The 46,293-nt window shown below is 57.8% G+C and carries 48 protein-coding genes (1 of these 48 running past the window's edge); 13 read left to right on the top strand and 35 right to left on the bottom strand.

Annotated features, from left to right (window positions below):
- Positions 1-255: 255 nt before the first annotated feature.
- The gene (locus ACI5FR_RS26105; RefSeq protein WP_405459915.1) at positions 256-1,638 is read right to left on the bottom strand and encodes a glycine--tRNA ligase; all 1,383 of its coding nucleotides are present in this window, start codon (positions 1,636-1,638) and stop codon (positions 256-258) included.
- Between the two features lie 421 nt (positions 1,639-2,059).
- Positions 2,060-4,384 (bottom strand): AraC family transcriptional regulator, encoded by a 2,325-nt coding sequence (locus tag ACI5FR_RS26100; protein ID WP_405459913.1) that lies wholly within the window; start codon positions 4,382-4,384, stop codon positions 2,060-2,062.
- Between the two features lie 199 nt (positions 4,385-4,583).
- On the opposite strand from ACI5FR_RS26100, the gene ACI5FR_RS26095 reads away from it, so the two are divergent.
- Genes ACI5FR_RS26095 through ACI5FR_RS26085 form a run of 3 tightly spaced genes read left to right on the top strand, consistent with a single transcriptional unit; the run spans position 4,584 to position 8,043 of the window.
- Positions 4,584-5,570 (top strand): ABC transporter permease, encoded by a 987-nt coding sequence (locus ACI5FR_RS26095; protein WP_405459911.1) that lies wholly within the window; start codon positions 4,584-4,586, stop codon positions 5,568-5,570.
- A 33-nt stretch (positions 5,571-5,603) separates the two neighbouring features.
- Positions 5,604-6,479, top strand: a complete 876-nt coding sequence (locus tag ACI5FR_RS26090) for a carbohydrate ABC transporter permease (protein WP_405459909.1) — start codon at positions 5,604-5,606, stop codon at positions 6,477-6,479.
- A gap of 34 nt (positions 6,480-6,513) precedes the next feature.
- Entirely contained in the window at positions 6,514-8,043 is a 1,530-nt protein-coding gene (locus tag ACI5FR_RS26085) for an extracellular solute-binding protein (protein WP_405459906.1), read from the top strand.
- Between the two features lie 279 nt (positions 8,044-8,322).
- Here the strand turns inward: ACI5FR_RS26085 and ACI5FR_RS26080 are convergent, their stop codons facing one another.
- The 7 genes from ACI5FR_RS26080 to ACI5FR_RS26050 all read right to left on the bottom strand — a co-directional run bounded on the left by ACI5FR_RS26080 (position 8,323) and on the right by ACI5FR_RS26050 (position 13,282).
- On the bottom strand, positions 8,323-8,943 hold the full coding sequence (locus ACI5FR_RS26080) for a metalloregulator ArsR/SmtB family transcription factor (protein WP_405459904.1): 621 nt from the start codon (positions 8,941-8,943) through the stop codon (positions 8,323-8,325).
- Between the two features lie 129 nt (positions 8,944-9,072).
- Positions 9,073-9,903 (bottom strand): EcsC family protein, encoded by an 831-nt coding sequence (locus tag ACI5FR_RS26075; protein WP_405459902.1) that lies wholly within the window; start codon positions 9,901-9,903, stop codon positions 9,073-9,075.
- Positions 9,904-9,970: 67 nt separating this feature from the next.
- Positions 9,971-10,300: a DUF1904 family protein gene (locus ACI5FR_RS26070; RefSeq protein ID WP_405459900.1), complete on the bottom strand. Its 330-nt coding sequence runs from the start codon at positions 10,298-10,300 to the stop codon at positions 9,971-9,973.
- A gap of 33 nt (positions 10,301-10,333) precedes the next feature.
- Positions 10,334-11,938, bottom strand: coding sequence for an N-acyl-D-amino-acid deacylase family protein (locus ACI5FR_RS26065; RefSeq protein ID WP_405459898.1), 1,605 nt, complete (start codon positions 11,936-11,938; stop codon positions 10,334-10,336).
- Positions 11,939-12,063: 125 nt separating this feature from the next.
- The gene (locus tag ACI5FR_RS26060; RefSeq protein ID WP_405459896.1) at positions 12,064-12,396 is read right to left on the bottom strand and encodes a YflT domain-containing protein; all 333 of its coding nucleotides are present in this window, start codon (positions 12,394-12,396) and stop codon (positions 12,064-12,066) included.
- Positions 12,397-12,417: 21 nt separating this feature from the next.
- Entirely contained in the window at positions 12,418-12,582 is a 165-nt protein-coding gene (locus ACI5FR_RS26055) for a DUF1328 domain-containing protein (RefSeq protein WP_405459894.1), read from the bottom strand.
- Between the two features lie 46 nt (positions 12,583-12,628).
- Entirely contained in the window at positions 12,629-13,282 is a 654-nt protein-coding gene (locus ACI5FR_RS26050; RefSeq protein WP_405459892.1) for a DUF1003 domain-containing protein, read from the bottom strand.
- Positions 13,283-13,360: 78 nt separating this feature from the next.
- Between ACI5FR_RS26050 and ACI5FR_RS26045 the strand changes: the two genes are divergently transcribed.
- The 3 genes from ACI5FR_RS26045 to ACI5FR_RS26035 all read left to right on the top strand — a co-directional run bounded on the left by ACI5FR_RS26045 (position 13,361) and on the right by ACI5FR_RS26035 (position 16,315).
- Positions 13,361-14,200: a sialidase family protein gene (locus ACI5FR_RS26045; protein WP_405459890.1), complete on the top strand. Its 840-nt coding sequence runs from the start codon at positions 13,361-13,363 to the stop codon at positions 14,198-14,200.
- Between the two features lie 128 nt (positions 14,201-14,328).
- Positions 14,329-15,015, top strand: coding sequence for a response regulator transcription factor (locus tag ACI5FR_RS26040; RefSeq protein WP_405459888.1), 687 nt, complete (start codon positions 14,329-14,331; stop codon positions 15,013-15,015).
- Between the two features lies 1 nt (position 15,016).
- A complete protein-coding gene (locus ACI5FR_RS26035; protein ID WP_405459887.1) occupies positions 15,017-16,315 on the top strand; it encodes a sensor histidine kinase in 1,299 nt (432 codons plus the stop codon).
- Positions 16,316-16,405: 90 nt separating this feature from the next.
- Here the strand turns inward: ACI5FR_RS26035 and ACI5FR_RS26030 are convergent, their stop codons facing one another.
- The 16 genes from ACI5FR_RS26030 to ACI5FR_RS25955 all read right to left on the bottom strand — a co-directional run bounded on the left by ACI5FR_RS26030 (position 16,406) and on the right by ACI5FR_RS25955 (position 29,188).
- A complete protein-coding gene (locus ACI5FR_RS26030) occupies positions 16,406-16,945 on the bottom strand; it encodes an NADPH-dependent FMN reductase (RefSeq protein WP_405459885.1) in 540 nt (179 codons plus the stop codon).
- 101 nt (positions 16,946-17,046) lie between these two features.
- Positions 17,047-17,628 carry a histidine phosphatase family protein gene (locus ACI5FR_RS26025; RefSeq protein WP_405459882.1) on the bottom strand — a complete coding sequence of 194 codons (582 nt, stop codon included), beginning with the start codon at positions 17,626-17,628 and terminating at the stop codon, positions 17,047-17,049.
- A gap of 20 nt (positions 17,629-17,648) precedes the next feature.
- Positions 17,649-18,257, bottom strand: a complete 609-nt coding sequence (locus ACI5FR_RS26020; RefSeq protein ID WP_405459879.1) for an HD domain-containing protein — start codon at positions 18,255-18,257, stop codon at positions 17,649-17,651.
- Between the two features lie 33 nt (positions 18,258-18,290).
- Positions 18,291-19,238 (bottom strand): hypothetical protein, encoded by a 948-nt coding sequence (locus ACI5FR_RS26015; protein ID WP_405459877.1) that lies wholly within the window; start codon positions 19,236-19,238, stop codon positions 18,291-18,293.
- Positions 19,239-19,555: 317 nt separating this feature from the next.
- Positions 19,556-20,422, bottom strand: coding sequence for a CheR family methyltransferase (locus tag ACI5FR_RS26010; protein ID WP_405459875.1), 867 nt, complete (start codon positions 20,420-20,422; stop codon positions 19,556-19,558).
- Between the two features lie 10 nt (positions 20,423-20,432).
- The gene (locus ACI5FR_RS26005) at positions 20,433-23,207 is read right to left on the bottom strand and encodes a CHASE3 domain-containing protein (protein ID WP_405459873.1); all 2,775 of its coding nucleotides are present in this window, start codon (positions 23,205-23,207) and stop codon (positions 20,433-20,435) included.
- A gap of 143 nt (positions 23,208-23,350) precedes the next feature.
- A complete protein-coding gene (locus ACI5FR_RS26000; RefSeq protein ID WP_405459871.1) occupies positions 23,351-23,677 on the bottom strand; it encodes a hypothetical protein in 327 nt (108 codons plus the stop codon).
- A 67-nt stretch (positions 23,678-23,744) separates the two neighbouring features.
- Complete coding sequence (locus ACI5FR_RS25995; RefSeq protein ID WP_405459868.1) at positions 23,745-24,512, bottom strand: sigma-70 family RNA polymerase sigma factor; 768 nt, start codon at positions 24,510-24,512, stop codon at positions 23,745-23,747.
- Positions 24,509-24,952: an anti-sigma B factor RsbW gene (rsbW, locus tag ACI5FR_RS25990; RefSeq protein ID WP_405459866.1), complete on the bottom strand. Its 444-nt coding sequence runs from the start codon at positions 24,950-24,952 to the stop codon at positions 24,509-24,511. Before rsbW (ACI5FR_RS25990) ends, ACI5FR_RS25995 begins: the two co-directional genes overlap by 4 nt.
- Positions 24,949-25,311: an STAS domain-containing protein gene (locus ACI5FR_RS25985; RefSeq protein ID WP_405459864.1), complete on the bottom strand. Its 363-nt coding sequence runs from the start codon at positions 25,309-25,311 to the stop codon at positions 24,949-24,951. The genes rsbW (ACI5FR_RS25990) and ACI5FR_RS25985 overlap by 4 nt, the downstream gene beginning before the upstream one ends.
- 63 nt (positions 25,312-25,374) lie before the next feature.
- Positions 25,375-25,827, bottom strand: a complete 453-nt coding sequence (locus ACI5FR_RS25980) for a DUF948 domain-containing protein (RefSeq protein ID WP_405459862.1) — start codon at positions 25,825-25,827, stop codon at positions 25,375-25,377.
- Positions 25,828-25,941: 114 nt separating this feature from the next.
- Positions 25,942-26,385, bottom strand: a complete 444-nt coding sequence (rsbW, locus tag ACI5FR_RS25975) for an anti-sigma B factor RsbW (RefSeq protein WP_405459860.1) — start codon at positions 26,383-26,385, stop codon at positions 25,942-25,944.
- A gap of 9 nt (positions 26,386-26,394) precedes the next feature.
- Positions 26,395-26,715, bottom strand: coding sequence for an STAS domain-containing protein (locus ACI5FR_RS25970; RefSeq protein WP_405459857.1), 321 nt, complete (start codon positions 26,713-26,715; stop codon positions 26,395-26,397).
- Positions 26,716-26,789: 74 nt separating this feature from the next.
- Positions 26,790-27,350 carry a hypothetical protein gene (locus tag ACI5FR_RS25965; RefSeq protein WP_405459855.1) on the bottom strand — a complete coding sequence of 187 codons (561 nt, stop codon included), beginning with the start codon at positions 27,348-27,350 and terminating at the stop codon, positions 26,790-26,792.
- Positions 27,347-27,703, bottom strand: a complete 357-nt coding sequence (locus ACI5FR_RS25960) for an early set domain-containing protein (protein ID WP_405459853.1) — start codon at positions 27,701-27,703, stop codon at positions 27,347-27,349. The genes ACI5FR_RS25965 and ACI5FR_RS25960 overlap by 4 nt, the downstream gene beginning before the upstream one ends.
- Positions 27,704-28,051: 348 nt before the next feature.
- Positions 28,052-29,188, bottom strand: coding sequence for a PP2C family protein-serine/threonine phosphatase (locus ACI5FR_RS25955; RefSeq protein WP_405459850.1), 1,137 nt, complete (start codon positions 29,186-29,188; stop codon positions 28,052-28,054).
- 142 nt (positions 29,189-29,330) lie between these two features.
- Here ACI5FR_RS25955 and ACI5FR_RS25950 point away from each other — a divergent pair, with 142 nt between their 5' ends.
- The 3 genes from ACI5FR_RS25950 (at position 29,331) to ACI5FR_RS25940 (ending at position 31,130) form a co-directional block, all read left to right on the top strand.
- Positions 29,331-29,711, top strand: a complete 381-nt coding sequence (locus ACI5FR_RS25950; protein WP_405459848.1) for a YtxH domain-containing protein — start codon at positions 29,331-29,333, stop codon at positions 29,709-29,711.
- Between the two features lie 36 nt (positions 29,712-29,747).
- Entirely contained in the window at positions 29,748-30,167 is a 420-nt protein-coding gene (locus tag ACI5FR_RS25945; protein WP_405459846.1) for a hypothetical protein, read from the top strand.
- A 156-nt stretch (positions 30,168-30,323) separates the two neighbouring features.
- Positions 30,324-31,130, top strand: a complete 807-nt coding sequence (locus ACI5FR_RS25940) for a histidinol-phosphatase (RefSeq protein WP_405459844.1) — start codon at positions 30,324-30,326, stop codon at positions 31,128-31,130.
- A 74-nt stretch (positions 31,131-31,204) separates the two neighbouring features.
- Here the strand turns inward: ACI5FR_RS25940 and ACI5FR_RS25935 are convergent, their stop codons facing one another.
- Positions 31,205-31,759 carry a GDYXXLXY domain-containing protein gene (locus ACI5FR_RS25935; protein ID WP_405459843.1) on the bottom strand — a complete coding sequence of 185 codons (555 nt, stop codon included), beginning with the start codon at positions 31,757-31,759 and terminating at the stop codon, positions 31,205-31,207.
- 3 nt (positions 31,760-31,762) lie between these two features.
- On the bottom strand, positions 31,763-32,986 hold the full coding sequence (locus ACI5FR_RS25930; RefSeq protein WP_405459841.1) for a DUF2157 domain-containing protein: 1,224 nt from the start codon (positions 32,984-32,986) through the stop codon (positions 31,763-31,765).
- Positions 32,987-33,164: 178 nt separating this feature from the next.
- Here ACI5FR_RS25930 and ACI5FR_RS25925 point away from each other — a divergent pair, with 178 nt between their 5' ends.
- Both ACI5FR_RS25925 and ACI5FR_RS25920 read left to right on the top strand, forming a co-directional pair.
- A complete protein-coding gene (locus ACI5FR_RS25925) occupies positions 33,165-33,845 on the top strand; it encodes a futalosine hydrolase (protein ID WP_405459839.1) in 681 nt (226 codons plus the stop codon).
- A gap of 42 nt (positions 33,846-33,887) precedes the next feature.
- Positions 33,888-34,733: a 1,4-dihydroxy-6-naphtoate synthase gene (locus tag ACI5FR_RS25920; RefSeq protein WP_405459920.1), complete on the top strand. Its 846-nt coding sequence runs from the start codon at positions 33,888-33,890 to the stop codon at positions 34,731-34,733.
- Positions 34,734-34,975: 242 nt separating this feature from the next.
- Here the strand turns inward: ACI5FR_RS25920 and ACI5FR_RS25915 are convergent, their stop codons facing one another.
- The 4 genes from ACI5FR_RS25915 to ACI5FR_RS25900 form a co-directional block, all read right to left on the bottom strand.
- Complete coding sequence (locus tag ACI5FR_RS25915; RefSeq protein ID WP_405459837.1) at positions 34,976-36,601, bottom strand: DUF2339 domain-containing protein; 1,626 nt, start codon at positions 36,599-36,601, stop codon at positions 34,976-34,978.
- 114 nt (positions 36,602-36,715) lie between these two features.
- Positions 36,716-37,450, bottom strand: a complete 735-nt coding sequence (locus tag ACI5FR_RS25910) for a response regulator transcription factor (RefSeq protein ID WP_405459834.1) — start codon at positions 37,448-37,450, stop codon at positions 36,716-36,718.
- A gap of 36 nt (positions 37,451-37,486) precedes the next feature.
- Entirely contained in the window at positions 37,487-38,908 is a 1,422-nt protein-coding gene (locus ACI5FR_RS25905; protein WP_405459833.1) for an ATP-binding protein, read from the bottom strand.
- Positions 38,909-38,997: 89 nt separating this feature from the next.
- Positions 38,998-39,213, bottom strand: a complete 216-nt coding sequence (locus tag ACI5FR_RS25900; RefSeq protein WP_405459830.1) for a hypothetical protein — start codon at positions 39,211-39,213, stop codon at positions 38,998-39,000.
- A gap of 221 nt (positions 39,214-39,434) precedes the next feature.
- On the opposite strand from ACI5FR_RS25900, the gene ACI5FR_RS25895 reads away from it, so the two are divergent.
- A complete protein-coding gene (locus tag ACI5FR_RS25895) occupies positions 39,435-40,520 on the top strand; it encodes a lactonase family protein (protein ID WP_405459829.1) in 1,086 nt (361 codons plus the stop codon).
- Positions 40,521-40,568: 48 nt separating this feature from the next.
- On the opposite strand, the gene ACI5FR_RS25890 is transcribed toward ACI5FR_RS25895, so the two are convergent.
- Genes ACI5FR_RS25890 through ACI5FR_RS25880 form a run of 3 tightly spaced genes read right to left on the bottom strand, consistent with a single transcriptional unit; the run spans position 40,569 to position 45,113 of the window.
- Positions 40,569-43,088, bottom strand: a complete 2,520-nt coding sequence (locus tag ACI5FR_RS25890) for a chemotaxis protein CheW (RefSeq protein ID WP_405459827.1) — start codon at positions 43,086-43,088, stop codon at positions 40,569-40,571.
- Complete coding sequence (locus ACI5FR_RS25885) at positions 43,085-43,525, bottom strand: chemotaxis protein CheW (RefSeq protein ID WP_405459825.1); 441 nt, start codon at positions 43,523-43,525, stop codon at positions 43,085-43,087. Before ACI5FR_RS25885 ends, ACI5FR_RS25890 begins: the two co-directional genes overlap by 4 nt.
- A 16-nt stretch (positions 43,526-43,541) precedes the next feature.
- The gene (locus tag ACI5FR_RS25880; protein ID WP_405459822.1) at positions 43,542-45,113 is read right to left on the bottom strand and encodes a methyl-accepting chemotaxis protein; all 1,572 of its coding nucleotides are present in this window, start codon (positions 45,111-45,113) and stop codon (positions 43,542-43,544) included.
- Between the two features lie 230 nt (positions 45,114-45,343).
- On the opposite strand from ACI5FR_RS25880, the gene ACI5FR_RS25875 reads away from it, so the two are divergent.
- Positions 45,344-46,084 carry a response regulator transcription factor gene (locus ACI5FR_RS25875; protein WP_405459819.1) on the top strand — a complete coding sequence of 247 codons (741 nt, stop codon included), beginning with the start codon at positions 45,344-45,346 and terminating at the stop codon, positions 46,082-46,084.
- Positions 46,085-46,160: 76 nt separating this feature from the next.
- Here the strand turns inward: ACI5FR_RS25875 and ACI5FR_RS25870 are convergent, their stop codons facing one another.
- Positions 46,161-46,293, bottom strand: the end of a protein-coding gene (locus ACI5FR_RS25870; RefSeq protein WP_405459817.1) for an RluA family pseudouridine synthase. It continues 929 nt past the right edge of the window; the window shows 133 of its 1,062 coding nt (coding positions 930-1,062); the start codon falls outside the window, past its right edge; its stop codon occupies positions 46,161-46,163.

Below are 46,293 nucleotides of genomic sequence, written 5' to 3'. Positions count from 1 at the left end.
GCTCCCTGCAAAAAAAAGGAATACTACGACAAACCGAGTAATTCACAACATGACTCCAAAATTAAGGGGCCGAGCCGTATTCACTAATTGAGATTGAGTTTTGGCACTTCGCTACAAAATAGAGGAAAATTTTTCATCTATTGCCCCGAATGGAGAGCTTGATTCTCATTTAAAAGAAAAATTTGCAGCTAATTCATACAAAAAAAAGGAGCCTGCAGTTCAGCATGAACGGCCAGGCTCCTCTCATTTACAACCTTAAAACGCAATCCGCGCCTCGATGAACGCCTTCAGCTCGCCGATCGGCATGCGCGTCTGCTCCATCGTGTCGCGGTCGCGCACGGTCACTTGGCCGTCGGTCTCCGACTCGAAGTCGTACGTGATGCAGAACGGCGTGCCGATCTCGTCGTGGCGGCGGTACCGCTTGCCGATCGAGCCGGACTCGTCGTAGTCGACGAGGAAGTGCTTCGCCAGATCGGCGAACACCGCTTGCGCGCCCTCGGACAGCTTCTTCGACAGCGGGAAGATCGCCGCCTTGTACGGCGCGAGCGCCGGGTGGAAGCGCAGCACGACGCGGCTGTCGTCGCCCTCGAGCTGCTGCTCCTCGTACGCGTCGATCAGGAACGCCAGCGTCACGCGGTCCGCGCCAAGCGACGGCTCGATGCAGTAAGGGATGTAGCGCTCATTGTTATCTTGGTCGATATAGTTGAAGTCTTCGCCCGAGTGCTCCATGTGCTGCTTCAAGTCGAAGTCGGTGCGGTCGGCAATGCCCCACAGCTCGCCCCAACCGAACGGGAACTTGTACTCGATGTCGGTCGTCGCGTTGCTGTAGTGGGAGAGCTCGTCGTCCGAATGGTCGCGCAGCCGGATGCTGTCCGGCTTCACGCCGAGCGACAGCAGCCACTGGTGGCAGTAGTTGCGCCAGTATTCGAACCACTTCAGGTCCTCGCCCGGCTTGCAGAAAAACTCCAGCTCCATCTGCTCGAACTCGCGCGTCCGGAACGTGAAGTTCCCCGGCGTAATCTCATTGCGGAAGCTCTTGCCGATCTGGCCGATGCCGAACGGCAGCTTCTTGCGCATCGTGCGCTGCACGTTTTTGAAGTTCACGAAGATCCCTTGCGCCGTCTCCGGACGGAGGTAGATCTGGTTCGTGCTCGATTCCGTCACGCCCTGGAACGTCTTGAACATCAGGTTGAACTGGCGGATGTCGGTGAAATCCTTGCTGCCGCAGTCCGGGCAGACGATGTTGTGCTCGCGGATCAGGTCCATCATCTGATCGAACGACAAGCCGTCGACGACCATCTCGATCCCCTTCGCATCGAGCGCGTTCTCGATGATTTTGTCCGCCCGGTGGCGGGCCTTGCACTGCTTGCAGTCGATCATCGGATCGTTGAAGTTGCCTACGTGGCCGGAGGCGACCCAAGCTTGCGGGTTCATCAGAATCGCCGCGTCCAAGCCGACGTTATACGGAGACTCTTGGATGAACTTCTTCCACCAGGCCTTCTTCACGTTGTTCTTCAGCTCCACGCCGAGCGGACCGTAGTCCCACGTGTTCGCCAAGCCTCCGTACACCTCGGAGCCCGGGAATACGAATCCCCGGTGTTTGGCCAGCGCTACGACTTGTTCCATTGTGACGCTCATTGATCTTCGCCCTCTCTTCGTTCAGGTATAGGGTCGACGGTTGCTTGGGGCAAGAGCGCGGGCCGGGGTGGGCCATACAAAAAAGCTCTCGTCGCCTAAGCATGATCGACATGCCTAGGGACGGGAGCTTCTCACCCGCGGTTCCACCCTAGTTGACGCCTCGCGCACATCCCCTTCCGGCGAACGGCGAAGCATCCCCTTTTCCTTACCAAACCACAGCTCCGGACCGCCTTTTCCCTGAATCCTCGCCCCGGGCTTTCACCATCCCCGGATCGCTATGCAGCAAGGGTGCAACAGGTACTATTCATCCTTCACAGCCGTACATCGTTTAGTTGGTCCTAATTGTACAGAAATTCCTCGAAAATTGCAATGCTCCTCCGCCCTTATCCCGCCCATATCCCGACCGCCCGCCGACGGATACTCAACTTCCCGATGAAGCATTCGCGCGATGAAGCTCGCGATACTGGCCCGGGGTCACCAGCTCCTGCTTTTTGAAGATCCGGATCAAATACGCCGGCTGATAGCCGAGCATCTCCGCAATGTCATTGATTTTCATATCCGACTGCTCGAGCAGCTCCTTGCATTTGTCGAGGCGCAGACGGGTCATATATTCGGTGTACGTCAGCCCGGTCGCCGCTTTGAACGCCCGGCTCAGCCGCGTCATATGGATGCCGTACGTGTCGGCGATCGACTCGAAGGTCAGCTCCTGCGCGTAGTGCTGCTCCATATGCTGAATCATCTGCTGCACGATATTGCGGAGCTGCAGCTCCTGCGAGTTCTGGACGGCGGACAAGTACGGGGCGAACACGACCTGCTCGAACCATTCCACCCGTTCGTCCATCTCCTTCAGCTGCATCAGCTCCTCGTACAGGTTGGTGTCCTTGTACAGCTCGATCATGTTGATCCCGGCCTTGAGCAGCGCTTCATGAATGGAGCCGAGCAGCTTCACCAGCGCGTTCTGGACGACCAAGTTCAATCCGGACTGGCTTTGGATATTTTTCATGAACAGTCTCAAGTTGCGCTTCGCCCCCTCATCGTCGCCGGATCGGAGCGCGTGCAGCAGACTTTTCTCGATCTCGAACGGATACGTCACGGACCGGCCGTCGGCCGCATGCAGGCTATCGAGCTGCAGCACCTGGTTGTGCTCGTTCAAGTCCCGGTACTGCAGCGCGTTCCTCGCTTCCTCGAGCCGGTCCGGGGCTTCCACGATCGAATCGGCCAGATTGCCGATCGCGACCGTAACCCGCAGCTTCAGCGCCACACTCAGCGAGGAGGTCGTCTGTTCGGCCATGTCCCGAAGCCGCTCGCGGATCTCCGACTCTCCCGATTCCCACGGAACCGCGATCATGACGCCGACGGACAAATCCTGATTGTTTAGGACGAAATACTTGTCATACCACGCCGAGCAAGTCTCTTGCACGATATTGTACTGGGCGAATGTAATCAACTGCTCGTCCTTGCTGGAAAATTGCGGCTTCCCGAAAATGCCGCTCAGCTGAAACACGAGGAACGCGAACCGGGATTCCCCCACGTCCCACTCGAGCAGCTTCAAGCGGTCGAGCAGCTCGCCCTCTTGCAGATAGTACAGGTGGCCCTGCAGCAGCTGCATCAGGAAGCCTTCCCTCATCGAGGGTGTCGCGTCCTGCAGCTTGCGCTCAAGCTCCTGCTTCTGGCTGAGCTGCTCGATCCAGCGCTTCTCGATATACGCCGCCTCGTCGAGCGAGCCCGGCTCGGCGTCGCGCTGGAACAAGTGCAGCAGCCGTCGCACCGGCCGGTACAGCCGCTCGGAGGCGACCCAGGACAGCACGAGCGCGAGGGCGATGCCGGACGAGCTGACGATCAGGATCAAGGTCGAGATCGATTCGACCGGCTGCATGATCGCGGAGAGCGGGGTCGCCGAGATGTACACCCACTCCTGACCGAAGCGCGACAGCGGGGCGTAAGAGACCGAATAGCGCTCGCCGGCCAGACGGGCCGTAGTCGTATGCGGCTCGCCGGCGAGCGACTCGGCCTGCTCCAGGATCGCGTCGGTGAAGGGCGCCGGCCTGCTCGCGTTATAGGACACGGCGACCGTCGTTCCGCGCTTCTCTCTGAGTGCCGTATAGCCGTCTTCCGCCGTGACGCTATTCAAATACTGATTCATGAACCGTTGGTTAATGTACACGATGAAGGCGCCGTACGCCTCTTGATCGTAGATCGTACGCTTCAGCTTCACCACGATCGCTTGACGCGGCTGAGCGCTCGTCGGGTACCGCACTTCGTGATGCCAAGTAATGTCCCGGTCCTGCTTCAGCAGCCCGCTGAAATAAGCGCGATCCTCCTCCCGGCTCAGCTGCCGGTAGCCGGTCTCGTCGCTCATGAACGTATTCGACTTTTGAATATAGAGCGAGACCTCCTGGATGAGCGGATTCGTGCTCCGCATAAGCGACAGCGACTGGTCGATATCCCGCTTCTTTTGGAATTGCTGGATGAAGTCCGTGTCCTCCAGCGAGCTGTTGAACGAAGGCTCCAGCGTCAGGCGGCCGACGAACAGCTCCAGCTGGGACAAGTAATCGTCGAAGCGCTGAACCGTCTGGTGCAGCTGCTTCTGGTGGGAGGCGTTCACCTCCTGCAAGATCCGGTTCGACCCGACTCCATACAGCACCGCCCCCATCACCGCAATCGGGATGCACGTAATGAGCAGGATCGTAATCAGACTTTTCCTGTACAGCGATCGCTTGGTGGTTTTCTGACGCAGCCATCTCATTCCACAGCCCTCCCCTGCCAGCCTCAAATAGCAGTTTATTTCGCTCCCGATCCGGCGAGCAACAAAGTGCAATCCCTTATATCTCCGTGCAAAAAAGCGCTTTCCAAACGCCCGAATCCGAATGAAAGAGGTTACTATTGCTCGAAATCGTAGCTTTAATTATCGTAAATGTCAAATCCGAATTGCAAGGGAGGCAGACATGTCATCCACATCGACATCGCGCACCGGGTCTGCGGCCGCACCGACACCGCAAGCGAAATCGGCGGCAAAACCGCATAGCAAGAATCAAGTCTGGGCGGACGTCGTCCGCGACAAATACCTATATTTACTAGCGCTGCCGGGGCTTCTATACTTGTTCGTCTTCAAGTACGTGCCGATCGGAGGCATCATCATCGCTTTCCAGAATTATTCCCCTTATATGGGCTTCCTGAAAAGCGAATGGGTCGGGCTGGAGCACTTCCAGAGGCTGTTCACGGATGACGATTTCTGGATGCTGTTCCGGAACACGATGGCGATCAGTCTGCTGAACCTGGTGTTCTTCTTCCCATTCCCGATCGTGCTCGCACTGCTCCTGAACGAGCTGCGCAGCATGGCGTTCAAGCGATCGATCCAGACGATCCTGTATCTCCCCCACTTCCTGTCCTGGGTCATCATCATCGGCTTCACGCTGCTCATGCTGTCCCAATCGGAAGGGCTTATTAACAAAATCATAGCCCACTACGGCGGCGAGACGATCCCGTTCCTGACCGAACCCGACTACTTCTGGATCCTCGTCACCCTGCAATCGATGTGGAAGGAAGCCGGCTGGGGCACGATCATTTTCCTCGCGGCGATCGCGGGCGTCGATCCACAGCTCTACGAGGCCGCCCGCGTCGACGGGGCGAGCCGGTGGCGGCAGGCGTGGCACATCACGCTGCCCTCGATCCGAAATGTGATCGCGATCTTGCTGATCCTACGCCTGGGCCACGTTATGGACGTAGGCTTCGAGCAAATCTACCTGATGATGAACGGGGCCGTAAGCGATGTCGCGGACGTATTCGACACGTACGTGTACCGCAAGGGCATCCAGCAGGGCGAATTCAGCTATAGCACCGCGGTCGGCTTGTTCAAATCCGCCGTCGGCTTCCTCTTGGTCCTGATCGCCAACAAGATCGCCAAGCGTTTCGGGGACGAAGGCGTCTTTTAACCCACATTTGTACAGAATAGGAGGGAATCGGTCATGAAATTATCCCGGGGCGAGCGCCTGTTTAACGGCTTCAATATCGCTTTCCTGCTGCTGCTCGGCGTAACCTGCTTGTTTCCGTTCTACTACATTGCCATCGTATCGTTCACCGACCCTACCGAGTACTACCAGAAGCCGTTCATCCTACTACCCGACCACTGGACGCTCGGCGCCTACAAGTACTTAATGTCTACGCCCGCGTTCCTGAATTCCATCCAGGTCAGCGGCTTCCTGGCGACGGTCGGTACCCTGCTCAGCCTGCTCGTCAGCTCCGGGCTCGCCTATGCGATCTCGCGGAAGCGGTTGCGGTTCCGGCGGACGCTCATGCTGCTCATCTTCCTGACGACTATCCTTCAGGCCGGCATGATTCCGTCTTATATGGTGGTCAAGGGGCTCGGCATGATCAACAGCATCTGGTCGCTCATTATTCCGGCCTTGACGGGCGGTTGGTACATCCTGCTTATGAAAGGCTTTTTTGACAGCATCCCCGACAGTCTCGAAGAGGCGGCCCGAATCGACGGCGCCCACGAGCTCGGCATCTTTTTCCGCATCATCTTGCCTCTGTCGCTGCCGGCGCTCGTTGCCTTCGGGCTGTTCTTCGCGGTAGGCTATTGGAACACGTTCTTCAGCGCCGTCATCTACCTGAACGACCATACGAAGTGGCCGCTGCAGGTACTGCTCCAGCAAATGCTGATCGACCCGATGACCGCGGTAGGCGGGGCTTCCACTCAGATCGCGTCCCAGGTGCGCATGCCGCCGGAGACGCTGAAGATGGCCGCCGTCATGATCGCCACGCTGCCCATCATGCTGGTGTATCCATTCCTGCAGAAGCACTTTGCCAAAGGGGCCATGGTCGGTTCTGTCAAGGGATGAGCTTATACAATTATGTTGAGGAGGACTGGATTACATGAATCAAAAGGGGAAAAAAGCGCTTTACACCCTCTCAACCGTCGGACTCGCGACCGCCGTGCTGCTAAGCGGCTGCGGTGGCACGAAAAATGAGCCGGCCAAGACGGGTAATGCCGGGGGAACGACCGGCGCTCCGACCGATGTCAGCTTGATGGTCATCAACTACGGGGCGCAATTCTCGGACCAGAACAACTTCTTGTGGAAAGAAATCGAGAAACGGACGAACACAAAGCTGAACATTACCTGGGTATCGCCGAACAACATCATCGAGAAGACGAACGTAACGCTGGCCTCCGGCGATATTCCGGACCTGATGTACCTGGAAGACCTGAATTTGGCGCAATTCCGCAGCATGGTCGCCCAAGGCGCATTCTGGGATTTGACCCCGTTCCTGAAGGATTATCCGAATTTCAAAAACATTCCGGCCTACGCCTGGGAGAACTCCAAGATTAACGGCAAAAACTTCGTCATCCCGAGACCGTATCCGATCGTGGGCGGCGGCTTGTTCCCCCTCATCCGCAAGGATTGGCTCGACAAGCTGAACCTCAAGATGCCGGAGACGCTCGAGGAATTCAAAGCCGCGCTGAAGGCGTTCGTGAACAACGATCCGGACGGCAACGGCCAGAAGGATACGACGGGATATGCGGCAACGGCCGGCTCGCTCAATTTCATCTATAATACGTACAACAACACGAACGGCGAGTGGAAAGAGAAGGACGGCAAGCTTACCCCGAATATAACCGAGGATGCTTCCCGCGAAGCTCTGCTCTACATCAAGGGCTTGTACGACGAGGGGCTGATCTCCAAGGACTTCTCGATTCTGAAGCTCTCCAATATCAATGAAGCGGTCAACAGCGGCAAAGCCGGCTCTGCGGGATACGCGATGAACAACGGGTGGAAATTCACCGAGGAGCTGCGCAAGTCGAATCCGAACGCCGCCATGGTGCCGATGCCTTATGTGAAAGGGCCGCAAGGCAACAAGTTCACGATCGCCACGTCCGGCTTCTACGGCGCCTTCGCGATTCCGAAGAAAGTGCCGGAGGACAAGGTGAAGAAGCTGCTCGCTTTCATGGATTACGGCTTCAGCTCGGAGGGCAATACGCTTGCGAACTACGGTGTGAAGGACACGCACTACACGGAAACGAACGGTTTGAAGAAGACGACCGAGAAGTTCGCCCAAGATTTGCTGGACGGCAATTTCATGGGGATCTATATGCTGAACAGCAACGACCTCGTTACGCTGGTGCCGGGGATCCCGAGCGACTTTTACGAGTTGAACAAGAAAGTGTACACCGAGCGGGAACAGGCGGCGCCCAAAGATCCTTCGGTCGGTCTCTTCTCGGAGTCGAATGCGAAGCTGTGGCCGGATATCAAGAAGAAAGTCGACGACATGCGGGTGAAGGTCATCCTAGGCCAAGAGAAGATTGAAGCCTACGACGCGTTCATCGCCAATTTGAAGAAAGACGGGGATCTGCAGAAAATTATTAAAGAAATGAACGACGCGTACGCCCAGAAGAACGGTAAGTAAACGAGGAAACTTCCAGCCCGCCATTGGAATGGGCTGGAAGTTTTTTGTTGCTCCTGACAATAACATTACCGCATAACGCTATTCGTCAAATCCAACCCATTGTGAAAAAATAAAGATTTGGCATCACGCTATTGCCCTTGACCTGCCCTTTTTTGGCCTAGACGTATGAATAACGCTAGCTCAGACCGCTATTTTTCAAGATTTGATCGTATCGGGACGAATAACGTTGTGTCATCACCTTACACACGCTGGGTAGCCCAGTCCGGGTTCGTGCGTTGCTCAGCGGAGCGCCTCCCATCGGGTCCACAGCTCGGGAGGATTCAGCTCGTACACTTCCTTCTCCCGGTACATGTACTGGTGCATGATGAGCTCTCGACGGAGCGTGGCGAAATCCTCGTGGAACTGCTTGATCCACGCATTCAGCTCCTTCTCCGGATATGCACGCCCCCGCTCGAGCTGCGACGCCATGTGCTCCAGGACGATCAGCTTCTTCTTCAGCTGCGCCGGAATATGCTTCAGCTTGCCCTCGGAGGTGAAAAAATTGCGCAGCACCGACTGCTTGAGCCGCGCGTCGCTCTCGAGTTTGTTGGACTCGTTCGTCTCCTGCATCTCCTGACCTTCTCCTTTCCTTCTGAAAATTAGATCGAGCACGGCATTCGCGTTCCCCCGGAGGAAATATTCGTTCAGCGAAAAGTAAATCGTGTTCTTCTCCCGCCGTTCATGAATGAGGCTCGCCTCGCGCAGCTTAGCCGCGTGATGCGTCACCGTCGCCGTCGAGACGCACAGCTTCTCGGCCAGCGCTTGGCCGTGCAGCTCCCCGTCGGCCAACAGCAGCAGCAGCTTGATGCGGGTCGGGTCGGCCAGCGCCTTGTGGTAATTGACGATTTTGTCCAATTGCATCGGGCGGATCGCTCCTTTCCCAGGAAATATAAACACATCTAATTAAAATTATGTTTAATTAGATGTTAATCAAATTAGGTGGCGATGTCAACCCCTGTTAGGGGGTCGTTTCGTTATTTGGTTATTTGTTTACTTCGCTGCTCCGTTACTTTGGGCGTCCAACTGGGCCATCCGCTCCCGGATTCTCCGCTTGCGGTACAGCATTTTGCCGGCCTCGGCTACATCCTGGACGGTTCCTTTGTTGATCATCGCGCCGAACAGGATACCGGCGATCGGCACGAGCTGGAACAGCTTCTTCCAGCCGAAATTGTCGCGGTACGTCATGATGACCTCCCGCCAGCCCTGCAGCTGCGAGACGACCTGCTGGCGGCCTGCGGCTTCGGTGAAGGCGTCCAGATCCTCGAGCACGGCCCGCTTCCCTACGATATCCGACGAGGCGAACTGCAGGCACTTCACGACGAAGATACGCTCCTGCTTCTCCTTCGGGTCGTAGCCGTAGCAGAGGGCGATCTCCTGCAGCACCTTGAGCGACATCCCGAGCAGCGCGGGAATGTCGATCGCGAGCGTGAAGATCCCGCCTATGCCGGTCGTGGCCCCCTGAACGGCGGCGAGCCGGGAGCGGGTGCCGCTGAGATCGTCCGCCACCCGGTCCATCACCGCGAGCGGCAGCCCCGCCGCCTGCGCCATCGTGATCGGGGCCGAAGGGTCCGCGTCCGACTCCTGTTTCAGCTTGTCGAGTATCGACCTCTCGGAGATGAGGTATTGGCCCCCGGTCTGGACGTAGCTGCCTAACTCGTTCAAGGCGAGCCCTATTTTCTCCTGCACGAACTTCGGGGTAATTCGGTCCAACAGCAGGAAAGGCAGCCGTCCGAGCTTCTCCCAGAACCAGAGATCCTTCTGCTCGCGCTCCCATTCCTGGATTCGTACAAGTTCCGCTTCCAGCTGCGCTCTAGTTTCCATCCGTTCCACTCCTTCTCTTCGCTGTAATGCTATACGCAATGGAGGCGGTTTGGATGCAAGCAACGGGTCAATCGCAGCGAACTCCATTGATGTAATAACTGTCCTCGCGATATGTGCGGAAGGCGACCTCTACCTCGGCGATGCCGAGACTGTGCACATGCTCGGTCAAGATGGCCGCCACCCGATCGCGAATCGGGTCCCCCCGTTCGAACCAGGCGACCTCGATGAACGGATACGGGTCGACCTGCTTCCCGTCGAACACCGACACGACCGGAAGGCAGTCGATCATGAAATTGTCTCTGCCGCACGAGCACGCCTCCGCCAATTGATCGACGACCGGCGTGCTGATCCGGCTCATTTGCTCTACCGTTATCCCTCTTACTAACAGATGCGGCATCCCGCTCTCCACTCCTTTTGTGTCCCCGCTATCTCACCCTCGTGCGAGCGCCCGGCCCGCGAATACGGCCGTCGGCTTCTCATTGCGAACCGCTACCTGACCGTTCACCAACACATGGGTGATGCCGATCGGCCCGCTTCGCGACAGCCGGTACGTAGCCGTGTCCGTAACCCGGTCCGGGTCGAAAATAACCAGATCCGCGGCGTAACCAACCCGGAGCTCGCCTCGATCATGCAAGCCGAACCGGTCGGCCGGCACCTTGGTCATCCGGTTGATCATCGTCTCCAGCCGGAACTCGTACTCGCGGCTGAACCGCAGCAGCCTCGGGAACGTCCCGAAGCCCCGCGGATGCGGGTTCGGGCCTACGGGAATGCTGTCCGAGCCGACCATGTAGTAGGGCCGCGACAGCAGCTCGAGGCAGTCCCGATTGAACCGGTCCCAGCCTTCGTCCGATTGGAAAATCGCGTCGTCGGCGTCAATGAAGCCGACCTCCAGCTTCTCCTCGAGAAGCAGATCGCATAGCATATCGGGAACCGATTGTCCCCGCTCCTGGGCCACATCCTTGAAATTCCGTCCGACGTACGTAGGGTTGCCTGGAACATGTGTGAAATATCCGCGGACGGGGATCGTGTTCCGCTCCATCCCTTCGATCAGCCGCTGCCGCTGCGATCGGTCGGCGAGCCGCTCCAGCATCGCGTCGTAGCCGTCCACCGCCCACCATAGCGGCATCAGGATGACCACGTAGCCGCTGCCGAACGGATACGGATACAGCTCCAGCGATACGTCCACCCCGCGCTCATGGGCCGCATCGATATCCTTCATGATTTTATGGACTTGCCCTGCGTCCGGGATACTCGTGCGATAATGCGAGAAGTGCAGCTTCGCCCCCGATCGCTCGGCGATCTCGATCGACTCGAGCACCGGATCGACGTACCTCCCCTCCCGGAACACCGTCCGGATATGGGTCACATACACGCTGTCGTGGGCGGCCGCCACCTTGCACAGCTCGACCATCTCGTCCGTATCGGAGAACGAGCAGGGGTAGTAGCTGAGCCCGGTGGAGAAGGCGACCGCGCCTTCCTCCAGCCCGCGGGCGAGGAGCGCCTGAGCCTGGGCGAGGTGAGGGCCGACGAGCGGAACGTCGCGCATCCCGACGGTCTCGAGACGGAGGGCGCCGTGCGGGACCTGGTAAGCCGTATTGATGGCGACCGTCCGGTCGAACTTCATGCGGTATTCCAGCACGGAAGACCAGTCAAGCGGAATGTCCGGGGCTCCGTTCAGTCCGGCGAGGAAGCGGAAGTACATGTGCCGATTGTCCTGGCTGAGGGGGGCGTAGGACAGTCCGTCCTGCCCGAGAATCTCGGTCGTGATGCCTTGGCAGAGACCGGCCGCATGCTGGCGGTCCCAGAGCAGCATCGTGTCCGAGTGCGTATGCGAGTCGATGAAGCCGGGGCAGACGATCTGCCCGCCTGCGTCGATTCGCTCCCGGACCTGCGCGTCTGCGATCTCGCCCCCCGACTCCTCCTCCCGTACGATCGCCTTGATGCGGCCGTCTTCGATGTAGACGTTCCCCCGGTACCGGTCCCGCCCGGTTCCGTCGATAATCATGGCATTGTGGATCAGGATCTCCGCTTGCATCGCTGCACCTCTCCCCATTCCTTATTCGGTTCTGTCTCCATTATAAGGGGGGCGGGCGACAGGAAAAAAGAGGAACGGATGTCCGTTCCTCTTTTCATCGGCGTCCTGCTGGAGGCATTGTAACCTTAGTCCTCGGACGCCAGCACGACGATCTTGCCGTGGTCGAGCTCGGCCTCCAGGCGGGCCGCTTCGGCCTGCGGAATGTCGAGCGACTCCATCTTCGCCCGGAGCTCGTCCCCTCTGGAGCGGAACAAGTTCGCGAGCGCCGTCAGGACGCCCTCCTCGGATACTCCGATCTTGGCGGCTCCTGTGGAATCCGCGACATAGTCGGTGCCTTCCTTGGTGTGGGTCAGGACGAAGATGTGGTCCCGGTCGAAGCCTTCCCGGCTGAATTCCTGCACCTGCCGGTGGGCTTCATTCATATTGGATGCAATCCTGTACTTAGTGTAAGTTTCCATGCTCGTAGCCTCCTCGGGTGATTAATAGCTTCTGCGACGGCCCATTATGAGCGAGATGACGAACAGGATCAGGAAGAGGAAGAACAAGATTTTGGCGATCCCGACCGCTGCGCCCGCGATTCCGAAGAATCCGAACACCCCCGCCACCAACGCTACGACTAGGAATACGATAGCCCATGATAACATTTGAATGCACCTCTCTTTGTTTGAATATTCAGATTAGTGTTTCATGTTACCTATTACCCGCTCCCTTCCGAGGTGAAACAGCATGGGATACGGCTTCGTTCTTCAGTCGCTCCGGGCGATCCTGTCGTTCGGGTCGTTCGGGTGATTCGGGTCGATCGAGTCGTTCGGGTCTCTCCAGCTGCTCCAACTGCTCCAGCCGATGCTCGATCCGCTTCAGAATTTGCTTCAGCTCCAGATTCTCCTGCTCCGCCTTGTAGTTGATGGCGAAGTCCATAATCGCCTCCTGCTTGTCGCGGGCGGCTTGGCGGTTCTGGCTCATGAGGATCACGGGCGCTTGAAACGCCGCTAGGCAGGACAGCACCAGATTCATCAGGATGAACGGCGGATCGTCGAAGTGGAACGTGAACGACAGCGTGTTCCAGATCATCCAGCCGATGAGGAACGTGGCGAAGATCACGATGAACGTCCAGCTGCCCCCGAAGGCGGCGATCCGATCGGCGATGCGTTCCGACAAGGACGTTCGCTTCTCTTGCTCCTCCTTCAAGTGGGCCTTGATCTTCTCGTTGTATTCGTACACCATCGTGGTGATGCGTTCGAGATTCTCGTCCAGCTCCTGACACTCCGGCTCCCGCTCCAGCTCCTCGTACAGCTCCTCCCGGCGGCGCAGCTCCTCCTCCGTCATGGCGGCTTCCTCCTGCATGTTCGGTCCCTCCCTCTCTATGGTGATTCACACTTTTAGAGTACTTAACACGGCTAAGGGGAGGGTGAAACAAATCGGATGCTGGCTCTGGCCCTATTGCTCAGGAGTGAAATTTTATTTTTTTATTCAAGGTTCGTTAAAGGTAGCGTGTTTATGATGGTAAATGTAAGGCAGCTGCTTACAATAAATCATTTGGAGGTATTAGATATGAAGGGTAAAATGATGGACTCGGCAAAAAAGAAAGCGGGCGTTGTTCTTCTTTTCGGGGCGCTTATCGCGGCACTAGGCGTAGGAACAGCTTATGCAGCAAACTTTCATCCTTCCTTGCAGGTTAAAATGGAAAACGGCGTAAGGCTCTATTCGACGGATGGTGGAAAGACCTGGAGCAAAAATGCACCCAACGGCGTAACGGTAAGCGACAATGACGGTAAACTCACCATCACGAACGGTACTCCGCCTAAAGATGGTGAAGGGAAAGGGACGCTGACCAAAGTGGAAAACGGCGTTAGAAGTTACTCCACGGACGGCGGCAAAACTTGGAGCGAAACGGCTCCTGACGGTGCAGAGGAAAGTATAACAACAGGCGAAGGTGGCAAAACCATCCATACGTTAGGCAATCCGTCCGGTGCTGTGAATGGAACAGCTTTACAAGTTAAAATCGAAAACGGCGTTAGGCTCTACTCCACGGACGGCGGTAACACCTGGAGCGAAACGGCTCCCAGCGGCGTAACGGTCAGCGACGAAGACGGCAAACTCACCATCTTGAATGGTACTCCGCCTAAAAATGGTGAAGCGGAGGGGACGTTTGTCAAAGTGGAAAACGGCGTTAGAAGTTACTCCACGGATGGCGGCAAAACTTGGAGCGAAACGGTTCCCGACGGTGCAGAGAACAGCTTAAACGGGGACAGAACGGAATAAGACTTCTGATAGCTCTGTCGCAGGGAGAAACACGAAAAAGGTTCCTCAACAAGGGGCTGGTCTCAGCTCCTTTGTTGTGGTAGCATCATGTTATTTCTCATTTTGAATGGCGGACAAGGAGGCATGAAATGAGGATTTTAATGGTTGAGGATGAAAGGTATATGGCGGAGGCTGTCGCTCAAGTGCTTAAACAGAATCACTATAGCGTTGATTTGGAGCATAATGGTGACGATGGACTGGACAGCGGGCTTTCCGGCATTTATGACATCATAATACTCGATATCATGCTCCCCAGATTGGACGGGATAAGCGTGCTCAAAGCATTGCGGCAAAACGACATTGAAACGCCCGTCATTCTGTTAACGGCCAGAGGCGAAACCGAGGACAAGATACGCGGGCTTGACAGCGGTGCTGACGATTATTTGGCGAAGCCATTCCACACGGACGAGCTGTTAGCTCGTTTGCGTGCATTGGGGCGCAGAAAATCCGAGTTGATCAATGACGGCATCCTTAAATATGGAAATATTGAGCTGAATCCGCTTACCCTCCTGCTTTGCTGTGGAAGCAAGGAGATAAAACTAACTTTAAAAGAATCCCAATTATTGGAGCTCCTAATAAAAAGAAATAGTATGATCCTTTCAAAAGAAAATATTATTGAAAAACTATGGGGTTATGATACGAAGGCCGAAGATAATCATGTAGAAATCCATGTATCCTTCTTAAGAAGAAAATTAAATCAACTGGAATCTAACGTTTTCATTCGGACTATACGGGGTGCGGGCTATATCTTAAATACGGGAAATGAAAGGGAGTAAAATGTTTACAAAGCTGCGCAACAAATTTCTCATCCTTAATATGTCCATTACTTCGATCGTGATGATTGCTGCGTTTGCTATCATATATTTCATCACCTACAGTAACATCCACTCGGAAATCAAAAGAAAATTGAGTTCGGGATCCCAAATGCAAATCACAATCGAAGGAACCGACTTGCCTGAAAATACGCAAAAAGGAGGAACCATTTCTTCTGTCCAAAATTTCTCTACGGATGGTCCTCTTTCTTTTAGTATCGAGGTGGACGCAGATGGCAAGATTTTAAAAGTCGACTCCTTTATTGATATGCCTGATGAAGCTTATTCTAAAGCTGCCGCGACCGCCTGGAGCAATAAAAAAAACAATTCCGCAATAACCTTGGAGGGCAAACAATGGCAATATGCTGTAACCCGAATGAGCAAGCATGTTATTCTAAGTAACGGACAACAGTATACCGCCGACGAAAACAAGTATCAGATCCTATTTTTAGATGTAACGGAATCCGACAAAACTTTATTTCAACTGCTTACTACATTACTTTTCGTAGGATTGATTATGCTTTTTGTTATTTTTCTGATTAGTCTTTACTTTGCGAACCGGGCCATTAAACCGATAGCCGAAACTTGGGAAAAGCAGAAACAATTTGTTGCCGATGCTTCTCATGAATTGAAAACACCGCTTTCCATCATAAACGCAAATTACGACGCACTGTTGGCAAATCAGGAAGAAACGATTAAAAGTCAAATAAAATGGCTGGGTTATATAAAAATCGGAACGGATCGAATGGCAACCCTGATAAACGACCTTTTGTCTTTGGCCAGGATAGAGGATGTAAATTTTGAAACGCGAAAAATGCCATTTAATATGAGCAACGTCATTCATGATGTGATGTTGTCGATGGAAGCCGCAAGGATTGAAAAAAGGATTAACCTTTCCCATTCGGTAGTCCCTGACGTCATTGTTAAAGGCGATTCGGAAAGAGTTAAACAGGTTGTCACGATTTTATTCGATAATGCCATCAAATATACAAATGATAATGGGCAGATTGAGATATCCCTAAGAAAATCAAAACGCCATGTTAAATATCATATTACAAATAGCGGAAAAGGAATTGCTAAACAAGACTTGCCGAAAGTTTTTGACCGATTTTATAGAGCAGACCCCTCCAGAACGCACGAAATCGTCGGTTATGGCCTGGGATTATCGATTGCGAAAACAATCGCAGACCGGTTGGGCGGCGAGATCCACGTCACGAGTGTGGAAAACGATTGCACGACTTTTACGTTTACACTTGGAGTATAGGGTATCAAGGATAAGCAACTCAACTACTTGCGGAAGACAAAAAAGAGAGAGCCAGATCCGAGATCGGCACTCTCTTCGAGGGAAATACGATTAGCGCAGCGTTTTTAAGGCGCCGCTCCACGCCAGCACTTGGTTCAGCATCTCATTCACGTTGTTCAGATGCAAGTCGGCCGGCTTGAAGGTAGTGTAGTTCTCGAAATCCGTGAACAGATTCAAGGCAGGGTGCACGCGGACGTCGGCGACCTGCAATTCACCCAAAATGCCCCGCAAATGCTCCGCTGCCCGAGCGCCGCCCACGGAACCATAGCTTACGATGCCCGCCGCTTTATTGTTCCAGGCTTCGCGGGCACAATCGAGCGCGTTTTTCAAAGCTCCCGTTATGCTGTGATTGTATTCGGCTACGATAAAGACGAACCCGTCGAGGCTCGCCAGTTTGCCATTCCAAGCGGCCACTTGCTCCGTCGCATCCGCTTCTCCCAAGAGCGGAAGCTTGTAGTCCGCGATGTCCACGATTTCGTAATTCGCATCGCCCCGCTTGTCGGCGACGCTCTTCACCCATTGCCCCACCTGAGGGCTGACGCGGCCCTGGCGCGTGCTCCCCAGAATGATCCCGATATTCAAATTCGACATAGCTTGGCCTCCCTGAATTTAGTACATCCCCCATAATGTGCCCGTTCCATCAGGACATATACGTGGTTCGATGCTTCAGGGAGGGCCGGGATTGGCTGCGGTTAGACAGGCTTCCACAGGCGTTCGACTTGCAGCAATTGCGTATCGTGGAATTCCGCGCGGTAAATGTCAGGCTTCGAGGTGGATTTCCAGAATTCATACCCATAGGACGGGTCAAAATAGCTCAGCATGATCGTCATGATGTTCCCGTGCGTTCCTACAGCAATCTTCCGGCCCTTGTAATCCGATAGCAGCTTCAACAAAATCGGGATCGCCCGCTCCTGCGCCTGGCGGGTCGACTCGCCGTCCGGCATGCGATAGTCGGGGTCGCGGAACGATCTTTCGATCGCAGCGAGCAGCTCTTCTTCGGGATATCCCTGGTGCAGGCCGGCGATCGGCCGCTCGATCAGCTCCTCATAGAGCGTAATGTCCATCCCCAGCCGCTCGGCGAGTGGCGCGACGGTCTCGCGGGCTCGGTGATACGCGCTGGAGACGATGACGTCGATCTGCTCTTCCTTCATCAGCTCCGCTACGCGTATGGCGTCCCGCTGGCCCTGCTCATTCAGATTCGCCCCCCGGTCCCGCTCCTTCTCAAGCGAGAAAGGGGCGATGCCGTGCCTTACGAAATAAATGGATGTCTTCATCTTCCTCTCCCTTCTATGTATCAATCTACAGGCAAATAGCCTTTCGCCGCCGCATCGCGGACGAGCTGCTGAGCAAACTGCCACAGCCCTTCGGAGCCTTCGCCGATCTGCGCGTTCCTCTTCAGCACCATGTCGAGCTTGATGCCGTGCTGCTTCCACGTCTTCCCCTCGGTGTAATAGTTCTGCAGCAGCGGTGCGAGCCGGTCCAGCGCCCCGGCGAACTTCGACTCGGGTGTCGTTCGCGCTTCGAACTCGAGCCACAGCTCGAGCAGCTCCCGGCCTTGCTCCTCCGGCAGCAGCCCGAAGATCCGCCGGGCGGCCTCCTGCTCGGAGCTCATCTTCAGTTCCCGGCTCGCGGTATCATACGGGGAGAAGTCCCCGGCGTCGATCTCCACGAGATCGTGCACGAGCAGCATCTTGACGACGCGCAGCAGATCGACGGCCGACTCGTTGGCATATTCTTGGAAGATCAGCGCCATCGTCGCCAGATGCCACGAATGCTCCGCATCGTTCTCATTGCGGGAGCGGTCTGTGAGGAACGCTCTGCGGTACACGCTCTTCAGCTTGTCGATCTCGACGATAAACGCCAATTGTTGTTTGAACCGTTCCATATCGATGTTCAATTCCATGTTCGCGTACGTCCTTTGCATGAGTCTAGGGGCTTACAATAATAATAACCGTTCCAATCCAATGGCGCTGATCAAAAACCGTTCCTTTCGGTTATTCCGCAACTGCTGCGTCCAGTCTACGAATCCTCCGTCGCCTATGTAATGGTCTTTGCCTTGGATGGTCGTCTTGATCGTAAATTGGAGCCCTTGGTAGTAGCGATTGTCCGTCTTCGCCGGGTTGATCGCCGTCCGGACCGGGATGGATTGCTCTTCACCGGCTCTCCGGATTCGCTGCACCAAATCATCGGCGTTCTTGTATCCACCCCGTGCATTAAGGATGATCTCGATCTCCGAATCGAACCGTGTATGAAAGATGTCCCGGTACGCCCGGATGTGCTCCCAGAACGCACCGATCTCAAACGAATAGGACCCCCGATCGATCCCAGAGGATACGAGGCAGAGGACTTGAAAATGGGCGAACATCCCGGGCGCCTTAGGAACCTGCTGCGCTCTGACATGCCGATGCGTGGTGCAGAAATGAAGATTGCACGCGCGGTTGTCCAAGGAACCGTTCTGCAAGCCTTCGCTCACGTGCAGCGCCAGCAGGTTGGTCGCATCCGCCACGACTTCCGTCCCCCGTGTAGCGGAAATAATTTTGTTCTGATCGGCGGTCGCGACGATCGAGCAAGAGCCGATCGGGGCGACCGGCGACAGCTGCACCGGCGTGAAACCATGCTGCCGGGCGATTCGGAGGACGTCCAGCTCGAGTTGCCTCAAGTCTATCGGATCGACGACGGCCGGCTTCACGAACCGGTTATCCCGGTACCGCCTCAGCAGCTCCGCCGCCGAGCCCGCTCCCGTCCTGGACCGGTACACCTCCAAGAGCAAGCTGTTCAGCTCGGAGCCGGACAATTGATCCGCCAGGACATTCACAAGCTCTTTCATCTTGTCTCGACCCAGCCTCCGTGCGATTCCGGATGTATCGTTGCTTTCTTCGGCCATCGTAACGCCTCCCCCATGCTAGCTTTTGGCAATTTACCCCATTCTAGGGTGAAGGTGCGGCAATGTCAATGCGAGTTCGCGAAGGGTGGCAGAGGGAAATCCTCCACTTCTTTTTGTCGTTTTGGGGCAAAACGCCAATACATAGAGGAAAACCTCCCTCTCTTCGAGCTCGCGAGGCTTGAAACCGAGCGATCCGCGAAAAAGTGAGGGAGGTTTTCCTCTTTTTGTCTATGCAGCAGACTGTTTGGCATCAAGAAGAGGGAGGTTTTCCCTCACCCGGACGGGTGTCGTGCCACACGCCACCAGAAGCCCGCAGCCTACCGCACCTTCCGGTAAATGCGCTCCGCCGGCACGAAGTCCTCGTACACCGCGCCATTCTCGAGGAACAGGAGCGACTCCTTGTTGCCGAGGCCCAGGAACCCGCCCACGGACAAGCTGTTGTAGAACAAGTCGTGCACCCGGTTCTGCAGCTCGCCGTCGAAGTAGATCAGCACGTTGCGGCAGATGATGACGTGGAATTCGTTAAACGACCGGTCCGTGACGAGGTTGTGCTGCGCAAACATGATATGGTTCCGCAGCGAAGGTCGGAAGTAAGCGTACTGGTGGTCCGTGCTGTAATATTCGGAAAACGCCTTGGTCCCCCCGGCATCGAGGTAATTCTTGGTGAACAGCTGCATGTGCTTCAGCGGATAGGCGCCCCGTTTGGCCGTCTCGATGACGCTGGCGTTCATATCGGTCGCATACAGCTTTACGCGCTCGGCCAAGCCCTCCTCCTCGAGCAGGATGGCCATGGAGTACACTTCTTCGCCCGACGCGCAGCCGGCATGCCAGATCCGGATCTCGGGCAGCCCCTGGAGGAAGGGCACGACCTGCTCCCGGAACGACTGGAAGAAAGCCGGATCACGGAACATCTCCGTCACCTTGATCGAGAAATCCCCGAGCAGCCGCTCGACGTACCCGGGCTCATGCAACACGCGGTCGAGCAGCGCGGTCACCGTCGGAATGCGGTCGAGGCGCATCCGGTTCAGGATGCGCCTACGCAGGGAGGATCGCACATAGCCGCGAAAATCGAACCCATACCAACGGTGCAAGCCGTCCAAGAGCAGGCCGATCTCGATCTGCTCCAGCTCGTCGCCTTGCTCCTCCACCCGCGCGTCCAGCTCCTTCTCTTCGTTATGGTCCATGCTCATCCCCCTACTTCGTCAGCCATACCCGCATGAGGGAGTAGAGCTGCTCCAGATTCAGCGGCTTGCTGATATAATCCGAAGCGCCCGCGGCCAGGCATTGCTCCCTCGCGTTCTTCATCGCCTTGGCCGTCAGGGCGATGATCGGCAGCTCCTTCAGCTCCAGCTCCTTACGGATCGCCTGCATCGCTTCGTAGCCGTCCATCACCGGCATCATAATATCCATGAGCACGAGATCCCAGTTCTGCGACTCCCGCAGCTTATCCAAGGCTTGCCTGCCGTTTTCCGCCACTTCCACCGTCACCTGCTTGCTCTCCAGCGCCGTGACCAAGGCGAAGACGTTGCGCGCGTCATCGTCGACGAGCAGCACCCGCTTCCCGGCGAACAAAGCGACGTCGGCTTGCCCGGTCGCCTCGTCGACAATGGAGCCCGCCGTGCCGTTCTCGCTGAGCGGCACAGCCGAAGGCTTGAACGGCGGGTCGGCTTCCGTCGGACCGACCGCCTCCGCCGTGGCGGCCACCTCTCGGTGCGGTCCCGGCGCAGGCTCCCCGGTCTTGAATTCCGGCAAGATCAGCGTGAACGTGCTGCCTTCCCCAGGGCTGCTCTCGACCGTGATGCAGCCGCCGAGCAGCCGGCTGAACTCCCGGCAGATCGAGAGGCCGAGGCCCGTGCCGCCGTATTGGCGATTCGTCGTCCCGTCGGCCTGCTGGAACGCTTCGAAGATGAGCTTCTGCTTGTCCGCCGGAATGCCGATCCCGGTGTCCGAGATGGAGAACGCGACGACGAGCTCGTCCGGCTGAACCGGCAGCAGATGCTGCACGCGAGCCGCCTCGATGCGCTCCACCCGGAACGATACGGAGCCGTGATCCGTAAATTTGAAGGCATTGGACAACAAATTCTTGAGCACCTGCTGCAGGCGCTGCCCGTCCGTCAGCATCAAGTCCGGCACATTCGGATCGGACTCCACCTGGAACGACAGACCTTTCTGCTGCGCGATCGGTTCGAAAACAAGCTTCAGCAGCTGCGGCAGCTCCGTCAGATTGACCTCGTCCACCATGATGTCGATCTTGCCGGCCTCAACCTTGGACAAGTCCAGAATGTCGTCGATCAGGGCCAGCAGATCCTTGCCTGCGGTATAGATGACGCGGGAATAGTCCTCTTCTTCGTTCGACAGCCGGCCTTCTTCGTTCTCCGCGAGCAGCTGCGACAAGATCAGAATGCTGTTGAGCGGCGTCCGCAGCTCATGCGACATGTTCGCGAGGAAGTCGGACTTGTACTGCGAGCTCCGCTCCAGCTGAACCGAGTATTCCTCCAGCTCCTCCTTCGCCCTCTTCAGCTCGGCCGCCTTCTGCTCGACGTAATGATTGTGCTCTTCCAGGAACTCGTTGCTTTGGCGAAGCTGCTCCTGCTGCATCTGCAGCTCCTCCGACTGCGCCTGGAGCTCTTCGGACTGCGCCTGCAGCTCCTCGGTCAGCATCTGCGACTCGTTCAGGAGCCGCTCGATCTCCACCCGGCTGCGCACGCTGTTCAGCATCGCGCCGAGCGGGTCCAGCAGCTGCTTCAGCAACGACACATGCCGGGGTTCGAACTCATCGAACGAAGCGAACTCCAGCACCGCCTCGACATGTCCCTCGAACACGATCGGGGCGATCAGAATGCTGCGCGGGGCCGCCTGTCCGAGTCCCGAGGAGACGCGGATGTACGTCTCCGGCACGTCCTGCAGCAGGAGAACCTGCTTGTCCAATGCGCATTGTCCGACCAGCCCCTCGCCCGGCTTGAAGCTGATTCGGGCGGGATCCCCCTCGGAACCGGCGTAAGCCCCCATCTTCGTCAAAAGCGGCTGACCGCTCTGTTCCTTATTCAGATAGAGGACGCCATAACCCGCGCCGAGCAGGGGAGCGAGCTTCCCGACGATCGCTTCGGACAGATCCGTCAGATGATGAATGCCCTGGAACTGGGTCGCCACCTCTGCGATGTTCGTCTGCACCCAATTCTCTTCCCCCAAATTATCCAGCAGCCTGTTGGTGGCATCGGCCAGCTCTTGGATTTCGTCTCTAGTGCGAACCTCGACGCGTTCGGTCATGTCGGCCTTGGACGACGCAATGTGCTGGATCGCCCGGATCACCTGCCGGATCGTCCGGACAATGACGCCGGAGATGAAGAGGGCGACCGCGAGAGAGACGACCGATATGAGGGACAAAAGGACGAACAAGACGATCGTCAAATTCCGGTAATCGTCCTTTAAGCCTTCCGCCCGCGCTTCGGTCAGCTTGGATTCCGTACCACGTATCGTGTCGAAGGAAGCCCGGATCTGATCGATAATGGGCTTGCCCGGATCCTGCTTGAACCATTCAAGCAGCTCAGCCGACCGGTTCTCCCGCTTCAGCCGGATCGACACTTCACCCGAAGTTTGAATCCAGTTGTCGAGAAGCGGCTTCACCGTTTCCAGAGTCGCCTGCTGGCTAGGATTGTCCGCTAGCAGCCCGTGCAGCTGCATATACGCGTTCATCCAGATTTGCGATCCCTCTTTATACGGGTCCAGATATCGCTCGTCCCCCGTAATGATGAACCCGCGCTGGCCGGTCTCCATGTCCAGGACTACCTTCTCCATCCGGTTGATCAGATTGTGGACCTGCAGGTCATGGTCGGTAATGTAATCGATCGCTTCCTGCCTGGACCCGATCCGGTCCACGACGATCAGAATCGTTACGCCGAGACAGAGGATAACAAAAATGTACCCAAGCATCATTTTCGCCCGGATACTGAAGTGCCAACGCTTGCCCATAACACCCTCCTTAATAACACCCCACAAACGTGGGCCTTCGTAGCTTATTCCAGGGCAGAGCCCCTTTGCGGGGACCCCGGGGATTTAAATCCCTTCTCTGTATCTATAAACGAACGAAAAACGGGCATGATGCCCGTTGCCCGCTAAATCGGCTCCTCTTGCAGCTGGAGAATATATTGTTCTCGCGTTATCGTCCCGTCTCTCATGATGCCGATATGAATCTCCTTCTTATTCGGTTTGATGAAGCAATCGTTTTTCAGATAATAGCCGTTTTCTTTCGCAAGCGCATACATCCAATGGAATCGTTCGGCTGCATCGAGAGCTTGTCTCTCATCATCGAAGCGGTCCAGAATGTTGCCGCGACTCAAGGGATTCACAATGGATCGAATGCTCACATGATACGTATCGTCCTCGTCCCTGCACACGAGCATCTCGCCATCCTTGAAGCTGATCCGGTGCCTGATGTCCATTGAACTCACCGCCTTTACTAAGGATACGATTATATAAACCGAATCCGGGGGACTTGAAACACGCCCCTTACGGGAGTTGGTCGGCCAGCAAGTCCTTCAGCTTCGCGATCGCGCGCTTCTGGATGCGGGAGACGCTCATCTGCGAGACGCCCAGCTCGCCGGCGATATAACGCTGCGAATGCCCTTCATTGTAGGCCAGCAGCAGCACTCGCTGCTCCTCAGGCTTTAAGTGCTCCATCGCTTCCTCCAGATCGAGACGATGCTCCAGCGCGTCATACTCGTCGCCCTGGACGGCAATGAGATCTCCGATTGTGGCACTGTCGCCTTCTTGGGACAGCGGGGTGTCAAGCGACGTGTAATGGTAATGCTCGCGGCCGGCGAGAATCTCGATGGTCTCCTCCTCGGACAATTCCAAGTGCGCGGCGATCTCGTCGATCCTCGGGGACCGCTCCAGTTGGACGGTCAGCTCGTCAATCGTTTTTTGCACGAGTAAGCCCTTCTCCTTGACGCGCCGCGGCACTTGAATGTACCAGGACTTGTCCCGCAAATAATTTTTCAGATGGCCGATCAGGCACTTCATCGCATAAGCTTCGAACGGAATGCCCAAGGAGGCGTCGAATTGCTTGAACAGGCGCAGCATGGACATTTCGCCGACCTGGAACAGATCCTCATACAGATCGGGACGGCTGCGAGACATTTTCCCCGCCGCCATCCGCACGATCGGCTCGTAATGCAGCAGCAGCGCCGTCGCCGCCTCCTTGCAGTCCGTCTCTTGGTACGCTTGCATGTGAGCGATCATTTCATGCTCGGATTGTGAAGATGCATTGGAAGTCATGCCATCTCCTCTTTTCTGCTGAAATGCTTCGTCAGGATCACTTCCGTACCGCGTTCGGTATTCACTTGCACATCGTCCATCAGCGCCTGCATCATGAACAGCCCGAGTCCGCCCACCTTCGCTTCGCGCAGAGGCTGATCGTGGAGGGGAACGACCCGGAGTGCAGCATGCTCGTAATCGAAGCTAACGCCCTCGTCCTTCACGTGAATGACGATGCGTCCATCCTCCAGCTCGAACTTCAGCTCCACAAGCCCCGCATTCCGGCCTTCATAAGCGTGAAGAATCGCATTGTTGCACGCTTCCGCGACCGCTACCTTCATGTCCTCAATGTCTTCGAACGAAAAGCCGGCCTTTACGGCGATGCCATATAACGTCAGCCGGACAATATCCAGGTAGGCGGCTTGGGCGGGAATCGATAAGGATACACATGAATTCGTCATGACGATCGCCCCGCCCCTTCATCGGCTGTGGACGCCGGTTCCTGCGGCAAATGCCGGGAGATGCCCGTTAAGTCGAACAACCGCTTGATTTTCGGCGGAACGTTCCGGACGGCGAAGGGCGCCTGCAGGGCCGCCCGCGATTTCAGAATCGAGACGATGATGCCGATGCCGGTAGAGTCGATGTACTGCAGCTGCCGCAGGTCGAAGACGAACGCCCGATCGGTCTGGGCGATGAGCGGCTGCAGCTCTTCCACGAGGTCGGTCGCTACGGACAAATCCAGCTCTCCGGCGAGCGACACGATGTAAGCCGACTCCGTCCGTTGTTTAGTCACGTTAAAGGTATGAATGGCGTTCAACATAGGTTCCCCCTTCAAGATTCGTCACTTGATCTGGTCTAGTGTTCTCGGATTGAACTTGAACGGCTATTTCATCGCGGCCGTATGCCGGTCCTTGCGTTGCCGGAAGCTGTTCCACAGGTCGATCGCGACGGGAATGCCGCTCATGACCTTCTGCACCTTGCCCGGGGCGGCCGTTAGCGCTCGGCGGCGTCCGTCCTGGATGACGGTAGCGACGCTCGAAGCCGATTCCTTGACCGTTCGGGTCAATTCATGAATCATCGTGCCTACATCGTTCACGGAACGGAACAGCGGCTCGAGATCCTGGAGCTTCGTCCGGACGTCCACCGCCATTTGATTCGTATTGTGCAGCACATCCTTGACCTCGGTGCTCACTTGCGCCAGTTCGCCCTTCATGCCGGCCATCGTCTCGCGGATCTCGTCGAGCGAGCCCCGGAGCGACTTCAGCGTCTGGACCAAATAATACACGAGGACGCCGAAGGCCAGCGCCACGATAATCAAACTGATCTGCCATAGCATATCGAATCCCTCCCACCCGGTTGCTACCGTATGATTACCCCGCGGTCGCGATTTTGAAACGCCTTTGTCCCAAAAATACAGAGCGTAAAAAAAAACGGACCCAGCGGCAATTGATTAACCGTGCACCCGTGGAGACCCATTCGTTTTATATTTAACCAGCTTCACAATCGTTCCGTGATCGTTCTCCACTGTGACTTCATCCATCAACGCCTGCATCAAATATAGGCCGAGCCCCCCCTCCCGGAGCTCCTGCGGCCGTTCGGCCCGAATCGGGGCGGCCTGCTCGAGCGCCGGCAGCGGATTGAAGCTGAGCCCGCTGTCCTTCACCACGATCGTGAACTGCGAATCCTCCGGCTCGAAGCTAATGTCTATGACACCGGCCTCATGAACCGGATAAGCATGCAGGACCGCGTTGTTGCACGCTTCCGCGACCGCGACCTTCATGTCCTCGATCTCTTCGTAGGAAAATCCCGACTTCGATGCTAACCCGTAGAGGCAGAGTCGGACGACATCGACGTAGCCCGCATCTGCCGGAATGACCAACCGTACGCTATTCATGCTGTTGCCTTACGCCCTTTCTGTTAAAAATGCGGAAATTCCGGTCAAATCGAGCAGCTTCTTGATCCCCGCCGGAATATGCCTCACGCGGAACGGTCCGCGATTCTCGTCTCGAATCTTCACGACGGACACGAGGATGCCGATTCCCGTGCTGTCGATATATGTCAACTCCCCGAAGTCGAGGATCAGCGTCTTGTCCGCCTGATGGACGACAGGGTCAAGAGCGGTGCGAAGCTCCGCGGCGGCAGAGAGATCGAGTTCCCCGGCTAACCGGACCAAATTCGCCTCTTCTGTCTGCTGGATGTCGATACGGAATTTGCCTAGCGTCATACTCTCCACTCCCAACCATTCGTTATATGATTCAGTGTATCAAACATGCCCGGCAATGTACACGCCACGGCGCATCAGGAGCTCGTCCGGTGAAAATAATCGATCGAGGTCAGCTGCTGCGTCTCGCTGCTCACGAACAGCTTAAGCGCCGCTTGCTGCCGCTTGAACACGAGCCCGTCCTCCGCGACGAAATCCGGCTTGCCGAGCTCGTCCACTACAGCTTCCAGCGTGATCGGAATCGGGCTGCCGTCGATGTCGATCGTCCCCGCCTCCGGCAGCACCCGGACGAAATCCACCATACCCATGCTGAAGCCGACGTCGATGCCGGGATACCGGTACACTTCGCACTGCGCGGTGTAAGGATCGGGCTGGATCGCCTCCGGCTCGCCCAGCACTTCAACGACCGCCTCCTGATTATCCTGGAGCGAGATGCCTTCCACCATCTGCAGGTGATAATACGGCTTCGCAGCCTTCGGCTCCGACGGAACGGTATGGTCCAAGTGAACGACGGCTAGTGCCGGCTCCGAGAAGTGAGGCAGCGGAGGCTCCGACGGCTTCGACGCTTCCTCCCACGTATAGCCGGCCCAGAGCAGGGAGCCTCCGAGGAGCAGGCTGATGAGACTGATCCTCTTCATAACACCAACCTCCTCTCCAAGCTCGCGAGCCGCGTGTGCAGCGGCACGATGTACGGGACGGCCGAGATGAGATACGCCTCGTCATCCTGCGTCGTCACCTCGTATTTGTAGGGGCCTCTCGTTTCGCTAATCGGGATGAACAGCGTCCAAGTCCCGTCTTGCTCGGTCATGCGATGGCGCCTTCCGTCCCAGCCGTTGAAAGGGCCAACGACGCTAACATGCTTGGCATTCGGCTGCCAGATCGTAAACGCGACCCCGGCCTTCTCCCCCTGATTGGGAAACAAATTCCGGATATACTTCGCAAGGGACGGGTGCGCATGGCGTAAAGTTGCATTTGCGGATGCAGTCGTCATTGTGCTATCCCCTTTCCGTGTTCCCTGATGTGTCTATATCGCTTAATACACCTCCCCGGCCCGATTGAATCAAAAAAAACGCGAGTTTTTATCCGAGGTCGAATAAAAATCGCGTTTTTAACCAAACCCGACGAGACTGTCGATTCATTTGGCGTGGAAAGTGAAAAAGAGAACCCTGGCGAGTTTTGGCTTGAACCTCCAACCACTAGTTCTATTTTCAATCAACAAGATGTTAGTCTAATGGTGCCCCCGCAAAGTACTCGGAATAGTCTTCAGAGAATCTGCTTCACTTTGTGGGGCTTACTAAAGGGTCCCTTTTCACTTGGAACGCCCGTGAATTAACAGTCTCTATATAGTAGCAATCATGACCAGGCACATATCGTCCTCCTGTGCGGCCTGCTGGGAGGAAGGCGCGAGCCGGGCCCTGAGCGCCTGCAGATCGTCGTCCGGATGCTCGCGGAAATGCTCCATGAGCAAGGCCGCCCCTTCCTCCTGATCGTCGCCGAGCCACTCCAACACCCCGTCGGTGAACAGCATCACCTTGGCCTCCTGCTCGTACCGGAGCATCCCCTTCCGAATGTCGAGCCGGTCGAAGAACCCGATCGCGCTGCATCCCTCGGTCAAGGTCGTATACTCCCCATCACGATACAGCAGCCCGGGGGGATGGCCCGCGTTCACATACTCGATCGTCTTGAGGTCCGTGTCCAGCACGAGATAGATGGCGGTAAAGTAATAATTAATCAGTTCGTCCGACATATGCAGGTGGTTCATCCGCCGGTTCAGCTCGCGCATGACGTCCTCGGGATCGGTCAGGCGCGTGATCGTGTCCTGCAAAGCGGAATAGATGTACATGCAGACTAGGGAGGACGAAATGCCGTGTCCCATCATATCGAGCAGGATGACGCCATAACGATTCGGGCCGATGCGGTGCCAGGCGTAGAAATCGCCTGCTAGCTCGGAGGAGGGCTCATAGATCGCCTCGATCGCGACATTCTCGTCCCGGATCGGCTCGCTCAGCACGCTCCGCTGCACTTGCTTGGCCAGATCGAGCTCGTACTTGATCCGCTTGTCCCGCTCCTTGTGCCAATCCTTCTCCTGCTTCAGCCGAAAGGCGGACCGGATCCGCGCGAGCAGCTCCACGCGATTGATCGGCTTCATCACATAGTCGATCGCGCCGGCGTCGAGCGCCTCGGCGAGCTTGTTGGAATCGCCCATCGCGGTTACGAAGATGATCGGGATATCGCGCAGCCGCTCATGCGCCTGAATGCGCCGGCACGCTTCCAAGCCGTCGATCTCCGGCATCATCATATCCATCAGGATCATTTTGAAAGGCATGTCCGTCGAGTCCGCGGCGGCGATATTCAGAATTTCGAACAGCTCCATGGCGGAGGACGCCAAGATGAGGTTTTGATACCCTTCTTTGCGCAAAATTTTCTCAATGATCAACAGGTTCGTAGGGTTGTCATCCACTATGATTATGCTCATGCATCTTGTCCCCCTTGGTGGGCTCGTCGGTCTCTCCACTCACTTGTAGTTATACCACAATGTTTCAAATCGGGGAAATCGGGTTACTCACTGAGTATGGATGATATCCACAAAAAACTGCTGATAGAGGAGAGGATTACGAATGGCAACCGAAACAAGAAGAAGCGGATTCATGCTGGGTGTGTTGATTGGAGGAGCCGTTGGCGCTGTGTCTTCCTTGCTGCTCGCTCCCAAGACGGGGGCCCGGATGCGGGAGGATCTCTCGAACCGATATCGTTCTGCCATGGATAAAACTCGGGAATGGGCGTCGGCCGCCACGGACAAGACGAAGGACATGGCGAACCGCGTAGCGAACCGGGCGAGCGATCTGATGGACCAGGCCGAAGAAGGCAAGCAGCAAATGAGGGATACGATGCATACGGCCAAAGATGCCATGCAGGATCGAACGCGGGATATGGAGGGGGACCGGCTCGATTCCGGAACCTCGAGGGAGGCCGACCGTCCGGCGTCGCGGCCGAACTGAAGCCGCCCACATGCCGGACCGACAGGAGGGATAGGAGTGGACAAAGACACGGTCTATCGGAAGCTGGCGGAGCTCGGCTTGGAACGGATCGAATATTCCGAGCGGGCGATGTACAAGCTGAATCTCGTCGATGAAGCGACGCAGGCGACCTATCCGCTAATCCTGACTACGCACACCTGCGATCAAGGAGACACGATCGTGAAATTCGAGGAAGTCGATTTCGGATACGGGGATGCGATTCCTCGAAGTGTCCGGAAGGCTGCGCTGGACAAACTGTTCGAGCTCGAGCAGCTGTTCTTCTCGGATACCCGGAGGAAGGGGCTGGAGGGCGTCCAGAGCGGCACGATGGCCCCGAACGAGCAGGAGATGCGCAAGCTCGGCAACGAGATGAAGCGTATGAAGACGAATACGGAGCTGATGGACGAGGACATCGTCCCCGATCCGATCCAGTATTAAGAACGTGCGAGTGCAGGGCCAGCCTTGAGCGACAGGGCTGGTCCTTTTGCCGTCCTGCCGGATGAGGAGAAGGATGAATAATTTACATCCCGTCTCGGCTTTCTGTGCTACAATGAAGCACAAGAACGTCACGCCAGTACAGAGGAGTGAACCCGCATGCGTTTCGATTATCATACGCACCATACCCGCTGCGGCCATGCGACGGGAGACATTCGCGATTATATCGAGGCCGCGATCGAACGCGGCCTGACGTATATCGGCATCTCCGACCATTCGCCCTTCTTCGGCGAAGAGGCCGACCAGTTCCGGCCGGGGATCGCCATGGCGAAGAGCGAATTCCCGAACTATGTGAGGGAGGTGCTGCGGCTTAAGGAGGAATACCGCGGCCGGATCACCGTGCTGCTGGGAGTCGAGTCGGACTTTTTCCCGGAGCATGCGGAGATTTACCGTGAGGTGTATGCCGCTTATCCGCTCGATTACATCATCGGCTCCGTGCATGTCTCGGGGGGACGGAGCATCTTCGACCGTACCCGCTGGGAGGGCATCGACGACGCCGGCCTGCTGCGGGATAAGGAAGCGCACTTCCGGCTCGTAGCCGAATCGGCCCGCAGCGGCATGTTCGATATCCTCGGCCATATCGACGCGATCAAGGGATACCGGCCGGATATCAGCGAAGTGCGGACGTCCGTCGTCGACGAGACGCTCCGGACGATCGCCGAGCACGATGTCGCGATCGAGATCAACACGTCCGGCAAGGGGAAATCGTGCGGCGGCTGGTATCCGTCGTTCGAGATTCTCGAGCGCGCCTGCCACTTCGGCGTCAAGCCGACGTTCGGCTCGGATTCGCACACGCCGGAGCGGGTCGCCGATGAGTTCGACGAAGTGCGGGACGTGCTGAAGCGGATCGGCTTCAAGGAATGGGCCGTCTTCGAGCAGCGGCAACGGAAGATGGTCGCGCTGTAGCGCTCTGCTAGCTCTTTAAGCCAAAACCTCCGTCTCGGTTGGAACCGAGATGGAGGTTTTGTGCTGCAGAGCGCCTATTGCCCGAGCCCGATCAGGCGGGACTGGCCCCAGGGCGCGATCTTCACGCGGACGATCGTATCGCGCGCCGCTTCCTCCAGCTCTTGGCCCGTGCCCTCCGGCACGTAGAAGCGCTCCAGCCCGTATTGCACCGTAATCGCCCGGTCCCAGCTGTAATTCACCCGTCCCTTCAGCACCGCCTCATCCCCGCTCACGGCGGGCTTGTCACCGTAGGCTCCGGTTGGCCGGTATACGCCGCCCGTGTCCGGCTTCAGCACCACATAAATCGACTCGCCCCGCTTCGGCTGCTCCGCGTCCTTCCACAAGCTGGGGTCCAGCTGGCTAATCTCGTAGCTTAGCGTTACGTAATCGCCGTACAGCAGGTCGCGGGGATCGACCGGCTTCGTTTGCAGCCGGATTTCTTCGCCCCACCAGTCCGTTGCGTAATATGAACCCGCCAAGCCGAGCAGGAACAAGATTTGACAAAGCACCAAGACCAGAAGCAGACGGGAACGGGACCCGAACCTCGAGCGAGCGGCAGTTGCCGTTGATTTCCCTTGAGCATCTGTCATCGGTCATCCCTCCTTCGTGTCTTCTAACACTTGCTTCTTCCGCCGATTCAGGAGCCAGCTGAGGGTGAGCAGCATTCCGCCGCCGATGAGGAAGAAGAGCGATTTGTCCATAAATCCCCATGTCAGCTTCGTATAGGCGACCATCGTGGTGAACAGGAAGAGCAGCGTGCCGATATTGATCTTCATCCGCCATTCCTCCGCATAGCCGCGCCACAGCACGTACAGGGAGAACAGGAAGAGCGCGATCAGGAGGGTCACCTCGACCGCTGAACCCGGCAAGTAGGCGAGCGGCAGGAACAGCAGCCACTCGAGGGCGCTTCCTTCCCGTTTGCGCCGCCACTTGCCGTAAGCCGACACCGCGAGGAGGACGAGCAGGATGGGGAAGTACACGCTCGCGGACGGCAAGAGATGGTCGTCCATCCAGGCGGCCTCGGAGTCGAGCCGGGCGAAGAGCACGAGGAACAATCCCATCAGGTAAGCTCCGGTGAGCGGCGCCGACTGCACCGCCGAGAGCTGGCTGCGGTCCCGCAGCCAATCCCCCGCGCTGTACATCGCCATGGCGATCAGGTAGAACCAGAGCAGCTTCCCGTCCTCGACCGCCAGCAGCACGATCGCATGCAGGAGAATGCTGAGCCCGAGCAGCCATGTGAGCAGCGAGTTCGCCCAGCGGTAGGCGTACCACCCCAGCCCCACTACGGTCAGCATCAACGCGATCCAGTTGAAATCGTGAAACGACGATGCGCTATAGAGCTGCGCGATGTTCAAGATAAGCAAGCTGATGAGGAACAAGTACCGGCTGCGGTACAAATACGTGGTCAATATCCCGGCCGTTCCCCAGACGAGGAACGACTTGACGTCGTAGGCGACCATGTGGAACATTTGCCCGACCAGCACGATGCCTCCGCCGAACGCAATAAGCCCGATGCCGATCAGCGCGATGCCCAGCTTCTCGTGTCCCCGCTTCAGCAGCCGGTCGCCCGCCGCGTAGAAGCCGCTCATCACCGCCAGGATGATTACGAGCCGCAGCATTTGCGAGATGTCCTGCCAGTTCGCGGCGATGAAGCTCAGAATACCCAGCCCCACTAACACGCTGCCCAGGATCGGGAGGATCCCTACCGCATGCTTCTTGTCATCGTACAAGCTTAAGATTTGATTGTATTGCTCCTTCGTGACGATTTGCCGCTCCACCCAACGCGCGCCTTCGTGCTCCAGCCATTTTTTAGACACGACCCATCCCCCTCCTGATTCCGTCTTGCCATCGATCCTTATATTGCTACCTATTGCTACCTATTGCTGCCCGTTGCGGTTGCATCCCTATCCGGGCTGGACTATACTAATTTCAATTGTTAACGTCGTTCTATATTCACATCTTTAATCTTTCCCCGATCAAAGGAGAACTGAATCTATGTCATCCGAATCGACGAAGCCCTCCTCTTCCCCCGTGAAGCGGCGCGTCCTGATCCTGACCGCCGTCGCCGCCGAACGTGAAGCGGTGCTGCGCGGGCTCGCGGGCGATCCGCGCTTCGACGTGCTCGAAGCCGGCGTCGGCCCGGCCAGCGCCGCGGCCCGCACGGCGTTCGCGCTAGCTACGGCCGCATACGGCTGCGTCGTGAGCGCCGGCATCGGCGGCGGCTTCGCCGGCCGCGCCGAGATCGGCTCGCTCGCCGTCGCGGACGCGATCGTCGCGGCCGATCTCGGCGCCGAGACGCCGGACGGCTTCGCGAGCGTCGACGCGCTCGGCTTCGGCTCGGCGAGCGCGCCGGTCGACGCCGCGCTCGCCGAGCGCCTCGCGGCCGCGCTGCGCGCCGCCGGCCTGCCGGCGGCCAGCGGCCCCGTGGTCACCGTGTCTACGGTGACCGGGTCGGCCGCGTCCGCGGCGGCCGTAGCCGCGCGCGTGCCCGGCGCGATCGCCGAAGCCATGGAGGGCTTCGGCGTGGCGACGGCGGCGGCGATGCGCGGCGTGCCGTGCCTCGAGCTGCGCGCCATCTCGAATGCGGTCGGTCCGCGGAACCGGGCCGCGTGGCGCATTCCCGAGGCGCTTCGCGCGCTGGAGGCCGCCAGCGCGACCCTGAAGGAGGTGCTGTAAGTTATGGCGAACTTGGAAAAAGCAGAGAATGTTGGCAACCGCATTAACATCGCCTTCTCGCCTTGTCCGAACGACACATTCGTCTTTCATGCGCTTGTGCATGGACTCGTGCCCGATGCTCCTCCGTTCGAGGTGACTTATGCGGACATCGACATTACGAACCGGTTGGCCGCCGAGCGGTCCCCGGACCTGGACGTCCTGAAGATCTCCTATGCCGCCTTGCCCTGGGTGCTGGACGACTACGCCCTGCTGCCGTGCGGCGGCGCCTTGGGCCGCGGCTGCGGCCCGCTCGTCCTGACCGGCAGCGGTCAGGTCGGCGGCCCGGAAGGGGCGGCCGCCCTGTCCGGCCGGCGGGTGGCGGTGCCGAGCGAGCGCTCGACCGCCTACCTGCTGTTCCGCCTGTGGGCGGCACAGCACGTGCCCGGCGGCGTCGGCGAGATCGTGGTCCTGCCGTTCCACGAGATCATGCCCGCCGTCCGCGACGGGAAGATCGACGCCGGCCTCGTGATCCACGAGGCGCGGTTCACGTACCATCTCTATGGGCTCACCCTGCTCGCCGACCTCGGCAGCTGGTGGGAAGCCGATACCGGCCTGCCGATCCCGCTCGGCGCGATTATCGCCCGCCGCTCTCTGGACTTGGCGGCTCTGTCCGGCTGGATTCGCGCCTCCGTCGAGTACGCCTGGGCTCACCCGGACGCCTCCCTCGACTACGTGATGCGGCATGCGCAGGAGATGTCCCCCGATGTGGCGCAAGCGCACATCGCTTTGTACGTGAACGGCTTCTCCGCCGACCTCGGCGAGGAGGGCTATGCCGCCGTTCGCTCTCTGCTCGGCCGAGCCATGGAGGAGGGCCTCGTGCCCGCGTTCGATTTGAGTAAGTTGAAGTAGGGCAGGGCTCCCCCTACTGTTATTGTAGTGGACTGTGTGGCGGGGTAACAGTACTAACTTTGTCTGGTACCCCGGCATGCGTCCGCTGCTTTTTCCAACCGGTAACACGATTTTTCCGGCTTAATCCTGTTCTGGCCCAACTTCCGCGCTCCAAAGTAGATTTTTACTCTACAACCCCGCCGACAACCAACTTCCGCGCTCCAAAGTAATTTTTTTACTCTACAACCCCACCTCAGGCCTCCTTACCCTGCTCCCCCCCGCTCCTCCGACTCGGCCAAGAGGGCCACCGGCTTCGCCGAGCCCGTCACCGGAGCCGCGACCCACCGGTTCCGCACGAACGTGATCGCGAACGACAGCGTGCCGAGTACGAGCAGCGTAATGATTTTATAGATCGTCTCCTCCTCGCTCAGGTCCAGGAAGATCGCCTTGATCGCGACCGCGACCAGGACGAGGGAGCCGAAGCCCAGGAACAGCTTTTGCTTGTAGTACGAGCCCCACAGGAAGAGCAGCAGCGCGTACACGCCCCACACCGTCGACAACGTCAGCGACAGCACCGTGTAAGAGGAACCGACAGCATACTCTTCGAACGCATTCTCGATCTGTACTGTCAGCAGCCCGCCGACGATCAGGTGTGCAAGTAAAGCGTAGACGTTCGTCAGCAGCCGATCTACGTACATATCCTTCACACGGAAGCTCCGATACAGCGAGAAGTAAAAGCCGAGTCCGGCCAGCAGCGCCCAGGACACCGCCCCCCAGTTCAGGAAAGGGATGAAGACGCCGAACCATTCGCCCCGCGGGGTGTCCCATGTGACCACGTACCAATAAGCGCCGACGATCGCCCATACGCCCACGGCCGCCAGCTCAGCCCACCTCCATGCTGTCCTCCGCGAGGCTAACGCCAAGCCCCAAGCAATCAGCCCCCAGACGAGCGCATTCACGAGCGGCTTCGACTCTAGCCCATCACCCAGTTGTCCGGCCGCGATGAGCAGCAGAAGCGCACCGCCCAGCCCATGGCTGTAAGCGAAAGCCAGCGCCCCCGGTGCGACGCGGTACACGAGGAAGCCCGTCAGCCCATACACCGCGCCGATCATAGCCAGCAGCACGCCCATCGGGACATCGCCGTCGAGCAGATACAGGGCCCAGCAGCCAAACACGACCGCGTTGGTCAAGCTCAAGTACAAGTTCCAGCCGTCGAAGCAGCGGTTATGGCGCCAGGAAGCGAACAGGAAGCCGATCAGGTAGAAGAGGAAGGCCGCCGTCGCGTAGCGAACCGGCATCGTCCATACTCCCTCCGTCGGCGGGCCGTAATGCAGGAAGTACACGCCATACATCAACCAAGTGCCGATGAACGAGACACTTCGCAGCTCACTCCATTTTTTCACGATGCTGAGGAAAAAGTAGGCCGCGTTCAGCACCAGCAAGTACAGGAACAGCGTAAACACTTGGTCCGTCTCCGGCCGCATCAGGAGGGGGGACAAGAGCCCTCCGAGCAGACCGATATTCATCACGAGCCGGGAGTGGAAGCGGTAGCCCCAGCCCGAGAGCAGCAACGTAACCGCGGTCATGCTCAGCATCACGGTCATCGGCGTCCATAGGTCGAAGTAGATGCCGGCGAACGAGAACGTCGCATACAGGATCCCGGCGCCCAAGCCGATGACAATGTCGCCGATGGCGTTCAGCTTCTTCAGGGCGAGCGCCGCGCCGCCTAACGCCAACCCGATGCCGCACAGCAAGCCGGCTCCGATTTTGAGTTTGTCGGTCAACCACGATTGATCCAACGAATATCGAAAAAGTGTAATGAAAGCAGCCAAGATGAACAATACGCCCAGCATGGAAGTCCAGTGTTTCCTTAGCATCGGGATAATCATGCCTATTCCTCCTCATCTGCCCCTTAGAGCGGAGCAACTCGATGCCTTCATTTTAGGAAATTGGCGCAAAAAAAATAGTACCAACTTTACTTGGTACCTGGTCCCATGTCCTGGTTATTCTTTTCGGGCCGCTGTGCTATCCGTTTTCCCTTCCTCTGTCGTCCCGCTTTCCTCCCCTTCCCCGCTTCCGCCGATCAACCCCAGCTCCTTCACTTGCTTCGCCGCTTCCTTGGAGCTCCCGAGCTGCAGCTTCTTCAGCAAATAGTTGATCTGGTTCTTGATCGTCCGGAGGGAGACGAAGCGCTTGTCCGCGATCTGGGACTGCGAGTAGCCCCGATCGATCAGCTCGAGCAGCTGCAGCTCGGACGGCGTAATCTTGTCCCGCATGCGGCTCACCTCGAACTCGCGCTCGAGCCGCTTCAGCCGCCGGAACTCCTCGCGCATCCGCTCCGCGGCCGCCGGACTGATCGGCGACTGCTTGGCCGCCGCTTGCCGGATCGCCTCCGGCAGCGACTCGAAGTCCGCCTTGATCCGATAGTCGAGCGCCCCGGCTTGGAAGGAGCGGAGGATCAGGTCGCGCTCCTCCATCGAGGTCAGCATAATGACCCGGGCTCCGGTCGCGACGACGACGGCCTCGGCCAGGGCGATCCCCTCCGGCGAGCCGTGCAGCATGATGTCCATCAGCACGACGTCGGGGGCCGCCCCCGGCTCCGCCAGCTTGCGCCGCACTTCGGCCGGATCGCCGGAGGCGAAGTCCAGCCGGAGATCCGCCTCCGCACGCAGGCAGGCGGACAAGCCCCGCAGCCAATCCGCATCGTCCTCTACCAGCCATACCCGTATTGCCTCCACCCAATGATCCCTCCGCTTCCTTGCCCATTCTCCGATTTATCCCGCGTTATACGCGCCAGCACCCGTATTACCCGCGCCAGCATTCGCCTCTCCCGTATATTCCGCCTGCACGCTCCGCTTGGGGAACGTCATCATGACGCGCGTCCCTGCTCCCGGTTTGCTGCGGATGTAAAGCGAGCCTCCGTGCTTGCGCATAACCTGATAGGCGTAAGGCAGCCCGAGGCCGAAATTTGTCCCGCTCCCGGCCTTGGTCGTATAGAACGGATCGAGCGCCCGTCTCACCTGCGCCGCGTCCATGCCCGGGCCGTTGTCGATAATCTCAAGCGTCAGCTCCTTCTTGCCCTCGGTCCACACCGCCTCGATCGTCCCTCGTCCCCGCAGCGCCTCAATCGCATTGTCCACCACATTATGGATCGCCTCGGCCGTCTGAGCCTTATCGATCGTTATGTGCCAGCCCTCGGTGAGGTTCGTCTTCAGCTCGATGCCGTCCAGCTGAGGGGTGAACGAGTTCAACACCTCGCGGATCATCTCCGCCGAATCGATCTTCGCCGGGCGGAGCATTAAGTCCTCCGTCTTCCGGTGCACCCGGGCGATCATCTCCTGCATGTGCTGGGACGCCGCCAGCATGACGTCGATGTCCGCGAGCAGCTCTAGGTCGCCGCTCTGCACCGCCCGCTCTCGGATCTGCTGCCCGAACAGCCGGACCTTCGCCGCATCGTTCTTGATCGAATGGTTGAGCAGCACCGTCCCGTTCGTCACGGCGCGGAAGGCCGAATCGAGCCGCCGGCGGTCGACGAGCACACGCATGCCCATGAACCCGTAAGTCGACAGCCCCACGATAAAAAAGACCACCCCGGCCCCGACGAACCAAGTATTGTATACCCACATCCGCAGAAACCCGAGGCTTGGCAGCAAGTAGCTGAACACCATAGCGAACAGCGCCGGGGTCAGCACCGCCAGGCTGACGACCGAATACGTAGCGAGATAGGCGGGATGCTTGGGACGCTGGATGAGAATATTGACCGCGCCGAACAGCATGAGCGGCACCGCCCACCAGACGACGGCCCCGTACGTTATGGGGTAATCCTCATTGTAGAACGGGGTGAACAGCAGGAATCCGACCGCCGGCAGCAGGAACAGCACAGGCAGCAGGCGGCGCCACAGGACCGGCATGCGGATCGGCCGGTAGGTCATGGAAAACATGGCGAACGTGTACGGGACGCCGTAGTACGAGCTGAGCGAGGCGATAGCCTGCAGCCGGCTGAGCGCCCCCTCCCACTTCGCGTATCGCAGCGATTCCAGAGCCGCGGGCACGAACCGGGCGTCCAGCGTGGCCGCCAGCGCGCCGGCCCCTCCGCTCCATGTGAGCAGAGCGAGCCAGCGAATCGACGCCGAGCGGGGCTCGTTCACGATCAGGAACAACCCGACGCCCCACAGGGCGATCCAGACGAACAGCATGCGAGTCCTCCTCTAGGTTTCCCGGGAAATCACTCTAGATGAATTCGAGCCCCCGTTCCTTAAGAAACGGGGGCCGATCATTGTGCGTCTTAAGAACTGCCCATCTTGCGGCGCATCATATTAGGCTTGTTCGAATGCTGGCTCTTCATGGCGGGACCGCTGTTGTTCGGCTTCTGGTGGTTCGCCTGGCCGCCGGCCTGCGCCTTCTTCTTCTGTGCCAGCATTTCCTTGGCCGCATCCGCCAACGACTTCTTCTTAGGGCCTTGGTTCTCCGCCGGCACTTGGTTCTCTTCCGTCACTTGCAATCACCTCGCTTCCCCGCATAGCGGGACGACTTCTTACTTCAACTTTATCTCGAAATGGGGCGGAACACAAGTCCGATTGTTCGTTATAGGAATGGTTTCCGGGCCGTTCGAAGCCGATTGCAGGAGCGGGGCGGATTTGCGATAATGCAATCAAAGAGACTTCAAGCCCAGACATCAGCCTTCAATAAACAATCTTGACCCAAAGGAGCGTATCGAACCCCATGACCGCACCCACAACTTCCACCGTCTACGCCTACATAGGCTCCTACGCCGAAGCAGAGGACCCAAGTGTGTACGCCTGCGCCTTTGATGCCGAAACGGGACGGCTCACCTTGCTGCAGCAGACGAGCGGGCTGATCAATCCTACCTTCCTTGCGATCGATCCCGTGAGACGCACGCTGCTCGCCATCGCCGAGGATCGGGGCCCAGCCGGCGAACGGCTCGGAGCCGCCGTCGCCTATGCCATCGACGAGCGGACCGGCGAGCTGACCTTCCGCAACCGGCAAGCGACCGTAGCGGCCTCGACGTGCCATATCATGCTCGACCATTCGCGGCGGAGCTTCGCCGTGGCGAGCTACAGCGGCAGCCGGATCGGCCTGTCCCGCATGGAGGACGACGGCAGCGCCGGACCGGCGACCGACACGCATATGCACGAAGGCTCCGGGATCCGGCCGCAGCAGGATAAGCCCCACCCGCACTCCGTCTTCTTCGATCCGGCCAACCGGTTCGCGCTCGTGCCGGATCTCGGCATCGACCGGATCGTCGTCTACCGGCTCGATCTGGAGCAGCTGAAGCTCGTCCCCCACGGAGAGACTGCCGTCGCGGCCGGAGCCGGTCCCCGGCATTTCGTCTTCCACCCGACCGCGCCTTACGGGTACGTGATCAACGAGCTGAATTCTACGGTCACGGCGTTCGTTTATGACGGGGACCTGGGCCGGTTGACCGAGATCGAATCCGTGACGACGCTGCCTTCGGGCTACGAGGGGAACAACGCCACGGCCGACATCCACATCTCGCCGGACGGCCGCTTCCTCTACGGCTCGAACCGCGGTCACGACAGCATCGTCGTCTATGCCATCGATGCGGCGACCGGCCGGCTATCCCTGATCGAGCACGTCTCGTCCGGCGGCGGGCATCCCCGCAACTTCGGGCTGTCGCCGGACGGGCGCTTCCTGCTCGCGGCGAACCGCGACTCGGACAACGTCGTGACGTTCGCCCGGGACGCCGCCACCGGCAAGCTGCAGCCAACCGGCGACGAGCTCCGCGTCTCGAAGCCGGTGTGCGTCAAGTTTTTCAACGTGAACTAGCAAGATTAGCCCTGTTCCTCTTGGGAGGCGCAGGGCTGTTTCATTCGGCTATACGCCCGCTCTCGCAAGCATGATCATCAGCTTTTCCATGTTCAACACCTGAATAAGGCGGTTGCGGTTCTTCACGATGCTGCCCACCAAAGAATGAACCGCACTTTGCGCATCGGATTCGGTCTCGATCTCATGCTCGTACACCGACAGCACCTCCGCCACCTCGTCGATCGCAATCCCGATCCGGACGTCCCCGGCGTGGAGGATCAGCACTTTGGATGGAACCGCCGCCGTCTCGCTCCGGATCCCGAGCATGCGCCTGAGGTCATGGACCGGCAGCAGCCTCTCGCGCAAATTCATCACGCCGTCTACCGTAGCATCCGCTTCCGCCAGCTTCGTAATGTGCGGGGCATTGATCATCTCCTGTACATGCTCGATCCCGATCGCGTACCAGATCGCGTTCAACCGGAACGTCACCAGCTCCCGCTTCGGGGCCAGCTTGATCCGCTCCTCGCGTTCCCGGCTGCCGAATCGGGTGAGCGTCGCTGCGCCCGCTTGCTGGATGACGGAATTCACGTCGAGAATCAGGGCGACCAGGCCGTCCCCCAGGATGGTGGTCCCGGCAATATAGGGAACACGCCCGAGTATGTCGTCCAGCGACTTGATGACGATTTCCTGATTGGCGATTAATCGATCGACCATCAAGCAGACGCGCTTCTCCGCCATTCCTACCATCACGACGGACCTTTTGGCCGGATCCCCCGCTTCCCCCACCGTTTGTTTCGCCCCCAGCAGCTGCGTCAGCCGGACGAGCGGTACGATCTCCCCCCGAACCGTGCACACCTCTTGCCCGTGCAGCGATTGGATGTCCTGCTCCTGCAGGCGGAAGATCTCGATGACATTCACTAACGGGATCGCGATCGTGCGCTGCTCCGACTGAACGAGCAAGGAGCGGATAATGGCCAAAGTAAGCGGCAGCTTCAGCGTAAATACGGTACCGGTGCCGAGCTTCGTGTCGATTTCGATCAGTCCGTTCAGCTTCTCGATATGCGCCCGGACGATGTCCATCCCGACCCCGCGGCCCGATAGCTCCGTCACCTGCTCCGCCGTAGACATGCCGGAGTGGAAAATGAGCGAGATCAGCTGCTTGTCCGACATCTGACTCGCTTCTTCCTTCGTGATGAAGCCTTTGTCCATCGCCTTCTGCATGATGCGCGCGGGATCGATGCCGCGCCCGTCATCGGCGATCGTGATGACGATCGCATTCTCTTGATGGCTCGCCTTGATCGTAATGAGACCTCGGCGCGGCTTCCCGACCGCTTCCCGTTCATCCGGGAACTCCAGTCCGTGATCTGCGGCGTTGCGCAGAATGTGCAGCAGCGGATCGCTGAGCTCCTCGATCAATGTACGGTCGAGCTCCGTTTCCTTGCCTTCGATGTGCAGCGCAATTTCCTTGTTCGCCTGCCGGGCTAAGTCGCGAATGATCCGCGGCAGCCGGCTGAACAGGTTGTCGATCGGGATCATGCGGGTTTTCATCATCCCGTCCCTCATCTCGCCGACAACCCGGCTATGGTGATGAATAATGTCGTCAAGCGTCGTGATGTCGCCGTCTTGCCCGTACCGCTCGTTCAACCGCTTCTTGATCTCGAGCAGCCGGGTATGATCGATCAGCAGCTCGCCGACCAGGTTCAGTAAATGCTCGAGCCGCTTCACATCGACGCGAATGGTCTGGGTCTGAGAGACGACGCTCGGAGAGACCGTTTCCCGAACGGAAGCCATCTCCGCCTGCTCGACCTGCGCGTCTGCCAGAAGAGCCGGCGGGGAGGCTGCGGCCGATTCCGCCACGGCTGCGCCTATCGAAGCCGGCTGACCCTCAGCGGGCCATGCGAGCACTTGCACACGGGCGAGCTGCGAAATCTCGTTCACAGTGCCCTCGATCGCAGTCGGGGCGCTGGACGTTGCGAGGACGAACTCCAGCGAACTTTTCCACACGTCATCCTGATCTTCCGGCGGTCCGGCGGGGGAAGACAAGACGGGCGGAAGCGACACGAGGTTGCCCAGCTCCATCAGCTTCTGCATGACGAGCATCGCCCGGACCGCCTTCATTTCGCTGTCGGGCCCAAGGTCGATCCGAATCGCATAGAGCGGCTGGCCGTCCTCGCCAAGCGTCGAATGCGGGCCCGACGGACATTGTTCGTCGGACTGTTCGAGCAGGCGAATCAGGTGGTCGACAGGCTGTTCCTCATAAATGCCTTCCAGGAACAAATTCCGCTGCCGCTTAATGTAGTCCACGCATTGGAACAAGCCGTTCATCAGGCCGGAGCCGACCATCACCCGGTCTTGCCGAAGCCGGTCGAAGATGTTCTCGACGGTATGCATGAGCTCCTTCAAGCCGTTGAACCCCATCGCGGCCGAGGAGCCTTTGAGCGTATGGGCCGCCCGGAAGATGACCTGAATCGTCTCCGGTTCGCTGCCGCGCTCCTCGAGCTCCAGCAAGCTGCGGTCCAACAATTGCTGCTGTTCGTTCAGCTCGTCCAGGAACACGCCCATATAAGCGCTCAGATCCGAGTCATTCACAGGCTTTCACTCCTTTTCGAAAACAGCTCTTGCACATCCAGAATGCCGACATAGCGGTTGTCGACCCGCCCAATGGAGCTGAGGAGAGGACGATCCCGATCTCCGAACGACTCCGATCCCGGCTTAATCTCGGAGAACGAAACCACCTGGCATACTCGATCGACGCTAAGCCCTACCGTCTTGTGGCCCGCCTGCACAATGATGATCCTCGTCTCTTTCGTATCCGCTGCAGGATGTTGGTTGAACAAAGCCCGCAGGCTGAAAATCGGGATGATGCTGCCCCGCAAATTGATGACGCCCCGGATCGCCGGCATGGCGTTCGGAATATCGGTCATGGCCTGCAGCCGGATAATCTCCTGAATCGAGGAGATCGAGAACGCATATCGCTCGCTGCCCAGCTCGAATTCGATATAGAGAGAAGTGGAGGTAGTTGTCATCCAGGTACCCGCCCTATCACACGACGAACTTGGAGACGGACTGGCTTAACTCATCCGCCAGCTTGGCCAGAGACTGGGACGAGCTCGCGGTCTCCTCGGCCGACGCAGCCGACTCTTCGCTGACCGAAGCGATCGTCTCGATCGCGCGGAGCACATCCTCCGATTGAGCCGACTGTTCTTCGCTCGCCGCCGCAATCTCACTCACTTGTCCCGCGGTGTCGCCCACCATCCGGATAATGCTCTCGAACTGGTGTCCGGTTCGCTCCGACTGCTCGGCCGCCTCGGCCACCGCCTTGACGCTCAAGTCCGTATTCGTCTGCATCCCCTTGATGATCAGCGCGATCTGCTTCGTCGCCTCGCTGCTCCGTTCGGCGAGCTTGCGCACCTCGTCGGCGACGACGGCGAAGCCTCGGCCCTGCTCCCCGGCCCGTGCCGCTTCTATGGCGGCGTTAAGCGCGAGCAAGTTCGTCTGATCGGCGATTTCATCGATAACCTGAATGATCTCCCCGATCTTGAGCGCATCCTGCTCCAGAAGCGACATTTGCTTGGATAAGCGCCCCATGCCGGCAATGGAGGCTTGTACGGCAGACCCGCCGTCCTTGGCCTGTTGCCTCGTTTGCTCGGACAGCTCCGAGACCGCTTCGGCATTTCTCGCCACGGAATTGATCGCCCGGGACAGATCGCGGAACAGTTCATTCACCTCTTGGGTCGCTTGCGCTTGATGCATATTGCCCTTGGCAATATCGTCGGTCGTGGCCGAAATCTCCTCCGCGGCTGCTGCCACGCTCTGCGAGGATTGAACCGTCCGGGCGATCAGCGAGCGGAGATTCTCCATCATCTCATTGAAGGCTGCCGCTAATGTACCCACTTCGTCCTTGCTCTTGACCTTCGCCTGTTCCCGCAAATCACCAGCAGCGGCTTTGAGGACTACGTCCAGAATGGATTTCAGGGAAGAAGACATGCGGAAGGACAGCACGAGCGCGACACCGATTCCTACCAACAAGGCGATGATGCCGAACACGAAGATGAGGATCGAACCGGAACGGTTGTCCTTCACCGCTTGATCGACTTCATATTTGGCGCCGTTCGTGTTGAAATCGATCCATTTGCTCATATCCTCCCACAATTTTATGCGAAGAGGCCTCATCTGGACGATGACGTCGTAAGCCTGGCTGTTCTCATTGACGGACGCCAGCTGAATCACTTTGCTCGACTGCTCCAAGTAGGAGGAGATGTCTTGCTTGAACACCTCGAACACCTCCTTCTCCTCCTTCGAGGCGAGCGTCTGTTCATACGCTTTCATAAGCTTGTTCAGATTGTCCTTGTTTTCCGCGATCGAGGTTTGAACCTTCTGAATGGCGTCCTTGTCCGAATCTAAAACGATTTGATGCAACAGCACCCGGATCTCCGCCACATGGTCCTTCATCTCTTCAATACTCATAATACTGGGAAGCCAGTTGCCCTGAACCTTGGTGGTTGTACTTTGCAAGTCGCTCATCTTCATGAGCGCAATTACGCTGATCATGACCAACAGCGCCAGCACTAAGAAAAAACTGCTCAGCAGCTTCAAGCGGATTGACAATCTCATCCCATATCCCTCTCCTCGTAAAAAATAGTCCAATTGTATTATAGGACTAAAGTATTAGCCGGAATCTTGGGTCCGTATCAAGAAACCATGATTTTTACTCACAATTCATTAATAAACTAACACGGCAGGAAAATCGCGATTTTTGTCGAATACTGTCCAAATCGAATATGTCGAAAACAAAATGATTAAGAGTTTATTAGATTTCCAAACAACTGGGGTGTCAGCACAAAATGAAAGTCCTTATCATTGACGACGATTGTATATTCGGTGATATGTTGAGTCTGTATTTGGCAGAGGAGGATTTTAACGTACATAGGGCGTCTACCGGAAAAGAAGGCCTGCTTGCCGCCCAGTCCTTGAGACCCGATACGATCTTGCTGGACACGACGCTGCCCGATATCGACGGAATCCAGCTCTGTGCGGCATTGCGGGACCAATCGTTCGTGCCGATTATCATGATCTCTTCGAATACGAAAATTCGAGTGCGCATACAAGCCTTGAACATGGGGGCCGACGATTACTTGTGCAAGCCGTTCTGCATGCAGGAGCTGAAGGCGCGGATCCAGGCGCTCGCCCGCAGGGTGAGTGCGGCAACCGCAGCTACACTCCAGCTTGCCGCCGCTCAGGAGCTGCAGGCCGGGTATGCTCTGCAGGAAACGCTAGTCCGAGAGCGAGAGCCCTCGAAGCGTTTTCGGCTGGACCTCGAACGCCGTTCGATCTACATCCATAATCTTCAGGTGGAAACTACGTTCTCGGAATTCGAGCTCATGAAGCTGTTCTATCAAAATCCAGGAAAAGTCTTCAGCCGGGATGAACTGATCAATGCCATCCGCGGCCTTGACTCCTACGTGAACGAAAGATCGATCGATGTCCATGTGACGAATCTGCGCAAAAAAATAGAAGTGGACCCGCGAAAGCCGCTGTATATCCGTACGGTCTGGGGCATCGGCTATAAGTTCACGGGGGATTGAGGGAAAATGATATAGAGGTGCCGGCAGCCTAAGGTTCAGGTTTGCCGGCACCTCTCTTCATGGATTGGTGGGAGATCTAGCGTTGAAGATCGTCCTTGAACGGAGTCAGAAACACTTTGGGAATCGCCGTCTCGAACCGCAGCACTTTGCCGGTGACCGGATGCTGGAACGCGAGAACTCGCGCATGCAGCCCGAGCCGGCCGATGGCC

Source organism: Paenibacillus sp. HJGM_3 (genome assembly GCF_045062745.1).
Taxonomy (GTDB): Bacteria; Bacillota; Bacilli; order Paenibacillales; family NBRC-103111; genus Paenibacillus_AA.
Note: the sequence above shows the minus strand (reverse complement) of the source record. Positions and strands in the feature narration are given on the sequence as shown.

Coding starts and splice junctions, on each gene's coding strand:
- ACI5FR_RS26105 (WP_405459915.1), bottom strand. CDS start 1,638: ATGAGCGTCACAATGGAACAAGTCGTAGCGCTGGCCAAACACCGGGGA.
- ACI5FR_RS26100 (WP_405459913.1), bottom strand. CDS start 4,384: ATGAGATGGCTGCGTCAGAAAACCACCAAGCGATCGCTGTACAGGAAA.
- ACI5FR_RS26095 (WP_405459911.1), top strand. CDS start 4,584: ATGTCATCCACATCGACATCGCGCACCGGGTCTGCGGCCGCACCGACA.
- ACI5FR_RS26090 (WP_405459909.1), top strand. CDS start 5,604: ATGAAATTATCCCGGGGCGAGCGCCTGTTTAACGGCTTCAATATCGCT.
- ACI5FR_RS26085 (WP_405459906.1), top strand. CDS start 6,514: ATGAATCAAAAGGGGAAAAAAGCGCTTTACACCCTCTCAACCGTCGGA.
- ACI5FR_RS26080 (WP_405459904.1), bottom strand. CDS start 8,943: ATGCAATTGGACAAAATCGTCAATTACCACAAGGCGCTGGCCGACCCG.
- ACI5FR_RS26075 (WP_405459902.1), bottom strand. CDS start 9,903: ATGGAAACTAGAGCGCAGCTGGAAGCGGAACTTGTACGAATCCAGGAA.
- ACI5FR_RS26070 (WP_405459900.1), bottom strand. CDS start 10,300: ATGCCGCATCTGTTAGTAAGAGGGATAACGGTAGAGCAAATGAGCCGG.
- ACI5FR_RS26065 (WP_405459898.1), bottom strand. CDS start 11,938: ATGCAAGCGGAGATCCTGATCCACAATGCCATGATTATCGACGGAACC.
- ACI5FR_RS26060 (WP_405459896.1), bottom strand. CDS start 12,396: ATGGAAACTTACACTAAGTACAGGATTGCATCCAATATGAATGAAGCC.
- ACI5FR_RS26055 (WP_405459894.1), bottom strand. CDS start 12,582: ATGTTATCATGGGCTATCGTATTCCTAGTCGTAGCGTTGGTGGCGGGG.
- ACI5FR_RS26050 (WP_405459892.1), bottom strand. CDS start 13,282: ATGCAGGAGGAAGCCGCCATGACGGAGGAGGAGCTGCGCCGCCGGGAG.
- ACI5FR_RS26045 (WP_405459890.1), top strand. CDS start 13,361: ATGCTGGCTCTGGCCCTATTGCTCAGGAGTGAAATTTTATTTTTTTAT.
- ACI5FR_RS26040 (WP_405459888.1), top strand. CDS start 14,329: ATGAGGATTTTAATGGTTGAGGATGAAAGGTATATGGCGGAGGCTGTC.
- ACI5FR_RS26035 (WP_405459887.1), top strand. CDS start 15,017: ATGTTTACAAAGCTGCGCAACAAATTTCTCATCCTTAATATGTCCATT.
- ACI5FR_RS26030 (WP_405459885.1), bottom strand. CDS start 16,945: ATGTCGAATTTGAATATCGGGATCATTCTGGGGAGCACGCGCCAGGGC.
- ACI5FR_RS26025 (WP_405459882.1), bottom strand. CDS start 17,628: ATGAAGACATCCATTTATTTCGTAAGGCACGGCATCGCCCCTTTCTCG.
- ACI5FR_RS26020 (WP_405459879.1), bottom strand. CDS start 18,257: ATGGAATTGAACATCGATATGGAACGGTTCAAACAACAATTGGCGTTT.
- ACI5FR_RS26015 (WP_405459877.1), bottom strand. CDS start 19,238: ATGGCCGAAGAAAGCAACGATACATCCGGAATCGCACGGAGGCTGGGT.
- ACI5FR_RS26010 (WP_405459875.1), bottom strand. CDS start 20,422: ATGGACCATAACGAAGAGAAGGAGCTGGACGCGCGGGTGGAGGAGCAA.
- ACI5FR_RS26005 (WP_405459873.1), bottom strand. CDS start 23,207: ATGGGCAAGCGTTGGCACTTCAGTATCCGGGCGAAAATGATGCTTGGG.
- ACI5FR_RS26000 (WP_405459871.1), bottom strand. CDS start 23,677: ATGGACATCAGGCACCGGATCAGCTTCAAGGATGGCGAGATGCTCGTG.
- ACI5FR_RS25995 (WP_405459868.1), bottom strand. CDS start 24,512: ATGACTTCCAATGCATCTTCACAATCCGAGCATGAAATGATCGCTCAC.
- rsbW (WP_405459866.1), bottom strand. CDS start 24,952: ATGACGAATTCATGTGTATCCTTATCGATTCCCGCCCAAGCCGCCTAC.
- ACI5FR_RS25985 (WP_405459864.1), bottom strand. CDS start 25,311: ATGTTGAACGCCATTCATACCTTTAACGTGACTAAACAACGGACGGAG.
- ACI5FR_RS25980 (WP_405459862.1), bottom strand. CDS start 25,827: ATGCTATGGCAGATCAGTTTGATTATCGTGGCGCTGGCCTTCGGCGTC.
- rsbW (WP_405459860.1), bottom strand. CDS start 26,385: ATGAATAGCGTACGGTTGGTCATTCCGGCAGATGCGGGCTACGTCGAT.
- ACI5FR_RS25970 (WP_405459857.1), bottom strand. CDS start 26,715: ATGACGCTAGGCAAATTCCGTATCGACATCCAGCAGACAGAAGAGGCG.
- ACI5FR_RS25965 (WP_405459855.1), bottom strand. CDS start 27,350: ATGAAGAGGATCAGTCTCATCAGCCTGCTCCTCGGAGGCTCCCTGCTC.
- ACI5FR_RS25960 (WP_405459853.1), bottom strand. CDS start 27,703: ATGACGACTGCATCCGCAAATGCAACTTTACGCCATGCGCACCCGTCC.
- ACI5FR_RS25955 (WP_405459850.1), bottom strand. CDS start 29,188: ATGAGCATAATCATAGTGGATGACAACCCTACGAACCTGTTGATCATT.
- ACI5FR_RS25950 (WP_405459848.1), top strand. CDS start 29,331: ATGGCAACCGAAACAAGAAGAAGCGGATTCATGCTGGGTGTGTTGATT.
- ACI5FR_RS25940 (WP_405459844.1), top strand. CDS start 30,324: ATGCGTTTCGATTATCATACGCACCATACCCGCTGCGGCCATGCGACG.
- ACI5FR_RS25935 (WP_405459843.1), bottom strand. CDS start 31,759: ATGACAGATGCTCAAGGGAAATCAACGGCAACTGCCGCTCGCTCGAGG.
- ACI5FR_RS25925 (WP_405459839.1), top strand. CDS start 33,165: ATGTCATCCGAATCGACGAAGCCCTCCTCTTCCCCCGTGAAGCGGCGC.
- ACI5FR_RS25915 (WP_405459837.1), bottom strand. CDS start 36,601: ATGATTATCCCGATGCTAAGGAAACACTGGACTTCCATGCTGGGCGTA.
- ACI5FR_RS25905 (WP_405459833.1), bottom strand. CDS start 38,908: ATGCTGTTCGTCTGGATCGCCCTGTGGGGCGTCGGGTTGTTCCTGATC.
- ACI5FR_RS25895 (WP_405459829.1), top strand. CDS start 39,435: ATGACCGCACCCACAACTTCCACCGTCTACGCCTACATAGGCTCCTAC.
- ACI5FR_RS25885 (WP_405459825.1), bottom strand. CDS start 43,525: ATGACAACTACCTCCACTTCTCTCTATATCGAATTCGAGCTGGGCAGC.
- ACI5FR_RS25880 (WP_405459822.1), bottom strand. CDS start 45,113: ATGAGATTGTCAATCCGCTTGAAGCTGCTGAGCAGTTTTTTCTTAGTG.
- ACI5FR_RS25875 (WP_405459819.1), top strand. CDS start 45,344: ATGAAAGTCCTTATCATTGACGACGATTGTATATTCGGTGATATGTTG.